39 protein-coding genes and 1 tRNA gene (1 of these 40 running past the window's edge) are annotated in these 57,671 nt (G+C 57.7%); 19 read left to right on the top strand and 21 right to left on the bottom strand.

The features are described 5' to 3' along the window. Positions 1 to 260 carry the final stretch of a right-handed parallel beta-helix repeat-containing protein gene (locus tag ABEB25_RS19990; protein ID WP_345738209.1) on the top strand. 1,126 nt of this gene lie to the left of the window's left edge, so the window shows 260 of its 1,386 coding nt (coding positions 1,127–1,386); its start codon lies beyond the left edge, outside the window; it ends in the stop codon at positions 258 to 260. 36 nt (positions 261 to 296) lie between these two features. Here ABEB25_RS19990 and ABEB25_RS19985 read toward each other — a convergent pair whose 3' ends face one another. Genes ABEB25_RS19985 through ABEB25_RS19970 form a run of 4 tightly spaced genes read right to left on the bottom strand, consistent with a single transcriptional unit; the run spans position 297 to position 5,157 of the window. Beyond that, a complete protein-coding gene (locus ABEB25_RS19985) occupies positions 297 to 1,343 on the bottom strand; it encodes an NHL repeat-containing protein (RefSeq protein WP_345738208.1) in 1,047 nt (348 codons plus the stop codon). A gap of 38 nt (positions 1,344 to 1,381) precedes the next feature. Further along, positions 1,382 to 1,693, bottom strand: a complete 312-nt coding sequence (locus ABEB25_RS19980; protein WP_345738207.1) for a hypothetical protein — start codon at positions 1,691 to 1,693, stop codon at positions 1,382 to 1,384. A 10-nt stretch (positions 1,694 to 1,703) separates the two neighbouring features. After that, positions 1,704 to 2,585, bottom strand: coding sequence for a transglutaminase family protein (locus ABEB25_RS19975; protein ID WP_345738206.1), 882 nt, complete (start codon positions 2,583 to 2,585; stop codon positions 1,704 to 1,706). A gap of 28 nt (positions 2,586 to 2,613) precedes the next feature. Further along, on the bottom strand, positions 2,614 to 5,157 hold the full coding sequence (locus ABEB25_RS19970; protein WP_345738205.1) for a circularly permuted type 2 ATP-grasp protein: 2,544 nt from the start codon (positions 5,155 to 5,157) through the stop codon (positions 2,614 to 2,616). Positions 5,158 to 5,523: 366 nt separating this feature from the next. Here ABEB25_RS19970 and ABEB25_RS19965 point away from each other — a divergent pair, with 366 nt between their 5' ends. The 10 genes from ABEB25_RS19965 to ABEB25_RS19920 all read left to right on the top strand — a co-directional run bounded on the left by ABEB25_RS19965 (position 5,524) and on the right by ABEB25_RS19920 (position 18,154). Further along, complete coding sequence (locus tag ABEB25_RS19965) at positions 5,524 to 6,318, top strand: DUF3450 family protein (RefSeq protein ID WP_345738204.1); 795 nt, start codon at positions 5,524 to 5,526, stop codon at positions 6,316 to 6,318. A 26-nt stretch (positions 6,319 to 6,344) separates the two neighbouring features. After that, positions 6,345 to 7,853: a MotA/TolQ/ExbB proton channel family protein gene (locus ABEB25_RS19960; RefSeq protein WP_345738203.1), complete on the top strand. Its 1,509-nt coding sequence runs from the start codon at positions 6,345 to 6,347 to the stop codon at positions 7,851 to 7,853. A gap of 2 nt (positions 7,854 to 7,855) precedes the next feature. After that, positions 7,856 to 8,263: an ExbD/TolR family protein gene (locus ABEB25_RS19955; RefSeq protein WP_184206823.1), complete on the top strand. Its 408-nt coding sequence runs from the start codon at positions 7,856 to 7,858 to the stop codon at positions 8,261 to 8,263. Positions 8,264 to 8,287: 24 nt separating this feature from the next. Then, on the top strand, positions 8,288 to 8,971 hold the full coding sequence (locus ABEB25_RS19950) for an energy transducer TonB (RefSeq protein ID WP_345738202.1): 684 nt from the start codon (positions 8,288 to 8,290) through the stop codon (positions 8,969 to 8,971). After that, the gene (locus ABEB25_RS19945; RefSeq protein ID WP_345738201.1) at positions 8,968 to 10,338 is read left to right on the top strand and encodes a tetratricopeptide repeat protein; all 1,371 of its coding nucleotides are present in this window, start codon (positions 8,968 to 8,970) and stop codon (positions 10,336 to 10,338) included. The genes ABEB25_RS19950 and ABEB25_RS19945 overlap by 4 nt, the downstream gene beginning before the upstream one ends. Before the next feature lie 169 nt (positions 10,339 to 10,507). Further along, on the top strand, positions 10,508 to 10,825 hold the full coding sequence (locus ABEB25_RS19940; RefSeq protein WP_345738200.1) for a PadR family transcriptional regulator: 318 nt from the start codon (positions 10,508 to 10,510) through the stop codon (positions 10,823 to 10,825). A 194-nt stretch (positions 10,826 to 11,019) separates the two neighbouring features. Next, the gene (locus tag ABEB25_RS19935; protein WP_345738199.1) at positions 11,020 to 14,181 is read left to right on the top strand and encodes an efflux RND transporter permease subunit; all 3,162 of its coding nucleotides are present in this window, start codon (positions 11,020 to 11,022) and stop codon (positions 14,179 to 14,181) included. Positions 14,182 to 14,228: 47 nt separating this feature from the next. Then, positions 14,229 to 15,230, top strand: coding sequence for an efflux RND transporter periplasmic adaptor subunit (locus ABEB25_RS19930; protein WP_345738198.1), 1,002 nt, complete (start codon positions 14,229 to 14,231; stop codon positions 15,228 to 15,230). Between the two features lie 75 nt (positions 15,231 to 15,305). Then, complete coding sequence (locus ABEB25_RS19925) at positions 15,306 to 16,583, top strand: TolC family protein (RefSeq protein ID WP_345738197.1); 1,278 nt, start codon at positions 15,306 to 15,308, stop codon at positions 16,581 to 16,583. A gap of 95 nt (positions 16,584 to 16,678) precedes the next feature. Beyond that, on the top strand, positions 16,679 to 18,154 hold the full coding sequence (locus ABEB25_RS19920; protein WP_345738196.1) for a sulfatase family protein: 1,476 nt from the start codon (positions 16,679 to 16,681) through the stop codon (positions 18,152 to 18,154). A 28-nt stretch (positions 18,155 to 18,182) separates the two neighbouring features. On the opposite strand, the gene ABEB25_RS19915 is transcribed toward ABEB25_RS19920, so the two are convergent. The 3 genes from ABEB25_RS19915 to ABEB25_RS19905 all read right to left on the bottom strand — a co-directional run bounded on the left by ABEB25_RS19915 (position 18,183) and on the right by ABEB25_RS19905 (position 23,156). Beyond that, on the bottom strand, positions 18,183 to 20,819 hold the full coding sequence (locus ABEB25_RS19915) for a hypothetical protein (protein ID WP_345738195.1): 2,637 nt from the start codon (positions 20,817 to 20,819) through the stop codon (positions 18,183 to 18,185). 132 nt (positions 20,820 to 20,951) lie between these two features. Then, positions 20,952 to 22,190, bottom strand: coding sequence for an LL-diaminopimelate aminotransferase (locus ABEB25_RS19910; RefSeq protein ID WP_345738194.1), 1,239 nt, complete (start codon positions 22,188 to 22,190; stop codon positions 20,952 to 20,954). Positions 22,191 to 22,322: 132 nt separating this feature from the next. After that, positions 22,323 to 23,156, bottom strand: a complete 834-nt coding sequence (locus tag ABEB25_RS19905) for a 3-keto-disaccharide hydrolase (protein WP_345738193.1) — start codon at positions 23,154 to 23,156, stop codon at positions 22,323 to 22,325. Between the two features lie 118 nt (positions 23,157 to 23,274). Here ABEB25_RS19905 and ABEB25_RS19900 point away from each other — a divergent pair. Next, positions 23,275 to 23,351: transfer RNA gene (locus ABEB25_RS19900), tRNA-Met, on the top strand. Between the two features lie 157 nt (positions 23,352 to 23,508). Then, positions 23,509 to 24,423, top strand: a complete 915-nt coding sequence (locus ABEB25_RS19895; RefSeq protein ID WP_345738192.1) for a hypothetical protein — start codon at positions 23,509 to 23,511, stop codon at positions 24,421 to 24,423. An 11-nt stretch (positions 24,424 to 24,434) separates the two neighbouring features. Here ABEB25_RS19895 and ABEB25_RS19890 read toward each other — a convergent pair whose 3' ends face one another. The 7 genes from ABEB25_RS19890 to ABEB25_RS19860 all read right to left on the bottom strand — a co-directional run bounded on the left by ABEB25_RS19890 (position 24,435) and on the right by ABEB25_RS19860 (position 33,415). Further along, positions 24,435 to 25,625 carry an FAD-dependent oxidoreductase gene (locus tag ABEB25_RS19890; protein WP_345738191.1) on the bottom strand — a complete coding sequence of 397 codons (1,191 nt, stop codon included), beginning with the start codon at positions 25,623 to 25,625 and terminating at the stop codon, positions 24,435 to 24,437. Positions 25,626 to 25,753: 128 nt separating this feature from the next. Beyond that, entirely contained in the window at positions 25,754 to 26,350 is a 597-nt protein-coding gene (locus ABEB25_RS19885; protein WP_345738190.1) for a hypothetical protein, read from the bottom strand. A 263-nt stretch (positions 26,351 to 26,613) separates the two neighbouring features. After that, positions 26,614 to 28,947 carry a PAS domain S-box protein gene (locus tag ABEB25_RS19880; RefSeq protein WP_345738189.1) on the bottom strand — a complete coding sequence of 778 codons (2,334 nt, stop codon included), beginning with the start codon at positions 28,945 to 28,947 and terminating at the stop codon, positions 26,614 to 26,616. A gap of 310 nt (positions 28,948 to 29,257) precedes the next feature. Next, positions 29,258 to 29,992 (bottom strand): hypothetical protein, encoded by a 735-nt coding sequence (locus ABEB25_RS19875; protein ID WP_345738188.1) that lies wholly within the window; start codon positions 29,990 to 29,992, stop codon positions 29,258 to 29,260. Positions 29,993 to 30,011: 19 nt separating this feature from the next. Continuing rightward, positions 30,012 to 30,812, bottom strand: coding sequence for a hypothetical protein (locus ABEB25_RS19870; protein WP_345738187.1), 801 nt, complete (start codon positions 30,810 to 30,812; stop codon positions 30,012 to 30,014). Between the two features lie 102 nt (positions 30,813 to 30,914). Further along, positions 30,915 to 32,501, bottom strand: a complete 1,587-nt coding sequence (locus ABEB25_RS19865) for an esterase/lipase family protein (protein ID WP_345738186.1) — start codon at positions 32,499 to 32,501, stop codon at positions 30,915 to 30,917. After that, positions 32,501 to 33,415: a YceI family protein gene (locus tag ABEB25_RS19860; protein WP_345738185.1), complete on the bottom strand. Its 915-nt coding sequence runs from the start codon at positions 33,413 to 33,415 to the stop codon at positions 32,501 to 32,503. The genes ABEB25_RS19865 and ABEB25_RS19860 overlap by 1 nt, the downstream gene beginning before the upstream one ends. Positions 33,416 to 34,067: 652 nt before the next feature. On the opposite strand from ABEB25_RS19860, the gene ABEB25_RS19855 reads away from it, so the two are divergent. The 5 genes from ABEB25_RS19855 (at position 34,068) to ABEB25_RS19835 (ending at position 43,357) form a co-directional block, all read left to right on the top strand. After that, positions 34,068 to 36,665 (top strand): PAS domain S-box protein, encoded by a 2,598-nt coding sequence (locus tag ABEB25_RS19855; RefSeq protein ID WP_345738184.1) that lies wholly within the window; start codon positions 34,068 to 34,070, stop codon positions 36,663 to 36,665. Between the two features lie 23 nt (positions 36,666 to 36,688). Next, positions 36,689 to 38,662 carry an ATP-binding response regulator gene (locus ABEB25_RS19850; RefSeq protein WP_345738183.1) on the top strand — a complete coding sequence of 658 codons (1,974 nt, stop codon included), beginning with the start codon at positions 36,689 to 36,691 and terminating at the stop codon, positions 38,660 to 38,662. Positions 38,663 to 38,743: 81 nt separating this feature from the next. Then, entirely contained in the window at positions 38,744 to 41,410 is a 2,667-nt protein-coding gene (locus ABEB25_RS19845; protein ID WP_345738182.1) for a PSD1 and planctomycete cytochrome C domain-containing protein, read from the top strand. Next, entirely contained in the window at positions 41,400 to 42,851 is a 1,452-nt protein-coding gene (locus ABEB25_RS19840; protein WP_345738181.1) for a DUF1501 domain-containing protein, read from the top strand. The genes ABEB25_RS19845 and ABEB25_RS19840 overlap by 11 nt, the downstream gene beginning before the upstream one ends. Next, positions 42,848 to 43,357: an MOSC domain-containing protein gene (locus tag ABEB25_RS19835; RefSeq protein WP_345738180.1), complete on the top strand. Its 510-nt coding sequence runs from the start codon at positions 42,848 to 42,850 to the stop codon at positions 43,355 to 43,357. Before ABEB25_RS19840 ends, ABEB25_RS19835 begins: the two co-directional genes overlap by 4 nt. 17 nt (positions 43,358 to 43,374) lie before the next feature. On the opposite strand, the gene ABEB25_RS19830 is transcribed toward ABEB25_RS19835, so the two are convergent. From ABEB25_RS19830 to ABEB25_RS19800, 7 genes are all read right to left on the bottom strand, one after another. Continuing rightward, positions 43,375 to 44,796 (bottom strand): hypothetical protein, encoded by a 1,422-nt coding sequence (locus ABEB25_RS19830; RefSeq protein WP_345738179.1) that lies wholly within the window; start codon positions 44,794 to 44,796, stop codon positions 43,375 to 43,377. Between the two features lie 54 nt (positions 44,797 to 44,850). Then, positions 44,851 to 45,789 carry a GNAT family N-acetyltransferase gene (locus ABEB25_RS19825; protein ID WP_345738178.1) on the bottom strand — a complete coding sequence of 313 codons (939 nt, stop codon included), beginning with the start codon at positions 45,787 to 45,789 and terminating at the stop codon, positions 44,851 to 44,853. A 54-nt stretch (positions 45,790 to 45,843) separates the two neighbouring features. After that, entirely contained in the window at positions 45,844 to 47,268 is a 1,425-nt protein-coding gene (locus ABEB25_RS19820; RefSeq protein ID WP_345738177.1) for a DUF1501 domain-containing protein, read from the bottom strand. A 76-nt stretch (positions 47,269 to 47,344) separates the two neighbouring features. Then, a complete protein-coding gene (locus ABEB25_RS19815) occupies positions 47,345 to 49,591 on the bottom strand; it encodes a WD40 domain-containing protein (protein ID WP_345738176.1) in 2,247 nt (748 codons plus the stop codon). Between the two features lie 55 nt (positions 49,592 to 49,646). Next, entirely contained in the window at positions 49,647 to 51,890 is a 2,244-nt protein-coding gene (locus ABEB25_RS19810) for a PPC domain-containing protein (protein ID WP_345738175.1), read from the bottom strand. 5 nt (positions 51,891 to 51,895) lie between these two features. Beyond that, positions 51,896 to 54,106, bottom strand: a complete 2,211-nt coding sequence (locus ABEB25_RS19805; protein WP_345738174.1) for a DUF1549 domain-containing protein — start codon at positions 54,104 to 54,106, stop codon at positions 51,896 to 51,898. 68 nt (positions 54,107 to 54,174) lie between these two features. Further along, positions 54,175 to 56,664: a PVC-type heme-binding CxxCH protein gene (locus ABEB25_RS19800; protein WP_345738173.1), complete on the bottom strand. Its 2,490-nt coding sequence runs from the start codon at positions 56,662 to 56,664 to the stop codon at positions 54,175 to 54,177. Positions 56,665 to 56,795: 131 nt separating this feature from the next. Here ABEB25_RS19800 and ABEB25_RS19795 point away from each other — a divergent pair, with 131 nt between their 5' ends. Continuing rightward, positions 56,796 to 57,659 (top strand): prolyl oligopeptidase family serine peptidase, encoded by an 864-nt coding sequence (locus tag ABEB25_RS19795; RefSeq protein ID WP_345738172.1) that lies wholly within the window; start codon positions 56,796 to 56,798, stop codon positions 57,657 to 57,659. Positions 57,660 to 57,671 lie beyond the last annotated feature (12 nt).

Genomic DNA, 57,671 nt, shown 5'->3' with positions numbered 1-57,671 from the left:
TAACGAAAAGTGTAGTGAAGGGTAGGGGGGCGAAGCCGGATGTCCTCATCTTTGATGAAGCCGTCTGGAAAGGGAGCGGTAATCGGTATGATCTGAAAAGTCTGCGGAAAGGGCCTGACTTCTTCACGGAAAAGAGCTTTGCTGCGTTTCAAAACAAGGTGAGCAGTGAGGCGGACTCGAAGTGGACAGAGGGCGCGGCTGCGGAACCTGGCATCGGTGCCGATGAAACGGGGCTGGAACGGTTGCGCGCCCCGAAGTGACCAGAAGGCGAAATGTTGGTTAGGCAGGTGCGCGGTTTAAACCTTGCGCAGCTTGTAAGGGTAGGCCTTGTCGGCATTCCACTGGCAGGCGTAGAGGCTGCCTTCATCATCCATGCAGACGTCGTGGACGTTGCGAAAGACGGGTTGGTCTTGCAGCAGCAGTTTCACCTGGTCTCCTGCGTATTCGGGGGGCTGGCCGCCTGGGGCGGAGATCACCCGGTTGTCCTTGTCCAGGATGACAATGAAACCGCGCTCCCGCCACATGCGATAGTCCCCAGGCTTCATGCCAAAACAGACGCCGGAAAGCAGGAGATCACCGGCAATGACAGGGCGGCTCATGAAGGCCCCAGGGAGATAGACGGAGCGGACGTATTGCCCATCCAGCGTGTACCAATGGAACTCATTGCGCACTCGCTCGGTGCAAAGAACGAGTGGGGTCGGTCCGCGTGAATCAATGGCCACGCCGTGGGCCTGCATGAACTTGCCGGCATTCATGGCCTGGGTGCTGAGACCGCCGAACTTGCGGATGAATTTCCCCCGGCTGTCAAAGTGCAGGATGAACTGGGAGCCGTAGCCATCCGCCACGTAGATGTCCCCATTGGGGGCGATGGCTGCCTCGGTAGGTGCGTATTTTGAGATGGCGTCATAGGCTCCGCAGTCTTTGGCGTGAGGCAGTTTCATCAAGACCTCGCCCTTCAGCGTGGTCTTGATGACGGCACCGCCGGAGGGATCACAGAGCCAGAGGCATTCCTTGCCATCACGGCTGTCGAGGGTGAGGCCATGGCCGCCATTGAGCTTCAGTGTCCAGGCATCGAGGACCTGGCCTTCCTTGTCAAAGATGAGGATGTTGTTGCGTGCCTCATTGGTGATCATGATGAGGCGCTTCTGGGCATCCATGACCATTTCATGGCAGTCTTTTACGGGATGCTGCTCACGCTGGGCCTTGCACCATTCCAGGTCCACTTGGTAGCGATGCTGGCCGTGGCCGATGGTGCTGCCCTGGAGGCTGGTCTTGCTCTGCGACCTAACGAAAGGTGCGGCAAAGGCGGTGCTGGCGGCGGCGAGGAGGGTGCGGCGTTTCATGCGGCAGTAAACACCGTGGAGGTAGGCAAACTATCGGTTTACCGTTTTACGACAACCTGCCCGCCTGAATAGTGCAGGAGGTGGCCTGAAAGTCCGGTGAGTGTTTGCCGGGAAAGGGCGATCTCCGTTTCGCCCACGAAGAAACGATGGTGGGCAGGTGTGCTGAGCAGGGAAACCCAGGTGAGCTGCCACCAGGCATTACCCGCCTGCGGACCTTCACGGCAGCGCACATACTCGAGGGCCAGCAGTTCACCGCCGTGAGCAGGGGATTCAGCCAGATTTTTTTCGCTCAAAAAATCAGCGAAGGGTTGGGAGTAAAAGAAGCCACAGGGGTGGCGGTGAAGCTGCATGGGAGAGTGCTCAGTCTGGCTCCGGCAATACATCCACGGCGACCTGCAGGCGCTGTTCTCCCGCACCGATGGTGACCCCGCGCAGCGGGCTGACATCGGCAAAATCGCGCCCCCAGGCGACGGTGATGTGGCGTTCCGAGGGCAACACATTGTTGGTGGGGTCGGCATCCATCCAACCACAGATTTCCCCACAATAGACGGAGACCCAGGCATGTGAGGCATCGGCACCAACCATCTTAACCTGGCCTGGGGGAGGCATGGTTTCTAAATAGCCGCTGACGTAACGTGCAGGCAAGCCGAGTGAGCGCAGGCAGGCGATCATGACCTGGGCGAAGTCCTGGCAGACGCCGCGCCGCTGTTTCAGGGCCTTTTCCACTGGGGTGGCATAGTCAGTGGCGGCGGGGTCGAAAATGAAGTCTTCATTGATGCGGCGGTTCAGATCGCACACACCTTCCAGAATCGGCCTCCGGGGCGGGAAGGAGGGGCGTGCATAGTCAGCAAACAGAGGGCCGACGGGTATGAGGGTGGAGGCAAAGGTCAGTTCCCCTGCGGCCGTGGTGGCATTAAAAACATCGCTGCGGCAGGCATCGCGAATACTTTCCCAGGCAGGTGTGCGGGATGGGTCAAAGATCTTGGCCCTTTCCACTTCGACGAGGCTTCGGGCGATGACTTCCAGCTTTTGATGGGAGCCCTCGATTTCAAAATACACACTCGCGTTGCCAAAGTAGTCGGATCGTTCGGACCGCTGCACTGGCTCGGGACGGATGGTCAGCTCATGCCACGGACACTCCTGGAAAGGCAGGGCACGTGGCTCCAGCCGAGCCGTGTAGTGGCCGACGGTGACCGGGCTCTCGTAGTTATACGTGGTCCGATGGATGATGTTGTAACGCACGAGGGTTTAAGGTTGGAGGGTAGGAGGGTCATTCCATCCGCCGGATGGCATGGCTGAAGTAATGCTCGGTAATGATGTCGGAGAGTTTTTCCAGGCCGAGGGTCAGGGTGTCGCAGGTGGCGGTGACTGCGGCCTGGAGTTCCGCCGGTGTGCGGGCGAGGGTATTGAGATTAAGCGAACTGAGGTCTGAGAGGAGAACGTCGGTCTGCTGTTTTTCCGGCATGCGGGAGTCCAGGGTGGGATCCATGGGCAACTGGCTGGCCTGACGGCCAAGAACCATGAGCTGATGGGCCACGGAGCGCGGGTTGATATCATTGAGCAGCAGCAGATCCAGCACCGGGGCCAGCACGGGCCGGGCGAAGTGCAGACGGCGATAGGTCATGGTGCTGTCACAGATTTCCAGCAGGGGGCTGAGGATGCTGTCATCCTGGGGGGCTTGTTTTAGGGTGCCTTGCAGGAGGGTGAGGATGATGTTAGCCCGCTCCAGCCGGCGGCCGATTTCCAGAAATCGCCAGCCGTGGCCACGGGTCATGTTTTCATGCTGCATGCCACCCAGGGCGGCGAGATCTAGCACAAGGGTGTCGAGCGCACTCTGTGCGGCGGAAAGGCTGAACGGTCCCGCTGGCAGGCGGGCATCGCGGTCCAGCCGGTTGAAGAGACGCCACATGTCGTCCGAAAGGCGGTCGCGCGCGGCGGAGGCATTGTAGCGCAGACGGCCCAGGAGGTCGGGTACGCTGCCGTCGCGTTTGGGGTCTTGAACCAGGGCCTGCAAGTGGTCGCGCAGGCTGGTGGTACCGGTGGGCAGCAGGCCGATCTCCACCATCAGTGCCACGCAACTCTGAGCCTCGCGGCTTTGCACGAGGCCGCGTTCGCTGGCGAGGCGCTGCATGACGACACGGGCCATGCGCACGGTGAGCTCCAGCCGCTCTGCATAGCGGCCTAACCAAAAGAGATGATCTGCAGCCCGGCTGGGGACGCCGCTGGGCGGGCGGGCCGGACGGATGACGATGGGCTGCTGGCTGAGGTGGCCAAAGGCGGTGTCCTCCGTGCCATCGCCGAGCACCCAGGTATCCTTGCTGATGCCGCCACTGCGCATGGTGACGAGCCAGCGCTGGGGCTCTGGGCTGACGCGGGCCAGGCCACCGGGCATGGTGGCAAAGCCATCTCCCTGGGCGATGGCAAACGCACGCCAGACGAGCGAGCGGGGCTCTATCTTGCTACCGTTCCAGGTGGGGGTGGTGGAGAGGCTGAGAACCTCCTGCGCCACCCATTCATGCGGGGCTGCGCGGATGCTTTCCAGCAGGCGGGCCTTTTGTTCCTTTTCCTGGTCCTTGATGAAAACGGGGTCGCGGGCACCGCGTACGAAGGCGGGTTTCACGACCCAGCGGTCCGGATCCTTCATCATCATCTCCAGTTCCCGCCGCTGGCCGCACCACCAGGTGGGGACGCAGGGCAGCTTCAGCTCTTCCCCCAGGATGTGGCGGCAGAGGCCTGGCATGAAGGGGTGGAGGGCAGGGGTTTCGATGACACCGGTGCCCAGGCCATTGGCCATGGCGATATTGCCGCTGCGCCAGGCCTCCATGAGGCCGGGTGTGCCGAGGAGGGAGCCGGAATTCAGCTCCAGTGGATCGCAAAAGACATCGTCCACGTGGCGCACCATCACCTCCACCCGACGCAGACCCTCGAGGGTTTTGAGCTGGGCATTCCGGTCTCGCACGGTGAGGTCTGCCCCTTCCACGAGAGGGAAACCGAGGTAGCGCGCCTGGAAGGCATGCTCAAAGTAGGTCTCATTGTAGGGGCCCGGCGTCAGCATGAGGATGCCTGCATCGCCATGGCGGTGTTTCGGTGCGAGGGAGCGCAGCATCTCCCGCTTCAGCTCGAAGTAGTTGGCCAACCGACGGACGCGGGAGGCATTGAACTCCTCCGCATACACGTTGGACATGACAATGCGGTTTTCCAGGGTGTAGCCATGGCCGCTAGGGGCCTGCGCGCGGTCTGCCAGCACCCGCCAGGTGCCACCGGCATCCCGCACCAGGTCACAGCCGAGTGAGAAAATGAACTTTCCACCGGGAGGATTGACGCCCATGACGGGGCGAAGGAAGCTCGGATTGGCCTGGACGATGCCAGGGGGGAGCAGCCCGTCCCGCAGAAGTTTCTGGGGGCCGTAGAGGTCCAGAAGGATGGCATTTAGCAGGCGGCCACGCTGATCCAGCCCCTCTTGTACACGCCGCCAGTCCTGCTCTGCCACGATGAAGGGCAGCAGATCCAGCATCCAGGGGCGGCTGGTGCCCAGGGCATCGTCATAGATGTTGTAGGTGGCTCCGTGGTCTGCCAGCAGGCGCTGGATGCTTTCGCCACGCTGTTTCAGGTCCGCATCTGAGCACTGGGCGAGAAAGCTGCCAAAGGTCTTCCAGTGGGGGCGCAGCTCACCGTTGGGCAGCACCATTTCGTCAAAGACGCCAGGCATGGCCCGGTAATTGAGCAGGCATCCGTCGAGGCCACGCATCTGCTGCTGCTGGGACTGGCCCGCAGGCGGAAGGGGTTCGAGAGGGAAAGGCTTGGGGTTGGACATTCGGCGGGGCACTCCTTCATCGCCAGAATGGCGGGATCAAGCAAGGAAACAGATTCAGTGCCAAGGCGGGCAGGGAAGTTGACAAAAGCCGGGAGTTACGAAACAGGCACTCAATTTACGGTTCACGCCGGAATTTGGCGAAACGAAGATCGCGGCTTTTCGAGGGTGAACGGCCCCCTGTTTGTCGGAACCGTTTCACAAATGGAAGGCAAATGAGCTTTTCTGGGGCCCCTGTCGCAGAGCCTTTGTGACTGTTTTGTCACCGTAATCATCTTTGGATTTCAGGGACGTGACTTCACTATCCGGGCCGCAGCATAGGCCCTTCACAAGTCCTCGTGCGCGGGAAATCCGTCCTACTGATTCCACGTGAACACCTCCGTCCTCAGACTTTTTCCAATGCTGTGCCTCGCCATGATCGGCCTGGCCTCCGGTGCCGAGCCTGCCGCTGCCCCTGCGGATGCGGGCGATTCCATGAACCATGCTCGGTCGCTTTTGCAAAAGTGGGCTGAGACGGAGCGCCTGATCGCCTCCGAGCGACATGAGTGGGAGCAGGGCAAGGCCCTCCTTGAAGGCCGAATTACCCTGGTAGAGCAGTCCGTGCAGGAGATGAAAAAGAAGATCGCTGAGGCTGAGACCAAGCTGGCCGATGCCAAAAAACGTGCGGCTGAGGTGGAGCTGGAGAAAGCCCAGGCCAAAGAGGCCAGCGATGCTTTGCTGGCGGCTGCTGAAGAATTGGAAAAAGGTGTGAGGGCTCTCGTTCTTCGCGTGCCGACGAACGTCAAAGAGAAGATTAAAGTACTGGCAGACCGCATTCCCAAGGAGGGTGCCGAAGTCAAAAACATCACGGCTGCGGAACGCTACCAGAACGTGCTGGGCGTCCTGAATGAACTGAACAAGGCGAATTTGGAAATCGCCTCCCTGCCGGAAATTCATGAAGTGGGCAACGGCAAGAAGGCCGAGGTGAAAACGGTCTATATCGGTCTGGGGCAGGCTTACTTTGTCAATGCTGCCGGTGACATCGGCGGCGTGGGTGTCCCCAATACGGATGCCTGGGTGTGGAAGACAGATCCCACCATCGCCAAGAGCATGCTTGAAGTGCTTGAGGTTATGAAAAAGACGGTGAGCCCCAAGCTCGTCGAGCTACCAGCCACCATTGATTGAACCTTTTTTTGCCGCTTTTTAACTGTATGAAACCTTTTGTTATTCTTTGCGCTCCCTGGCTGGCTCTGGCCACGGCCCATGCGCAGGCGCCCACTCCTTCAGTGTTCAATTCAGCCGCCACCTCGGCCAAGAAGGACTATGAAAAAAGCCTGGAGGATCTGTCCAAAGTGCGGGCGGAGATCGACAAAGACAAGGAGCCGATGAATCGCAAGCTCTCCGCTGCGGAAGCGGAACTGGCATCTCTCCAGGAAAAATTTGCGCCTCTGACGCGTGAGCTTGATCAGGCCGAACTGAACGTGGTGAACCTCAAAAATGAGGTCAAGCTGGCCACCGATGAGGGCACCTACCTGACGAACATCATGGATGAGTTTACCAAGGGCTATGAGTCCAAGGTACACGTCAGCGAACTGCAGCGTCTGGGTGAGGCCCTGAACAAGGCGAAGGCTGCGAGTGATGATGAAAAAGCCACGGCGAAGGATCGTTTCATGGCGCAGGTCGGCCTGATCCGCGCGGCTATCACCCGGCTTGCAGAAGTCATCGGTGGCACCCGTTTTGAAGGGCAGGCCGTGGACAGCCAGGGCTTCGTGATGGATGGCAAATTTGCCCTCATCGGTCCCATGGCCTTCTTTTCCGCCAAAGGCGGCACGGGCTCTGGCATTGCGATGCCTCAGGTCGGTTCGCCCATGCCGATCATCCGCAGCATCACCCCAGAGATCAATGCCTCCATCGCTACGCTGGTGGAGACGGGCAAAGGCATGCTGCCGCTGGATGCCACCCTGGGCGGTGCCATCAAGGACTTTGTGACCAAGCACAGTTTATTAGACACTTACAAGCACGGTGGTCCCATCATGCACCCGCTCCTGCTTGTCAGCATTCTGGTTTTCGGCACGGCCATGGAGCGTATCTTCTTCATCCTGCGCGAGAAAAAACGCCGTCAGCCGAGGGATGTGCATGAGATTTTGGAGGCTGTGGAAGCCGGCAGTTTTGACAAGGCCATCAATCTGGGCCGCAAATCCAAAGATTACGTGGCCCGTGCCCTGTCCCACGCTCTTGAGCATGTGGAAACGAACATCTCCGATGCGCTCGGCATGGCCGCCTCCATGGAGATCAAGCGCTTCAAACGCGGTTTCTTCGTCCTCGATACGGGCATGACCATCGCCCCGCTGCTGGGACTTCTGGGCACGGTGACCGGGATGATGGCTTCTTTTGCCGCCATCGGTGCGGACATGGGGGCTCCCTCTGCCATTACAGGTGGTATTGCTGAGGCGCTCATCGCTACGGCCTTCGGTCTGGTCATCGCCATGACGGGTCTGGTGCCTTTCAACTACCTCAACAACATGGTGGAAGATGCCGAGCATGAACTTGAAGTCGCGGCCTCCAAGATGGAGCTCATCATTGAGAAGAATAAGAAGCACGAGGAAGAGTTGCGCCACCGTCACCGCCAGATGTTGGCCGGTGAAAGTGGTGGACTCCAGCAGATCACTGGCAAGGCCGCCGCCAGCAAGCCCCTCGGCCAGGACCCTCTCCCCGCCTAACCATGAAGTTTCGCAAAAAGCCCAAAAAGCACGCCAAGATCGAAGTGGTGCCGCTCATTGACGTGGTCTTCTTCCTGCTGGCCACATTCGTCATGGTGTCCCTCTCCATGACCAAGAACGAAGGCATCACGGTGAACAATCCTGCGGCCTCCACGGCCAGCCCGAAGGATAACAAGGATGCAACCCTGACGCTCAGCCTGGCCCAGACAGGAGAGATCTTTTTCAACAAGGAAAAGATCAATGCCGCCCAGTTGCCTCTGCGCCTGCAAAGCTTCAAGTCCGCCAACAAAGACGGCCAAGTGGTGGTGAATGGAGACGGCGACGTGCCTTATAAATTCATTGTTACCGTGCTGGATGAGGCCCGCAAAGCTGGCTTCACCAAGATCGCCCATTCCGTCGAGCGGAAGTAACTTCGCTGCCACGATCCTCCTGTCATGAAACAAGCTGTTGTTGGCCTGCTCGCTGCCCTGGGGCTTCATGCCATCGTATTCCTCTTTGGCGGTTTTTTGATTCCTAAAGGTGAAGAAGGCGTGAAGAAAAAGGAAGTGCTCGTGGAGGTGGAGGTGAACAAAAAAGAAGAGAAGAAGGTGGAGGAGGAGCCCAAGGAAAAGCTGGAAGAGCCCGTGCCTGACATTGAACAGGACATGAAGGACTTTCGCGAACTGGCGGCTCCGGCTGCCTCTTCTCCTGGCCCTGCGCTCAGTGCCGCCAGCCTTTCAGATCTCAGCTCCGCCCTTTCCGGCGCGGGTGGTGGGGAAGGGGGCTTTGGCTCCTCGGTCGGTTTCGGCAGTGGGGTCATCGGTGGCAGCGGCTCCGGCAGCATGGGTGGCATGGGAGACATGCTTTCCGGTGGCCAGCTTGATAACAAGCCGGAACCTGTGAACCGCGCCTCACCGAAACTTTCAACGGCCCAGCGGCAAAAGGCCAAGGGGGTCGTTAACCTGATCATCGTGGTGGGGCCTGATGGCAGTGTCTCCAAGGCGGATGTGACCGATACGCCAGATCCTTCCATCAATGCTCCCTGCATCGAGGCCGCCCGCCAGTGGCGCTTCAAGCCCGGCACCCGTGCCGGCAAGCCCGTGTCTTTTAAACTGAAACTCCCCTTCCGATTCGAATGAAGCGTCTCCTCCCTGGCCTCTTGCTCCTTGGGTTTTCTCAGCTCCAGGCGGCCTCCTCCCACAAGGCCCCCTATGCCCTGCAGATGTGGAATGATCCGGCTTTTGCACGCTACTTCGTGGGCACCTATGGCAACATCCCGGATGTGGAGCCGGAGCTGAAGGATGCGGATCGTGAGATCTTGCAGCAGCTCTTGCCACTGATGGCGAAGCCGCTGGATGCCATCCAGTTTTTGTCCAAAGTGGTGGGCAAGGATTCCAATGCAATTTTCGATTTTCAGGTGGCCAGCCTTTATCTGGACAATGGGATGAATGATCCGTCCGAGAAGTGGTTTCTCTCCGCTCTCAACAAGGCCCCGGCTTTTCGCCGCGCCTGGCGTGGACTCGGCATGGCGCAGGTGAAGGCCAGCAAGTGGAAAGAAGCCGTCGCCAGCTTGGGCAAGGCCATCGGCCTGGGTATTCAGGATGGTCCCACCTACGGTCTGCTGGCCTATTCATTGCTGGCCCTTGAACGTGCCTCCTCGGCTGAAAGCGCCTATCGCCAGGCGCTCATGTTTGAGCCTGATTCGCTCGACTGGAAGATGGGGTTGGTTCGTGCCCAGCTCAAGCAGTTGAAGGCCGCTGAAGCTGCTGCGCTCTGCGATGAAATCCTGCGCGACCACCCGGACCGTATCGAGCTGCTGAGCCTTCAGGCCGAGGCCTACATCGCCATGAAGGAGAATGGCAAGGCGACTGAGAACCTTGAAATTTTGGTTCGTGGAGGCCAGGCCAAGGGCGATGACATCAAGCGCCTGGGGGACATCTATCTTGCTACCAATGAACCTGCCCTCGCGCTGAGTGCCTTCAGCCGTTGGCTGGAACGAGGCGATAAAAAACCAGCGGAAGATGTGCCGCACATCGTCATGGTGGCAGAAAATCTCTCCGCCCAAAACGCCCTGCCCGAAGCTTCACTTCTGCTGGCCAAGGCCAAGTCTACGTCAGACAAGCAACTGCCGAAAGAAGTCGAGGCCAAGATGCTGAAGGTCGAGGCCCGTCTGCAAATGTCCGCTGGCAAAGGTGAGGCCGCAGCCCCTATCCTGCAACGCGTGGTGGAGCTGAACCCGATGGATGGCGGTGCCATGATGCTGCTGGGGCAACATTTCGCCGATGCCAAGGACAGTGTGAAGGCGACGGCCTACTACGAGCGCGCCACCAAGATTAAAGAAACCGAGCCCGATGCGCTCATCCGTCTGGCCCAAATGAACATCGCCGATGGCAAGCTGGCCGATGCGCTGCCAATGCTGAAAAAGTCCAACGACCTCAAACCCCGCGACGGCGTGCAGAAGCTGATCCAGGACCTGGAGAAGTTTTTGAAGAAGGGCAACAAGTAGCAGGCGGGCTGCATCTGCGGCTGCTCTATCGAGCGAACTTACAAGAAGCGCAGCTTGTAATGGATCCATGGCAAGGTGTCATGAAGGGACAGTTGCTGTCCCCTACCTGAGACTCTGCATTCGAGACTTGGCATCCGCCTTAATTGCGGCCAATGTTTTCTCGCCTACCATGGACCTAAAGCTGATCAACCGCGAGATCCTCCTTTCTTTTTGGAAGGTGCATATCTTGTACCACGCCACCGATGGTGAGGTGGTGGGGCAGTGGATGATCAAGGAACTTCGCCATCATGGGTATGATGTCAGTCCTGGAACTCTATATCCTTTGCTGAAGAGAATGGAGAAAAACGGCTGGCTGATCTCCACGGTGGATGCTTCACGTGGACCGAAAGCACCACGGGCCTATCGCATCACTAAGGAAGGGCGGGGCGTGCTAAAGATCGTGCGGCAACAGCTCAAGGAACTGGGCGTGGAAGTGGGGCGGCATTGAGGATCGTTTATTGAGTCCATGGTGGGGGGCCGTCAGCCAGACAGTCTAACTTGAGGCTGATGCCGAGAAGTATCCGTTTTTTTAGCGGGCTTTTTGTTCTTTTTGAAAGAAAACTGCGACGCTTCGTTTTACGGTGCCCGTAATCGCTTGTCGATTGTTTGTTGGCCTTCACTTTTGATTCCGTTAGCTCCCGCATGAATCTCGCTCGTTTCGCCCTCCGCCATCCCTGGACTGTTCTCGTCGCTGTGGTGGCGGTGTGCCTGGGGGCCTGGCTGGGACTGCAACGGATGACGCGGGATATTTTCCCGCCTCTGGGCATCCCCACCATTTATGTGGCGCAGCCGTATGGAGGTATGGATCCGCTGCAAATGGAGGGGTATCTGACTTACCGCTACGAGTACCACTTCCTCTACATCGCGAATATTGAGCACGTGGAAAGCAAGTCCATTCAGGGGGCTTCCATCATGAAGCTGCAGTTTCATCCTGGCACGGACATGAGCCAGGCCATGTCTGAAACGGTGGCGCAGGTGAACCGTTCGCGCGCCTTCATGCCGCCTGGGACCGTGGCACCGTTCATCATGCGATTTGATGCGGGTAGCGTGGCCGTGGGGTACCTCGTCTTTTCCACGGATGATCCGGGCATCACGCTGAATCAGATGCAGGACCAGGCGCTAAACAAAGTTCGACCTGCCTTTGCCACCCTGCCGGGGGTCTCGGCTCCACCGCCTTTTGGTGGCAGCTCGCGCGCCATCGTGGTGAATGTGAATCCAGACCGCTTGAAGGCCTATGGTCTGTCACCGGATGACATTGTGAAGGCTATCTCGCGGGGTAATCCGATCAGCCCATCAGGAAACATCAACTTGGATGGGCTTTACCCGATTGTGCCGACGAATGCGATCGTCTCCAACGTCAAGGATCTGGAGGCCGTGCCGTTGAAGAAGACTGAGGCAGGTGCGGTCTTCATCCGCGATGTAGCGACGGTGTCTGACGGTGCGGATGTGACCACCTCTTATGCTTTGGCCAATGGCAAGCGCACCGTTTACTTGCCAGTGACCAAACGAGCGGAGGCCTCCACACTGGAGGTGGTGAAGAAGGTGCGTGAGAGTGTGCCGGAGTTTCAGAAACTGCTGCCGCCGGGCATCAAGGTGAGCTTTGAGTTTGACCAGACTCCTGTGGTGAATCGGACGATCAATGATCTGGTCAAAGAAGGGGCGTTGGGCGCGGCCCTCACTGGGCTGATGGTGCTGGTTTTTTTGCGGGATCTGCGCACGGCGTTCATCGTGGTGATCAACATTCCTTTGTCCCTGATGGCTGCGGCTTTTGGCCTGTGGATCAGCGGGCAAAACATTCACCTCATGACCCTCGGTGGTCTGGCACTGGCTGTGGGCATCCTGGTGGATGAAGCCACCGTGACAGTGGAAAACATCCACACCCATCTGGCGCGTGGCAAATCCCTGGCGCGGGCGGCGCTGGATGGCACGATGGAGACGACCTTGCCACGTCTGCTGGCCATGCTTTGCATTTTAGCGGTATTTATTCCCGCTTTCTTCATGGTCGGTGCGGCACAGGCCTTGTTCGTTCCCATGGCTTTAGCGGTTGGGTTTGCCATGTTTGCCAGTTTCATTCTTTCCAGCACGCTGGTGCCAGTATTATCGGTCTGGTTCTTGCCCAAGAAAACGAAGCATGAAGAGAACCGTCTGAGCCTGCTTGGACGCGGATACCAGGGACTGGTGAAAGGAGCGGTGGCCATCCGTTGGATTCTGGTGCCGGGCTATCTGGCGGGGGCCGTCTTGATCATCCTCACCTTCGCTCCATTCCTGGGCACGGAGATTTTCCCAAAGACGGACAGCGGCCAATTTGCTATCCGTTTTCGTGCCCCGAGTGGGACCCAGGTGGGCATCACGGAAAAGATCGCCCAGCAGATCCTGAAGACCATCGCTATGGAAGCCGGTGGTGAAGATAAAATCGACATGTCCATCGGCATGGTGGGTGTGCACAATTCCAGCTTCCCGGTGAACCTGGTGCATCTGTGGAATGGCGGCCCGGAGGAGGGCTGGCTGGCCGTGCAGATGAAGCCGGAAGCCGGAGTCAGAGTGGAGGCTTTTCAGGGAAAACTGCGCGGCATATTTGCGCGTGAGCTGCCAGATGTGCGCCTGTCTTTTGAGCCGCAGGATATCGTCAGCCGCGTGATGAGTTTTGGCTCGCCCACGCCTATCGAGATTGCTGTCAGCGGCCCTGCCTTGCCCGCCAGCAAGGAGCATGCGGAGAAGATCATGGCCAAGCTAAAAGAGCTACCCTTCATGAGGGATGTGCAGATCGCTCAGACGTTGGATGCCCCGACGGTGAATGTTCAGATAGACCGCGAACGTGCCGGTTTGTTAGGCGTAGATGTGGAGGATGTGACACGTTCTCTCGTCGCCGCCACCACCTCCAGCCGTTTTACGGCCCCTGTGTTCTGGGCGGATCCGGCCACAGGGATCAGCTTCAACGTCCAGGTGCAAATTCCTGAGGAGCGCACGCAGTCCATCGAGCACCTGGGAAACATGCCGGTGACCTCTAAAACGGGAAAGCCCGTGTTGCTGCGGAATTTGGCGAAGATTGAGAAAGGGACTGCGGTTGGTACCTATGAGCGCTATAACCTGGTGCGCATTGTCAGCGTGACGGCCAATATTGTGGGCAAGGACTTTGGCAGCGCCATCGCCGCCGTGCGTCAGGTGCTGGCCGACCTGGGCCCGGCACCGGATGGCAAAACCAAGGTGGATGTCCGTGGGCAGGTGATCCCGTATAACCAACTGTATGAAGGGTTTAGCAAGGGTCTGATCATTGCCATTGTGGTGATCTTCCTTTTGCTATGTGCGAATTTCCAGTCCCTCCGGTTGGCCTTGGTTGTCATCTCCACCATGCCAGCCGTTATGGCTGGGGTGGTGTTGGCGTTGTTCTTTACCGGAACAACCGTCAACATTCAGTCTGCGATGGGGGCCATCATGGCGGTGGGCGTGGCGGTGGCGAATGCCATTCTCCTCGTCACTTTTGCCGACCGTGCCCGCATCGGTCATCTGGGGGACCGTCGTCTAGGTGCCGTAGAAGGTGCCGTGAGCCGCTTGCGACCTATTTTGATGACCAGCTTCGCCATGATTGCTGGCATGATGCCGATGGCTCTTGGCCTGGGTGAAGGCGGTGCGCAGTCTGCCCCTCTAGGCCGTGCGGTGGTGGGCGGCCTGGCCCTCGCCACGGTGGCCACCCTCATTGTTTTGCCTGCTGTGTTCGCTTTGTTCGCCAGCAAAAAAACCACCTCGGCATCGCTTGATCCAGATGATGAATCTGGCGCTTTGTATGAAACAAAAGCCCTGAACTGAAGCATCCCTGGATCCCATTCCGCAAACTTTGTTAATCCTGAAATCCTGTGAAGCCTGTTTCTAAATTCATCATCCTGCTGCTGACATTTGTCACGTCTGGCGCTTTCGCTTTGGAACTCCCTGCCACGAAGCCACAAAAGGGTGCCATCCATCGTTGGATCAGCCTGCCAGCTACGCTAGCGCCCTGGCAGCAGGTGGCGCTGAAAGCGCGTGTGGCCGGTTATGTCAAAAGCGTTTCTGTCGATCTGGGAGACCAAGTCTCCGCCGGGCAGAAGTTGATCGAAATCGAAGTGCCGGAACTTGAGGCTGATCTCATCAGTCATCGGGCAGAAGTGACTGCCGCTGAGGTGGAGGTGAAACGCTTGCATGAAGCCCGGAAGAAATCACCGGATCTCATTTTACCGCAGTCGGTGGATGATGCCGAGGCCAAGCTGGCCATCGCCAAAGCTGGCATGGACCGCGCTGCCACCCTGCTGGAGTTTGCCCAGATCAAGGCTCCCTTTGCTGGTTCCGTGGCCGCCCGGAGAGTGGATCCAGGTGCCTACGCCGCCCAAGGCGGAGATACGCTTCTGCATTTGGTGGACGCCAGCACTTTGCGTTCGCGGGTACCGGTGATCGAACTGGAAAGCGGTTTTCTCAAAGTCGGACAGCAGGTGGAAGTGAAGGCTGAGGCCCTGGCTGGTGTCGTGAGCAAAGGCTCTGTCACTCGCATTTCGGGTGAACTGGATGAGGCCACACGCACCCTCCTTATCGAGGCCGATCTGAAAAACGAAGACGGTCGCCTGCGCCCTGGGCTTTACGTCACCGCCAGGATCGCGGTGGAGCAGCATGACGGTGCCACGATCATTCCTGTTTCGGGGTTAATAAAAGAGAAGGCGAACAGCTTTGTCTTCAAGCATGTCAATGGCAAGGCCGTCAAAACAGCCGTGAAGCCCGGCTTCAATGACGGAGTGAATGTCGAGATTCCTGAACTGAAGCCCGAAGATCTCATCCTGTTGCCGGGGGCGGTGCCTTTGACAGACGGGCAGGAGGTGACGGTGAAACCCTGAGAACCTCCGGCAAAATATGCGGGTGAAGGCCCAGTCGCATAGCCTGTAGCTACTTTTAAGCCGCTTTATTTGACCATGAAATTCCTTTTGTATTTTTTGTTAGCATCCATTGCTGCGGCAGAGCCCATGCATGTCAGCTTGCCTACGGTGATGAAGCTGGCTGGGGCGAACAATGACGAGATCGAGCAGGCCCGGGTGAAGCATACGGAGACCATTGCGGAGTCCAAGCAGGCCTGGCAGCGCTTTTGGCCCACGCTTTCTTTGAATGCCGGTTATCGCGGGCATGAAGGACGGGTGCAGGACATTGGCGGCGCGGTTTTTGATGCTCGCAAACAGCAGTACACGGTGGGTACTGCGGTGATGATTGACTGGTCTCCTGGCGACATTTATTACAGCGCTTTGGCTGCCAAACAAAAGGCCTTGGCGGCGGAGCACTTGGCTGAAAAGACGCGTCGTGACATCGTTCAGGAAGCGGTGGTGCGTTATTATGATCTCCTCGCTGCGGAGGCGGACATGGCCGTCATCGAAGATGACCTTCGCCTAACCGAAGATTATGCAGGTCAGCTCGGCGGGGCCGTTGATGCAGGCACAGCCTTTCGTGCTGACCTTCTGCGTGTGAAGACGCAGGTGAGCCGGGCCAAGATCAGCATGCGTCAGGGCCAGGAAAAACGTGATCTGGCTGCGGCTGCGTTGGCAGAAATTTTACGCCTGGCTCCGGAGACGGCTTTGCGTCCAGCCAAGGCTGACCTCGTTCCGGTGAGTCTGATGAGCACTCGGGGAGTGGCCACGCTCATCTCGCTGGCCAGCCAGAACCGGCCCGAGATGCGTGCTGTAGGGGCGGCGCATACTGCTGCGGCTCTGGAAAGCGATCGCACTCGCGTGGCCCCCATCATCCCCAGCGTGCAGGCCGGTTACAGCGTCGGCGGGCTCGGGGGTGGTTATGCGGGTGAGTTTGGCAATTTCAGTGACCAGCAGGACTTTTTTGTGGGCCTGGGGTGGAAGATCGGCCCGGGCGGCTTGTTTGATCGCCAACGACAGAAAATCGCCGAAGCCCGGGAACAAGGGATCACCCTGCAAACGAACCAGGTCAAAGCTGCTATTGGCCGTGAGGTGGTGGAGGCCGTGTTGAAGGCGCAATCTGCCAAGGATCAATTGGCGATCAATGATGAAGCCGTGAGTGCTGCTGAAGAGATGGTAAAGCTGGCGAAAGACCGCCAGGCGAGCCAGCTCGGCGTGGTGTTGGAGTATCTCCTCGCCCGTGAGGAGCTGACCCGCGCCCGCCAAGGCCGAGTCAAATCCGTGACGGAGTTTAACAAAGCCCAGCACGAACTGAAGAGAGCGGTGGGCAAGTAGGAAGGATGCGGAGACGATGATCTGTCGCAATTCAGCGACAGTTTCTGTCGTTGAACAGGTGGCTCTCCTGCGGATGCTGGAGAGCTCTTTTTCTCATGCGACTGCTTTTCCTTTCCCTTCTTGCTCTTAGCCTGTCTTCTGTGCCGCTGCTGGCCAAGGCCCTGCGGCCCAATGTCATCCTCATCGTGGCGGATGATCTGGGCTATTCCGATCTCGGTTGTTATGGCTCGAAAACCATTCGCACGCCGAACCTGGATCGTCTGGCCGCAGAGGGAACCCGGTTCACGTCCTTTTATGTGGCCCAGGCGGTGTGCAGTGCCTCGCGCGCGGCGCTGATGACGGGCTGTTATCCAAATCGAGTGGGCATGCAGGGGGCGCTGAATCACACCAGCAAAGAAGGCATCAACCCGGACGAGTTTCTTCTACCGGAACTCTTCAAACAGCGCGGGTACAGCACTGCCATTCATGGCAAATGGCACCTGGGCACGGCGGCGATGTTTCACCCCATGAAGCATGGTTTTGACGAGTTCTGGGGCATCCCTTATTCCAACGACAACAGCAAGTTTCACCCCTCGCTCGCCGCTGAGATGCCGCCACTGCCGCTCTACGAGGATGAAACCGTGGAGCAGGTGGATCCTGATCAAAGCCAGTTCACCCGGCGCATCACTGAGAAGGCCGTCAGCTTCATCCGTCGCAATGAGAAGAAGCCCTTTTTCCTTTACGTGCCTCACGTCATGCCACACGTGCCCATCTTTGCTTCAGATCGCTTCAGAGGCCAGTCGCCGCACGGTCTGTATGCCGATGTGGTGGAGGAACTGGACTGGAGCGTGGGCATGATCCTCGCCGCCGTCCAGCAGGCGGGCGTGGCAGATAACACCCTCATCCTTTTCATGTCTGATAACGGTCCCTTCCTCAGCTATGGCAACCATGCTGGCAATGCCGCCCCACTGCGCGAGGGAAAGCTGACGAGTTATGAAGGAGGCGTCCGTGTGCCCTTCATTGCCCGCTGGCCCGGCCAAGTCCCTGCCGGAAAGGTGAATGAAGAACTCTTCACGGCCATGGATCTCATGCCCACCTTCCAGGCCTGGCGTGAGGATGCCGAAGCTTCCGCCCCTCTCAAAACACAGGATGGCAAAGATGTGACAGATCTCTTGTTAGGCAAAGAAGGGGCGAAAAGCCCGCATGAAGCCATCGCTATCTATGCTGGTGGCGAGCTGCAGGCCATCCGCAGTGGCGAGTGGAAACTCCACTTTGCCCACCCCTACATCACCCCTCATGAAACCCCCGGTCGCGATGGCAAACCCTCGAATTGGGAAAACATGAAACCCGCCGCCATCACGCAATCCGGCATCGAAGGTATCGCCACCCGCCACGGCTACAAAGTCGCCCAGCAACCCCTTGCCCTGTATCATCTCAAGGAGGACATCGGCGAACTCAACGACGTTAGCGCTTCTCATCCTGACGTGGTCGAGCGTCTGAAAAAACTCGCCGAGCCCTTTCGCCAGCAGCTTGGCGACAGCCTGACGCAGACCGTGGGCACCGAAGTCCGCCCCCTGGGCCGGGCGGAGTGATTATGAGGGAACGCCGCTTCATTCATTCTCATGGCAACACTGCTGTTTCCAGGATGGCCATGTGAACGATGTCCAGTGCCTCTAGATCGGGTGTTCCGATGGGTTTCCACATACCAAGGATCCGGGACGTACCGGGCATGAAGGTAATAGAGGACTGCACTTTTTCGGTGGGCACATCGGACAGTTCCATCGGCACGGCGGCAGGCGCTTGTTCGATGTTTTCAATCCGGGGTACGGGTGCTGCCGGGTGATGGATAAGCGTGTAGTCGAGCGTGGAGGTCAGTCGGTCAGGGCTGGATGATAACGACCCCTCAAAGGTTGTACCGATGGCTTGTGGCTCATATTCGAATCCAACATTACAGTTTTCGTCTGTCACGACTTCGCTCAGCACCGGGTGATCTTGGGTATGCTGCATTTTGATCTCGCGACCTGAGAAAGTGCAGCTACTAAGGGTGGCTAGGATCTTGGCTTGAGGAGTGTCTTTTTTGGAAAGCAGCAATTGCAACGCTTCTCTAAGATCGTTTCGACCACTTTGTTGGGCTAGCAATTTGTTGGCTGTAGTTCGGTCGGTCTGGATCAGATGAAGTGTCAGCATGCACCTCTGAGGATTGCTGCCTATCACGCAGCCGCCCAGCATGGCATCTACCATCTGCATGGCCTCCCAAGTGGTTTTCACCGTCAGGCGTGAGTTGAGTTCATGGTATGTGACCTGTGATTCTGCGGGGAGTGAGATGCCGTTGGCTTGCAGCATTTCCACGGCCGCTTTGGACTTGTCTGAAGGGGGCGTGGAAAGGGCCGCACTGTCCATTACAGTCCAAAAATTGGAAGGCATGGAATAAGTCTGGGTGATGAATTCGGTGGGGGCGCCAGCCTTGGGCCGGTTTGCAGACAGCTTGACCGATTTCTTATCCACCAGGCCCGGATGCCTGATCACCCGGCAGGTAATGAAAGCTGCATCCAGCATCTCGGCATCGCCTGAGGTCTGCCAGCAACCTATGAGCTGAGGTCTGCCGTTGGCGAAGACTAGTTGTCCTCTCATCCTCGCGAGATCAAACTCATGCCGGGGCAGGGAAAAGCTCGGTTTGGATTCCCCTTCCGAAAGCACTTCCTTCCATCGCCTTGTGGGACTGGACGGGTAGCTCAAGTCAAAGTCCAGCAACAGGGTTTTCCGATCTTCCTCTACCTTCGGAGTGATCTCGATAGCCAAGCCCGTGAGGTGAGGTTGGAAAAACAGATTTGGCTGCGGGTGAGCATGGCGTGTCATCTCTGAAAGGAGGCTCATGCTGAGGTGCGATTGCTGCACTGTTTTTTCGCCGTCCCGGCTTTCCTGATGGGCGGTATGCAGGCAGCGGGCCTCTCCCTGAGCAACTGCTGCGTGGAGCCTTTGCAGGAGTTGTTCGTGATCTCCTGTGATGGCGGCATCATCGGTTAGGTCGCGCATCAGTCGGTTGGGGCCACGAATGATCTCCGTGGTCATGGCCACCGTCGCGGGTGCTTGGTTGATCATTTCCTGAGTCCATTGGTCCACCTCCGTCAGTGCTTCGGGGGTGGTTTTCACCACCATCCGGCCTGCTTCGTTGAGACTTGCCACACTGCCCTCAGGGAGTGTTATTCCATTCGTGGTCAGCATCTTTGCAAGCCCACCTGGACTGGCATCGAACGCTTCCAGCATCGCCGTGGGCAGGTCGAACTCATGCGTCATCATCGTTTTCAGATCCTGAGGCATGACTAACTGTGCAGGGTCGTTTTCGAGAACCTTGGGAACCTCCAGCCGGCCCGTCACAAACAGGGCTTGGCTTATATCGTGTTCACCCGGCAAGGTGTCGCCGTTGGCTGGCCACAGTCCGGCCAGGCGGGTATCCCCGCTGTTCATGGTCAGCGTGGTTTCAAAGGCTGTTTTCTGGACGGTGGCCTGGGTCTTTCCTGGTGTTCTTGGTTTGGAAGTTTCTGTTCGCACTCGCACGTTAAATTCTGGTGCCAATGTGAGTCCCAGGGAGTGACCGTCACTTTCGGCGGAGGCATCGATTCGCAAGCTCATCCCCAGCCGTTGCATGTCATTCTGGGCGCTGGCAAAACCATTGGCATCCAGTGTCAGACTGTATGTATGTTCGCGGTCTGTCACACAGTCTAGAAAACAAGGTTCGCCACTCTGCTGACTCGTTTGTATCCCGCGTAGCAGCGTCACACCCGAGCCGTGTTTGCCCGCCTCGGCCAGCAAACGATGCAACATTTCCGCCTGATCTTCAGCGTATGGCTGCGTGGCATTTAACTGGCGAAGCAAAGCCCCTGGAGCCTGAATGACGTAAGCCGTCACTTGGACATTCTGTGGATTTGTCTTTGGAAATGATTCAACGAACCCCTTGATGAGTTCCAGGTTTTTTGGCGAGTTCTGAACAGTCATCTTCCCACTCCCAGGATCAAAAAAAACTGCGGCACCTGCTGGAAACTCAATGCCCTCTTTCAAGAGTAACGTCTTTGCGGAGGCGAAATAGGGAGCGTCCGCTCCAGGTTCTCCGGACTGATTGGCGGATACGCCGAGCTCTAGAAAATTCGCTGGGATCTGAAATGTGCGTCTCTCCATCGCCACCTCCTGGCTCTGCAAACTTGGGCCGTCTGAGATGGAGACGAGCAAGAAACCCAGAGCCAGAACCGGACAAATGCGCATGATCCCTGAGACTAAGTGAATCTGCCCTTTCGAGTCGAGCCCAAAGTCTGGCCTTGTTAGCGGGCAGGCTAAAACAAAAACGCCCAGCCTGCTTTCGCAGGCTGGACGTTTTAAAAACAGACTAACCAATGATTACTTTTGAAGGGCGGCAATGCGCTTGCACACTTCTTCGACGTTCGCGCGGCTGTTGAAGGCGCTGATGCGGAAGAAGCCTTCGCCGGCGCTGCCGAAGCCGCTGCCGGGGGTGATGACGACGTTGGCTTCGTTGAGCATTTTGTCGAACATCTGCCAGCTTGTCACGCCTGCGGGGCAGCCAACCCAGACGTAGGGGGCATTGACGCCACCAAAGACCTGGAGGCCCGCGTTTTTGCAGGCTTCGACCAGGAGCTTGGCATTGCCCATGTAGTGCTCAATGAGAGCGGCGACTTGGGCTTTGCCCTCGGGGCTGTAGATGGCCTCGGCACCGCGCTGGACGATGTAGCTGACGCCGTTGAACTTGGTGCTGTGGCGGCGGCTCCAGAGGGGATGGATGGCCAGGGGGCTGCCGTCTTTCTTTTTGCCCATGAGACCTTTCGGGATCACGACGATGGCGCAGCGGACACCGGTGAAGCCGCCGTTTTTGGAAAAGCTGCGGAACTCGATGGCGACATCGCGGGCACCTTCGATCTCGTAGATGCTACGGGGGATGGCGGGATCCTGGATGAAGGCCTCGTAGGCGGCATCGTAGAGAATGATGGTACCATTGGCCTTGGCATAGGCGACCCAGGCCTCAAGCTGCGCACGGGTGGCGGTGGCACCCGTGGGGTTGTTCGGGTAGCAGAGATAGACGAGGTCCACAGGCTCACTGGGAATCTCAGGAACGAAGCCGTTTTCTGGGGTGCATTTGAGATAATGCAGGCCTTCGTAGGCACCGGATTCATCGGCGTCGCCCGTGTTACCAGCCATGACGTTGGTGTCCACATAGACGGGGTAAACCGGGTCTGTGATGGCGGTTTTGTTGCCGCTGCCGAAGATGTCCAGGATGTTGCCGGTATCGCACTTGCTGCCGTCGGAGATGAAGATTTCATCGGCATCCACGTTGATGCCACGGGCTTTGTAGTCGTTGTCGGCGATGGCGTTGCGCAGGAAATCGTAACCCTGTTCTGGGCCGTAGCCACGGAAGCTGGAGCGGTCGCCCATTTCATCCACAGCCTTGTGCATGGCGGCGCGAACGGCCTCAGGCAGTGACTCGGTGACGTCACCGATGCCGCAGCGGATGAGGCGCTTTGCGGCTTCCGGATTGCCTTCGGTGAAGGCCTTCACGCGGCGGGCGATTTCGGGGAAGAGGTATCCAGCTTTGAGCTTGAGGTAGTTTTCGTTGAGGTAGGCCATGGCAGAGAAAAATGGGCCGCCAGTGTGGCGAATGTGCGCCAGGATGCAACAGGGGAAGAAAAACGCCCTGACCGGTGAAGGTCAGGGCGTGTGAAGTAAACCGAAGGCTATGCTGCCTGGGTGGCGAGATGCTTACAGCTTGCGCACCCAGATGTTACGTAGGCGCACAGGTGGGTTATTTTTGTGATCCTGAAGACGCAGTGGCGCAGTGGCGGGGAAGCTGCCGCTGTAGTCGGTGATGTTCTTGTGCTTGGTGGGGCCCATGATTTTAGTATGCACCTGCACGCAGACGCCGTTCACAAAAGTGGTGACGTAGGCGGGCTCCACCACTTTATCGCCTTCCAGTTTTGGCGCGGTGAAGATGATGTCGTAGCTCTGCCATTCGCCTGGCTTTTTCACGGCATTCACCAGCGGAGGGGTCTGGCCATAGATACAGCCCGTCATGCCATCGGCATAGGTGGGGTTGTTATAGGTGTCCAGCATCTGGCACTCATAACGGTCCATGAAGAAGACACCGCCATTGCCCTTTTTCTGGGAGTTGCCTTCGGTGTGGGGCTCGCTTTTCCACTCGATGTGGAACTGGCAGCTCGCGAACTGTTCCTTGGTCCAGGAGTCACCACCGTCCACGATGAGTTCACCATTTTCCACTTTCCAGGCGCAAGGTCCCAGTTCCTTGGTGGGCTTGCCCTTGTCGTCCTTTTTATAGGAGACAAAAGCGTCCGCATTTTTACCATCGAAAAGCACAATGGCATCTGCTGGGGCATCTCCCAGCTTGGCACCTGGGGCCACGTATTCAGGCCGTGGGCGGTCGATGTCATGCACCTTCCACTGGGTACCTGGGATCACGGGAGTATCGGAATAGCCAATGGGAGACGGTTTCTCAGGGGCAGCAGCAGCGGGCTTGTCAGCCGCGCTGAGAGTGGTGGCCAGGGCCAGCAACAGGGCAGGGGTAAGGTAGGACTTCATGGTGATGAGGAGGGAACGAAACGAGCACGCGCGGAGCATGTTGCAAGAGCCGTGTGAGAAAGAAGCAAAAAGGTGTTGCATGCCTGGGGACCTGTGGCATCTTCACATCCCAAAAGATCGCGGGGTGGAGCAGCCCGGTAGCTCGTCAGGCTCATAACCTGAAGGTCACAGGTTCAAATCCTGTCCCCGCTACCAAAGGAAGGCCGTGCAGCAATGCACGGCCTTCACCGTTTCTGGTGCGTAACCAAAGCAAATATGAAACTTTTCGGGCTTGTTTTATGCTTGCATCACAGAAAGGTGAATCAGTAGGATAACCTTGAGATTGAGGGGGGCATAAACCGACAACGACATCGTGAATGAATACTCAACAGGACAACCTCAATTTGATTTCAGAACGGGCGGAACAACTTTCGTTCATGCTGGAGTCATCTCCCGACCAAACCAGCAGGCTTGTGCTGAACTCAATCGACAGCGGGCGCGCGCAATCAAGGAAACGGCTCGAGACGATGCATCCAGCGAATCGCTTCCGCCTGATGTTTGGGTTGACTCCTTTGCCCGAAGAGCCTCGACGTTAGAAGTGCCATTGATCAGTCTTCAGGATCTCGGCTTTCTGGAGGATGGTGTTGAAGGCATGAGTTCCAAGTATCTTGGTAACATCGGACTGGGACGTGAAGCCAGTGCTTGGGCTGATCGTACCTATGGATGCGTTTATAAGCTGTTTGATCTCAAATTGGATTCCGAAAATCGGGCCTCAATGGGACTCAAACTTCAGATTCAAGGAAGGCCACCCGACGAAGTGGAAGTCATCCAGCAGCCTGCAGTTTTAGGAGACATCCTGGATAAAATTTGTCTACTCCATGAAGCAGGCGCTTGTCCGACGGAGATTATAGGCCTCTCCAAGGATGGTAAATATCTGATCGTCAAACAACCTCGCTGCAAAGCTTATGATGACTTTGACAAAGATCAGGAACTCGCAGTGAAAGCGATGAACGGAGTGGCCCCCAAAGGGTCTTATGGCAATGAGCTCTGGGTCTTTTACGCTGAGCATAGAGTCTGGCTGCTGAGTGACCTGCACAAAGGCAACATTCGACGTTTGCCTGATGGCTCAGCGACCATTATTGATGCCTTGATCGGAGAGTTGCCAGACTATTATCTGAAGCACCATCCTAAACTTCATGAGGCGGCTGTTAAGGCTAAGGCATTGGCTCTGGGGGAGGTTGTCCCACCTGATGATCCCTTCTATAACGTGGACGATGATGATCTCTGAGTGAGACAATATCACAGCCTCATCCCACTCAGCGGCCCTGTCTTTCCACCCGCCATGGTGGCGATCATTTGGCGGCGCATCCAGGGGAACTGATGCATGAGCGGAAAGGCGAGGTCGCGCAGCCAGCCGAGAGGAAGCAGATCGGATTGAAAAAAGGGCGTGCTCCAGCGGGTGGCAAACTGGTAAAAACGAAGGTGGCTGCGCCGGGTGGCCGAGTAATGGGGAAGGGCCTGCTCCAGGGGATATTGAGCCAGGGCATCGGCGAGGGCTGCGGCATCCATCAGGGCGAGATTAACGCCCTGACCCAGTTGGGGACTGAGGGCATGCGCGGCATCGCCCAGGATGGCGATACGGTCCCCATGCCATTGGCGCATGACCACGTCATGGTAGGTCGCGGTGGCGACTTGCTGGTGGGATTCGATCTGCTGCAAGAAGGTCTCTGCCTGAGGAGCAAGGCGCAAAATCTGCTCTTTCCAGACAGCAAGGGGAGTGGCTTTCCATTCGGGCATGGCATCCAAGCGTAGGCTCCAAAAAAGGCTGAGCAAATCCTCGTGCGTGCCCGTGGGGAGATAACCATTGAGCTCGCGGGTGGAGCCCACACATTGCCAGAGCTCCTGAGGATGAAACTCGGGAGTACGTTTGCCGATGAACCATAAGGCCCCCCAGGGATAGCGGCGGACTCGGGCGGGCACACCGCATTGTGCGCGGAGAGCCGACTGAGCACCGTCGCAGATAAGCAGAAGATCATACGGCCCATGGGTGCAGCCTGCGGTATCGTGCAACAGGGGGCGGCCTGTGCTGTCACGGGAAAGCCGTTCCATCGTCGTGCCCCATTGTATGGTTGCTCCGGCTTGAGGCATCGCCTTCAAAAGCACGTCCAGAAAAGTCGCGCGATGAGTGCCTGCTCCCTTGAGATTTTGGCCTAACTCTTGATACGATAAATTGAGCAGCACACGGCCGCTGCGAGTGCGGCAATACAGCCTGGAGACGGGGGCTGTGTGAGGAAGCAGTTCGGTGCGCAGGCCCAGGCGTTCTAAAACGGCCATGCCTGTGGGCTGGAGAAGAAATCCGGCTCCGACGGGCAGGGTTTTTGCGGCGCGTTCGAATAGCGTGACCTCATGTCCTGCACGGGCGAGAAAGAGGGCGGCCGCAGGCCCTGCCGTGCCGGATCCGACGATGGCGATGCGGAGGTAGGCTGGCATAGTTATTTCAGATTGTCTCCAATCTGGCGAGTTGCGCCTTCTACGCAAAGGCTGGCTCGCAGAAGGGTGCCCGACCGTCCGTTGGCATTACGGGAGCCGCATGTTTCAGTCGGCGGAACCTTGGGCGATTAGCGCCCCACATCAAAGTAGAAATCGTGCTGTTCCCCCTGGATCTGAACGGTGATTTTGAGAGGCTTTCCTCGGCGCAGATCCTGACCGTACATTTTGACGACACCGCCAGCAAAGGCACCTGGCATGATGGTGTCCCGCCGCAGCATGGAGGTGGTGTCGCCCAGTGCGGCATCCCTAGACATGGCGATGGAACTGATCTGGCTGGAGGTATTGGCCTGGATGTTAGATCTGGCGATGGCACTGGCAGCGGGGTTGTAAGTGGTCGTCGTGCCGGTGTAGTTGGCGCGGGCGTAGCCGCCGCTGCCGTAGGCATAGGCAGAGCCTGTGTGATAGCTCTGTTGGGGCATGGAGGCGGCCATGGACTGTGAGGCACCGTTCATAGCGGCGGCGAAGGCCTGAATGGCGGCTTCGGTCTCGATCCGTTTGCGCAGCTTTTCATAGGTGAAGACGCGCACACTCTTTTCGCCACTGGTTGCCGTGACGTTGTCGGTGGAGAAATCAATGACGCCTTTGCTGCGGTTGTTCACCACCACTAAGAATTCTGGCAAGCTGTGAGTGGCTCCTGAAAACCGGTCGGAAAGCAGGCGGACCATCACCTCATTTTGCTTTTTGGAGATCAAAATCGGATTTCCCTGCTCATAAATAGGCGGGACCGGATTGGATGCCGAAACCTTGAGGCTAGAAGAACAATTGCTAAGCGAAAGACAGCAACCAAGGGCAAACAGGGCGAGAGTCGGGATCTTCATGAGGGAGGATGAAACTCTCTCATACGACGAGTTGATTCTCCTAAGCAAATAGTTTTAACCGAGTGCCTGAAAATGTGGGATACGAGGCAATGAGGATTCGATTGCCTTACTTAGATATTCGGCCCCTCGCCTATTTTGAAACTACAGAGAGCTTGGGTCAGTTGTTCAAATTTGACTGGTTTTACCAAGTGGCAGGCAAAACCGGCTTCACGGGTGCGGAGATGATCTTCCTCCATACCGTAGCCGGATAGGGCAATGCCTGGCAGGGTGTGGCCTCGGTTGCGCAGTTGCTGCATGAGGTCGAGGCCTGAACCATCGGGCAGTCCGAGGTCGGAGATGAGAATGTCAAAGCGATGGGTGGCGGAGTCAGCCATGCCGAGAGCTTCTTCCACATTGCTAGCGCACTGCACGCGATGGCCCGAGCGCTGGAGCAGGTGTGCCAGCACCTGGCGGGTGTGTTCGTGATCTTCCACCAGAAGGATCTGCAGGACTTGTTTGGCTATCTGCCCATTGGCCAAGGCTGTAGGTTCCAAGGGGGGATCCTCTTCCGTGAGAATGCCAAAGGGCAAGGTGACGATGAATGTTGCTCCCTGGCCGGGGCCTTCGCTCGCTGCGGCGATGCTACCTCCGTGGAGGCTGACGATGGCGCGAGCAATGGCCAGCCCCAGCCCAAGACCGCCAAACTGGTGCTGGGTGCCGGGTTTTTCCTGTTCAAAGGGTAGGAAAAGCTGGTCGGCCCTAGCTGGGTCAAAGCCGACGCCAGTATCCTGCACAGTAATCTGGGCTAACTTTTGAAGCTCGTCTGTGGAAGTACTGATCGTGATGGTCCCTGAATGAGGGGTGAACTTCACCGCATTTTTGAGGAGATTCCAAAACACCTGCTGAAGCCTGGCGGAATCTCCTGCCAGCCGAGGGGCTGCTGAGGTGAGCCGCAGCCGTAGGGTGAGGTTTTTTGCCGCCGCGTCTTCTTTGATGATTTCGACGGCGTGATGAATGAGCGTTTCCAGATCGCAAATCTCTTTGCGGAGGTGCAGCTTGCCGCGTGAGATGCGTGTGAGGTCCAGCAGATCGTCGATGAGGCGTGCCTCAAGAGTAACGTGCCGTTCGATCATGCCCAGCGTGCGGCGCACATCTTCGGGCAGGCGTGGGTCTTCACTGAGAACGGAGGCGCTGAGGAGTACTGGCGTCAGCGGTGTGCGCAGTTCGTGGGAGAGGGCTGCGAGGAAGTCATCTTTGGCCTGGCTGGCTTTTTCGGCCAGTTCTTTGGCTTCCCGAAGGGCTTGTTCAGCCTTTTGACGTTCCGTAATGTCCCGGATGAAACCGACAAAAAGGGGCGGCTCTGCATCCGTGACGGCATTGATGCTGAGTTCCACGGGAAATTCGGTGCCATCCCGGCGCAGGGCGGGAAGTTCCAGCCGCTTGCCGAGCACGGGACCTGATCCGGTGATCAGGTAATTTTTCAGGCCCTGATTGTGGGCGGCTCGCAGTCTTTCTGGAATGATGTGGTCCGCCAGCATCTGGCCCACAATTTCCTCAGGTCGCCAGCCAAAGATGCGTTCGGCGGCCTGGTTCCAGTCTCTTACCCGCCCATTCATGTCCATGAGAAGGACGCCATCCAGCGAAGTCGCCAAGATGGAACGGCTGCGGAGTTCCTCTTCATGCAGGGCGGACTTGGCACGCTGGGCGCGGGCCTCCTGGACATCCACGGCGCGGCTGGCAGAGACGATGAGGGCATAGAGGAGAATGAGCCCGCCAAAGAGCATGAGCGCCGTGCCCTCACCTGGAGCCACATGGGCGTAGGCCCGGGCTTTGCCAATCAACCAGGCGAGGAGGATGAGAGATGCCGTGGCGCCGGGAAGCAGCCAGCGTAGCAGCATGCCACCCGCCCCCTGTGACAGAATGCGCCTTACCGGCTGGCGTTCACCGCGAACCGCCAGAACGCCTACGGCCAGCATCACGAGAGCCACCGCTGCATGCAGCAGCAGATTGGTGGATTTGAGGAGGCCGGTGAAGCCACCTGTGCCGGAGAGATAGCCCACCAGGCCAAAGCAGGCCGGAAGCGCGGACATAACCGCCAGGATGGGCGCAATGAAGATGCTGCGAGGGCGACCAATATGAATCGTCCAGTCCAGCCCGCAGAGCGAAACGCCCAGAAAAAACAGAGACAGCGCCGCATTGAGGCTCATTCTTCCCGGGGCGACCACATGGTTGTTGGCGTGATCTCCGGGAAAAGTGGCGGCTGCCAGCAATGTATCCACCCCCAGGTTGATGCCTGAAAAGTATTCTAGAGAAGTCAGTCCCCCGATCAATGCGGGGATAGCTCCCAATAGACTGGCAGCCAACTGCTGTCTATTTAGTTTGGCGGGTCTCCCCGCGTGATGCCAAAGCAGCAATGAAAGAGCCCCAGCACTGAGGGCCAGCGCCGTGTTTGCCCGCGTGAACATGGCTCCTGGCCAACTCGCGACAAATTGCAGGGACGGTATCCACCAGACGGCCAGATTGCTCAGGCCAATCATCAGGACCACCGCGCTGACGACATGAACAATGATGCCACACACATGCCCGGCAAGCGGGAGGGGGGAATCAGCCCTTGGGGCAGGGGATGGCGGCAACGTCTTGGATGTCACAAAGGCAATACATCATAGCTTCCGTTACAATGTCTCCTTGTCCAAAGCGGATTTCGTTTAATGTGCGCGGGCAGCGATTTTGAATCGTGCTAATTGCCTTATAATCATGCGATTCCAGGCTCCAGGCTTACCTATTGATGTCTACCTGGCCCAGGTTTTCCACCCAGTGTTGGAGGAAGAATTTCTTTTTCTCGGGCAGCAGGGTGTCTGCTGTGCCGATGAGTGGGCGCAGGGAGGTGGACATCTGGAGGGTGACGATGATGAAAATGGCGAGCCAGGTTTTTAGAAATCCGGTGGACTGCATGCCCAGGATAGCGGCGGTCTGGAGCAGGAGCCGCGAGCCGAAGTAGAGGCCAATGATCCAGAAGATGAGTCCAAGGAAACCCATGAAGGCGAGGGACTCTGTGGAGGTGCTGAAAACCCAGATCACCGGGGCGAAACCGAGCAGTAGCAGGCCGGCCAAAGCGACGGTGCTGAGCATGACGGCGGAGATCTGGCTGAGTCTGGCATCCAGACCATCAAGCGCGCTGAAGATATAGAGGCTGGGCAGGCAGATCAGCACCGCCGCGATGATGCCCAGTGTGACTTTCAGGGGCGAGGCCCAGAGCTGTGTGCCGCCGGAGAAGCTGCCCAGGAGGAGGCCAAAGATGCTGAATGAAATGAGGGTGCTGAGAAGCAACCGGGCGGGCACTTGCAGGCGGCCTTGCTGACATTCGTGCAGGATGCGTCCGGGGTTTTTTAGCAGGTGCTCAATGACACTCAGAAGTGTCACGGGGCCTGACATCGGCTCTATGTGCAGAGACGAAGTGATTTTAGTCGCGGGAGGGACTGGGGCGGGTGGCGGGGTGGCTTCTGTATTCATGGTAGGAAGAGGATGGGGTTTATAACCAGCGGCGGATCGCACGGCTCAGTTTAGGAAAAACGAGGCAGGCCAGCAGCAGGAACAGCCAGGGTCCGAGCTGGTGGACGATCTGCTGGGGCATGGAGGCGAGGACGAGCCGCCCCACGGATTCATAAAAACTGCCGTCAAAAGGATCCGGCCTGAGGAACTGAATGGGCAGGTCCGGATTGCCAAAAAATGGCCTGAGGTTGTAGGAGAGCTGGGCTCCCACAAAAAGGTTGCCCGCCAGCCAGGCGAAGAGTGTGTGCCAGCCTGTGGCTGTGCTGCCGGAGAACGTCTGGATGAGCCGCAGTAGCTTATGATTGGCCACGATGCCAGCAAACGCGATGATGGTGGTATGCGTGAGCAGGATGGCCCGATACCAGTCTGCCGCTCCTGGGGTTCCGGGCCTCGGTGCATCCAGAACGACCGCGATGGCGATGGGGCTGAGCGAACCCACGATGAGGCTGAAAATGGCGAAGCTCATCAGGCAGGCCCGCAGGGTCTGGCGGAAGGACATTCCGGATCCCAGCAGGAGTCCCAGCATGCCGTTGATGAGGCCATTCACCAGCAAGGTCAGAAAGATGAGGGCAGGCATCTTGACGGCAACAAAGACTCCCTGCAAAGGCGCGCGCCAAAGTCCGATGGCGAAGCCGTAGGCCGCACAGCCGACGATGATGGCCAGAACCAAGAACCGAGAAGCTAGACGATCATTTGGCTGCTTTAAGCGATCTGCCAGCACCAACGGATCTCCCTGGACCAGAGTCTTGAGCTGTTGATGAATGGCAGGACTGGTTGGCATTGCTTTGTGTGACAAAGTATAATGCTTTGTCGCACAAAGTGTCAATTTAAACCTCAATTTTTACGGATTGGTTTTGTGCAGCAAAACTGAGTGCTGACTGCCTCAGCGTAGCTTCAGCACACGAAAGATCTCAGCCATCGCAGCGGGATGACGGAACGCGCCGTGCCTGGTCGGCACGACCAATTCTGAATCTGCATCCTCCAGATGGCTGCTGGTGTAAGGGACGATACCATCGCTGGTTTTTTCCAGGGGGAGTTTGCTGCCACGGTTGCCGATGATGCTGTGGACCTGGACATGCTCAGGAATGGGTAGATCCGCCAGGATGCGCAAGGTGGGCTGCCGTGGAGAGAGGGCACTGACGCTGTCTAAATGGCCTCGGCCAAGGGCTTCGTAGGCAGGCGTAAAAGCTCCGGGATTGGCCGCAGAGACACGTTGGAAAAACTCCTGGAAAGGCGTGGGTGGCTTGGTCAGCCAACTGCCGGCGCGACCGATGGGATTGTCGGCAAATGCGCTGCCCCGGTGAGGGGTGCAGATGAAGACGATGCGGCGGATGCTGCGGTCTGCCTGCCATTCAAAGGCTTCATTCAATACAGAACGGTCTTCCGGGGTCAGTTTTAATGTTTCAGGCGGCTGGGTGAAGGCGGCATTCCAGAATGCATCTCCAGGTTTCACCACTAGGCTTTTGCCGATCAACCCGCCCATGCTGTGGGTGATGAGGGTGGTCCTCTGCATGGCTGGATCATCCCCTTCAGGATCCAACTGGCGGCGCAACTCCTTGAGCTGGGTGCGAAGTATCCGTGAGGAGTAAAGTGCGGGAGCCGATGTGTTGTAAAGGAAGTGCCAGATCTGGTAGCGGCTGCGGATGGCTTCGTCCGCCCACAGGTCGTTGCTGATCTCGGCCCAGGCCAGCGGGGTGGAGAGTAGGCCGTGGATGAGGATCAGCGGTTCCTTGCGCGGATCGTAGGCCTCCATGAGGTAAAGCTGGGTCTGGCGTTTCGGCGTGCGGGTGAGCATGTCCAGGATGGCGGACTGCCGCAGCTTGCCAGCGCGTGAAAGGGCGGAGGCCCAGGGGATGGAAAAGTCAGCGGCGAGGGGTTGCTGGATGCCGTGCTGAGTGAGGGTCTCGTATTTCAGGGAACACAGCAGGCGGATGCGAATGTGGCGTCCTGTCCTTTGGGGTGGGCCTGCTTCCAGCACGGCGGTGAGCGGCCTGGCAATGACTTCGGGCGGGAAAAAACGTTCGATAGGCTCTCTCTGCTGGTTTTCACGCAGGGCCAGCAGTGGGGCGCCAATGCCAGGCCGCAGGTGATGGTCGATACGCAGTACTTTGAACCCGTCCGTCGCCTGGATTTCGTCGAAATAGTTCAGCGGATGGGGACTGGAGGGATCACCTTCAAAACGCACATGGTAGCGGCTGGCGGGCGGTCCCTCTGCGGGCAGCGAACTGCTAGTCGGAAGCTTCTGTTTTTTCCAGCTTTCGACGAACTGGGCCAGGGCCTTTTTGCCAGGGGCGGATTCAGGGCCTTCCTCGAGCACGGTGTCCAGCAGGTCACTGAGGCTGGGCTCGACGGTGGGTTGCAGCCTTTGAATCGGCGACTGCATGGCACGCCGCACTTTGGCCGGAGCCATAGCGCATGAGGCGAGGAGCAACGGCAGGCAGATGAGCCAGACTGTGAAGCGGAGGAACATCAGGTTGACTGGGTGACGATGCGCACCTGGATTTCGATGAGGTCATTGACCAGATGTCCGGCGAGTCTGTGAAAGAATTGGCCGGAGCCGTAGAGGACGCCCCAGCGGGTGCGATCAATGCTGAACGCAGCCTGGGCGGCATAACGGCCATTTTCTGCCAGTCCGGCTGCGGCGGTGAACTGAATGGGGGCGGTGATGCCCTTCAGCGTCAGTTCGGCGGTGATGTGAAGGTTTTGAGTGCCTGGGGCTGCCTTGGGGGCCAGCTTGGCCTGGAGGATTTTGAGGCGGGCTTCGGGGTGAATCTCGGTGTCAAAAAAGTCGTCGCTGCGCAGGTGGGCGATGAGGACATCGTGATAGGGGTTTCCGGCGAGGTCGTCGCAGGTGATGTCCGTCATTCCAAGAATGATTTCACCTCCCGCCAGTTCACCATGACGAATGTCGAGGTGGCCTGAGCGGATGGGTAGATGGCCCCAGTGTTTGTTGAGGAGATTGCGGCCCAGCCATTCAACCTTGCTTTCGGTCACATCAATCGGTAGGCGGCCTGCGGGCAGAGGTTGAATTTCGGGCTGGTTTCCGTTGCCTTGCAGAGGTAGTCCGGCGGTCGTCCAGGCTGCCAGGCAACCTTGGAGTGTGAGGACCCTGGCATAGCCTGCCCGCAGCAATTTCTGGGCAGCCATTGTGGCCTCATGGCTGTCCTGCGACTCCCCATAAAGGCAGACTGGAGTTTGCAGGTCGGGAACTAGATCGGTGAGGCGGCTTTGAAAAGCGACCTCATAGACGCAATTGTTGACAGCGCCCTCAATGGCACGCTGCTCATAGTCATCCGACAGGCGAACGTCCATGATCACCAGCTTAGGCTCCTCATGGCGCAAGGCATTCAAGTCACTGGCAGTGAGGCGGTGAAAGGCGTTCATAGGCTGGGAAAAAGGAGATGCTCACAGGTGAGTAACGCAACGACAAAAGTCTGACCTTTAATTCGCTCACGGCATGACACCTGGATTCTAACGGCGAAGTCGATAATTGCCAAAGTTTAAGCGATGGAAGGTCGGTGTGGAACCGCTGCCGTGAGTTTTTCGGGCTTTCGGTGAGGTTCATGTTGGCGCTGACGTGTGTCGTTCCTATGTTTACTTCATGAGTTGTGCAGACCTCCTGTCCCGGACACGATTGAAAAGGACGGCCCGTGTGGGAGTGGTGATCTGCACATTTTTAACCGGAGTCATCTGTGGTCTGACGTTCCTGGGCTGGTGGCAGGGCCAGCCGTTGCTGGTGAGCTGGGTGACGGGGTGGCCCAGCATGAAAATTCTCACGGCCGTTGGATTGTTTGGGGCCGCCATTTCGATGCTTCTTGTTTCGGCGAGTCGCTGGCCGGAATTAAGGAGGTGGCGGCCTGCTCTAGGCATTGCGGGCCAGTTGCTGGCCTGCATTCCCCTGGGGATGGGGTCGTGGATATTGATGAGTGCACTCTCAGGGACAGCGTGGGTGCATGAAGGGATGCGCAGCCCATCGCCTGCTTCGGGGGTTTGCATGCTGCTTTTTGGGGTGGCGCTCCTCACTGTTCGCTGCCGGATGCAGAAGATTTTCAGCCTCTTTTCGGGCCTGGGGGCGGCGATTGGATGGCTGGCCTTGGTGAGTCTGCTGTATGGCAGTGATCCTCAGCGGCCTAACTTGATTTTTGGCATCGTTTCCCTGCCGGCTTCGCTGGCCCTGCTGATCCTTTCCATGGGGCTGGCCTTGCTGCGGCCTCACGAGGGGGTGGTGAGAATCCTGATGTCGCGCAGTCCGGCGGGCAAGCTGGTGCGACAGCTACTGCCGCTGGCCCTGCTAGTGACGTTTGTTTTTGGTTTGGTGCGCCTCTGGGCTCAGGCGCGATGGTCTCTCACGACGGAGTTTGGCGCCGCCTTTTACTGCACAATGACGATGGCGATCCTGATCTTGGTGATCCTCCGTCATGCGCAGACGGTGCAACATTCTGACAGACTGCGGGCAATGGCTAAAAGGCGGGCAACAAGAAGTCTGGAGGAACGTGAGCGGCGTTTCCGTGGCATTTTCAACAACACCTCCCAGTTCATAGGAATGCTGACCCCAGACGGCGTACTGACTGAGGCTAACCGATCCTCCCTGGAGGCGACAGGCTTGACGGCGCAAGACGTCATCGGCAAGCATTTCTGGGAAGTATCCTGGTGGCGGCAGGATGAGAGGGAACAAGCCCGGATACGTGAAAGCATTGCCAAGGCGGCTGCTGGCGAAGCCGTCTATTACCAAACGGTCTATCGTTCTTCGACCGGGGAATGGCGACCTGTGGATTTCTCCCTGAGTCCGGTTTTTGATGAAGCGGGCAAGGTGATCTTTCTGGTGCCGGAAGGGCGCGATGCCACGGATCATCATCGGGCGACTGGCAAGCTGGAAAACATTTCTCAGCGTCTGGTTTTGGCCACGCAGGCTTCCGGGATTGGCATCTGGGACTGGGATGTGGTGACGAACAAGCTTGTCTGGGATGAAACGATGTTTCGCATCTACCAAGTCTCATGCCCAGAAGGTGGACCCTCCTATCAGATCTGGGAGAACTGCATGCATCAAGATGACCGTGAAGGGGCTGTGGCCGCCCTGCAACTGGCCCTGGGCGGGGGTGCGGATTTTAGCACGGTGTTTCGGATTGTGTGGCCAGACGGTTCAATCCATTATATTCAGACGAAGGCCATAGTGCAAAAAGATGGGGAAGGCCGGCCTGTGCGCATGCTGGGCACCAATGCGGACATCACCAAGCAGGTGATGGCGGAGGCCAGACTCCAGGAAAGCGAGGAGAGATTCCGCCATGCCTTTGAATACTCGGCCATCGGTTTTGCCCTACTGGATCAAGACGGCGGATGGATGGCGGTTAACCGTGCGCTTTGTGAGATCGTGGGCTACACGGAGGGGGAGCTGGCAGGGCAGCGCTTTCATGACATCACTCACCCGGAAGACCTGGAAAAAGATTTGGAGAATGTGACGAGGCTGATCCGTGGCGAAATCACCCATTACCAGATGGAAAAGCGCTACATCCGCAAAGGTGGCCATATCGTTTGGGTGCTGCTGACCGCCTCACTGGTGAAGGAAGATGACGGCAGCCCTGCTTATTTCATTTCGCAGGTTGAGGACATTACTCAGCGCCATGAGGCAGACCTGGTGCTCAAGCATCAACAGGGACAGTTGCGCAAATTCATTGAGCATACGCCTGCGGCGGTGGCCATGTTTGACCTGAAAATGAACTATGTGGCGGCCAGTCAACGATGGCTGGAAGACTATCACCTGCAGGCGCAGCCGCTTTTGGGCCGCAGCCATTATGAGGTGTTCCCAGAGATCGGTCCAGAATGGAAGGCCATTCATCAACGCTGCCTGGAAGGGGCCGTGGAAAGCCGTGATGAGGACATGTTCATTCGCCAGGATGGACAGACAGAATGGCTGCGGTGGGAGGTCCGCCCTTGGCTGGAGGCGGGCGGGGAAATCGGCGGCATTGTGATGTTCACAGAAGTCATCACTGAACGAAAGAATGCGGCGGAGAAGATCAGAACGTCTTTGGAAGAAAAGGAGGTGCTGCTGCGCGAGATCCATCACCGGGTGAAGAACAACATGCAGATCATCTCCAGCCTGCTCCAGCTCCAGACTAGTTCCTTACATGATCCGGCGGATGTAGCGATCTTCAAAGATTGCCAAACTCGGATCCATGCCATGGCCATGGTACATGATCGGCTCTATCGCTCAGGCAATCTGTCCACCATCAATTTCGGTGCGCATCTGTGCGAAGTGGCCAATCTGATGGCCTGCGGTCAGGCGAGCAGCATGACCCATATTCGGCTGGAGACCCAGTGTGATGATGTGGAACTGGACCTGGACAAGGCGATACCGCTGGGGCTCATCGCCACCGAGCTCATCACCAATGCCTTCAAGCATGCCTTCAAGGGACGTGAGATGGGGTGCATCCGCATTTCACTGCGGCGCACCGGCGGCAAGCAGATGCAACTGCAGGTGGAGGATGATGGCAATGGGCTGCCTCCTGGCAGTGATCCCGTGAGCTCGCGCACTCTAGGGCTTCGGCTGGTGCGGTCACTCAGTCACCAGCTTCGTGCACGAATTTTGTTTCCGCCAACAAGCGGCGGTTGTTGTGTTGAGATTACTTTTGATGTTTAACCCTGCTGGAAATCAAAAATACCATGCCCATCTACGGTGATATTGTAGCCCCAGCAGCCAGTAGCCCTCTGACGGTTTTTATCGTTGAGGATGAAAGCCTCGTGGCGATGGACTTGGAGGAACGGCTGACCCAGATGGGTTATCAAGTCGCCGGTATTGCGGACAATGGGGTGGATGCCCTGAACACCCTGGCTACCCTGAAGGTGGACCTGGTGCTGATGGACATCCATTTGCGCGATGGGATGGACGGTGTCGATGTGGCTGGCAATCTGCGGAAAACCTCCAATGTCCCGGTGATCTTTGTCACGGCGCATGCCGACGAGGCAACCCTGCGGCGTGCGGGGCAGACGGAACCGTTTGGCTATGTGCTGAAGCCTTTCGATGAGCGTGAACTTCGGGCCACCATTGAGATGGCCCTATATCGTCATCGTGCTGAAAGCCGCCTGCGCAAGGTGGAGCGCTGGCTGGCCACCACGCTGCGCAGCATCGGAGATGGAGTGATCGCCACGGATGATCAGCGGCGTGTCACTTTGATCAATCCGCTGGCTGAATCCGTGACTGGCTGGTCTTGCTATGAGGCCATAGGAAAGCCTTTGGAAGAGGTGCTGGCGATTTATGGTGAAGACGGTGTCAATGAAACACCGTCTTTTTATGACGAGGCTATGAAGGCCGGCGTGACGATCCACATGGGTGAAAACAAGTCCCTGCGGACCAAGGATGGCCGCATGCTGCCGGTGGATGACAGCATCTCCCCCATCCGGGACGACGAGGGGCGGATCAATGGGTGCGTGGTGGTCTTTCGTGACTGCACGCACAGCAAGCAACTGCAGGAGGAGCGGCGGCGGCTGGAGACCAAAATGCAGGAGACACAGCGGCTGGAAAGCCTGGGCGTGCTGGCGGCGGGGATCGCCCATGACTTTAACAATCTTCTCACCGTGGTCACGATGAACGCCTCGCTGGCCAAGGTCTTTGTGGCCAAGGAATCCCAGGTGATGCGTGGACTGACAGACATCCAGTCGGCAGCCGAACGTGCGGCACAGCTTTGCAACCAGATGCTGGCCTATGCGGGGCAGGGGCCCGTGGCTAAAGAAGCTGTGTGCATCAATTCACTCACCCGGGATACGGCCCAACTGTTGACGACGGCCATCAGTAAAAAAACCGCTCTTTCGCTGGATCTGGGAGACAACATTCCCAAGATCAGCGGCGACCGCAGCCAGCTCCAGCAGGTGATCATGAATCTGGTGATCAATGCCTCCGAATCGTTGCAGGACCTGCCAGGGAAGATCAAGCTGAAGACCCGCTACATGCATGTGGAACAGGCCCGGCTGGATGCCTGCCGGGTGGGAAGTGCCCTCGAGGAAGGGGATTACCTGATGATCGAGGTGAAAGATACTGGGGAGGGCATGTCGCCGGAGATTCTGGCACGTATTTTTGATCCCTTCTTTACCACGAAGTTTACGGGCCGAGGTCTAGGACTGGCAGCCGTTTTGGGCATCGTCCGCAGTCATGGCGGTGACCTTGCTGTGGAAAGTGTTTCTGGTGGCGGGACGACGTTCCGCATTTACATGCCGACCTTGGTGGTGCCTGAGGAGTCGGTCGCGGAATCCAATTTTGAATCGAACACCTGGCTTGGTACGGGGTATGCCCTGATTGTGGATGACGAAGTCACCATCCGCATGGCTGGACAGGCTGTGCTGAACCACCTGGGATTTCAGGTGGAGCTGGCCGAAGATGGTATGCGCGGGCTGGAAAAAATCCTGAAGCAGGCGGTCAATTACAAAGTGGTGCTGCTGGACCTGACGATGCCGAATCTGGACGGGCGGGATGTTTACAAACTGGTGCGGGAACGCATGCCCCACCTGCCCATCATCATCATGAGTGGTTATTCCTCGCATCAGGCAACGGACCTGATGAATGACGGTGGCCCTACCACGTTCATCCAGAAGCCCTTCACGGTGGAGTCCATCCGGGAGAAGTTGGTGGCACTTTTAGGCTAAAAAGGCATCCAAAAGTGACTAACTGCCTGTCCTGGCAAGAAACTGGCGCGCGGAAACCGTATTTTCCACGGTTCCTCCGTCATGCACTTTCGTCACCTATTCCCTTTGCTCGCCACGCTGTCTCCTTTGGTTCATGGCGCGAGTGAGCCCGTGACCTTTGAAAAGCACATCCGTCCCATCCTGAAGGCGCAGTGCTTTCACTGCCATGGCGAAGAGGGGGAGATGAAAGGCGGCCTGGATGTGCGGCTGGCGCGTTTCATTCTCAAAGGCGGTGATGAAGGCCCCGCCATCGTTCCTGGCAAGGTGGCTGAAAGCCACCTGCTGAAGATGGTGCAGGAAGGTGAGATGCCCAAAGGCAAGGCCAAGCTGAAGGACAAGGAGATCGCCCTCATTGAACAATGGATCGCCCAGGGAGCAAAGACGGCCCGGCCCGAGCCTCAGACACTGGGGCCTGAGCATGTCTTCACGGATGAAGATCGTGCGTGGTGGTCGCTCCAGCCCATTCGCAAGCCTGCGGTGCCTGCGGCCAATAAGAATGCGCAGAAGATCACCAATGCGATTGATGCTTTCGTGAGTGACAAGCTCACGCCTAACCAACTTTCGTTTTCGCCTGAGGCGGATGCCGTGACGCTGATCCGCCGCATCACCTTTGATCTCACTGGCCTGCCGCCGACTCCTGAAGAAGTGGAAAGCTTCGTCAAGGCGTCGGATCAGGGCGCTGCTGAGGCACGCAAAGCCTACGAGGCGCACATTGAGCGCCTGCTGGCCCGGCCAGCCTATGGGGAACGCTGGGGCCGCCACTGGCTGGACATCGCCGGGTATGCGGACAGCGATGGCTACACGGACAAGGATCTGGAACGCAAGTGGGCCTTCAAGTATCGGGATTATGTCATTCAGTCTTTGAACAAGGATAAACCCTTCGACCAGTTTGTGCGGGAGCAGCTCGCTGGAGACGAAATGGTGCCGCAGCCGCACAAGAACCTGAATGCCGAGGCCATCGAGAAGATCACGGCCACGGGCTTTCTGCGCATGGCCGCAGACGGAACCGGGGCCATGAATGACAAGGCGGCGCAAAATGCGACCATCGCCGACACGATCAAGATCGTCAGCACGGCCTTTTATGGAATGACCATCGGCTGTGCACAGTGTCACGACCATCGTTATGACCCCATCACCCAGGCGGACTATTATCGTCTGCGTGCGGTCTTTGAGCCGGGCTTCAACACGAAAAGCTGGAAAGTGCCGAATGGCCGGCTTGTTTCCCTTTTGACGGATGAGGAACGTGCCGAGGCCGCCAAGGTGGAAGCCGAAGCTAAGAAGGTGGATGCTGCGCGTCTGGCGAAGGCGGAGGAGTTCATCACCGAAGTGCTGGAGAAGGAACTGGCCAAAGCGCCGGAGAAAGATCGCGATACTCTGCGGGTAGCCTACCGCACCGTGGTGAAGATGCGCACGCCTGAGCAGGTGAAGCTGCTGAAAACATGGCCGCGCATCAACCAGCTCAGCTCGGGCTCGCTGTATCTTTATGATACCACCTACAAGACCAAGCACGCAGACACGCTGAAGAAGATGACGGAAGAGGCCACGGCCGTGCGGGCCAATAAGCCGAAGGAAGAATTTCTGCACGCCTTTGACGAGGTGCCCATGAAGCCTGAGCTGGTGCCTGCCACGTTTATTTTTAACCGGGGAGACATCGAGCAGCCCAAGGAGAAGGTGAAGCCAGGAGACCTCACGGTCCTGGCCGGGCAGAGGCAGATCGAGGTGCCGGAAAAAACGGCCACGGTCCCCACCACGGGGCGGCGGTTGGCCTTTGCGCAATCTTTGACGGATGGTAAGCATCCCCTGCTGGCGCGTGTGATCGTCAACCAGGTGTGGAAACGTCACTTTGGCAAAGGCTTGGTCAATACCCCAGATGACTTTGGTCAGTTGGGTGAGAAGCCAAGTCACCCCGAACTGCTGGACTGGCTGGCCAGTGAATTCATGAGCAGTGGCTGGAGCTTGAAGCAACTGCATCGCCTCATCCTGACGAGCACGACTTATCGCCAGTCTTCTCGACGGGATGCGGAGAGGGATCGCATTGATCCGGACAACCGCCTTCTCAGCCGCATGAATGTGCTGCGTCTGGAAGCCGAGACGATACGGGATTCTTTCCTCTCTGTCTCGGGCAAGCTGAACCCCAAGCTGGGCGGCGAGTCTGTGCCGGTGACGTTTAGCGAAGAAGGCCAGATCATCATTGGCATTGATACGCGAGATACGGCAGGTCGTCAGACCGGCAAATACACCTCGCTGAATGGGGAGGAATATCGTCGCAGCATCTATGTGCAGGCACGGCGTAGCACGCCTCTGGAAATGTTTGCCGCCTTTGATGCCCCAGCCATGACGGATGCCAACTGCGCCAGCCGCCCCGTGACCACCGTCAGCCCACAGAGTCTGCTGCTGATGAATAACGGCTACATGCGCGAGCACGCCCAGGACTTTGCCCTGCGTGTGCAAAAAGACGTGGGTGCCGATCTGGAAAAGCAGGTGCAGCGCATCTGGCAGCTCAGCTTTGGTCGCACCCCCAGCATGGCCGACCAGCTCGGTGCGGTGGACTTTGTAAAAGAGCAGACAGCTTATTATAAAACCCACCCAGCCAAACTGGAGCGTGTGACGGGTCCGCCTGAAAAGAACGATGCAGCCCCTGAGTTGCTTGGTCTTACGGCTCTGTGCCATGCCTTGATGAGCTCGAACGAATTTTTGTATGTGGACTGAATCCTCCGTTTCCCGTCGTAGTTTTTTATCCAGTGCCTATGGCATTGGCGGCATCGCTTTGGCCTCCTTGTTGAGAGACCAAGGTCTGCTGGCCAATCCGGCGCTCGCAGGGGGGCTTCCGCAGCACTTTGACCTCACGCCCAAGCCGGCGCACGGGTTTGGCCAGGCGAAGGCGATGATCTCCATGTTCATGCAGGGCGGGCCCAGCCACATTGACATGTTCGAGCCGAAGCCGGAGCTGATGAAGTTGGATGGCAAGGACTTCCCCGGGGAGATCAAATACGATGATGCCGCTGGTGCTAGCCGGGAGGTGATGGGGCCGCAGTGGAAGTTCAAGCCTCGTGGGAAGAGCGGCATTGAGATGAGCGACCTCATCCCTTACATGGGCAGCATTGCCGATGAGATGACGCTCATCCGCTCCATGCACACGGGCGTGAACAATCACGGCCAGTCCATCTATGCTCTGCTGAATGGGCAGGTCGTGGGCGGTCGCCCGACTTTGGGAAGCTGGATCACTTATGGTCTGGGCAGTGATAACCAGGACTTGCCTGCGTATGTGGCCCTGACGGATCCGCGCGGCCTGCCTGTGCTGGGCGTGGATAACTTTAGCAATGGCTGGCTGCCCTCCGTGTATCAGGGGACGGTGGTGCGCTCCAAGGAGCCTCGTATTCTCAATCTGGATCCCCCCATGTCGCTGAAGGGCGAGGCGCAGTCGCGCTACCTAAACTTCGTCCAGCGGCTGAATCGTGAGCACGCAGATTCACGCCCGGGTGAAAGTGATCTGGAGGCTCGCATTCAGAGTTTTGAATTGGCTGCGCGTATGCAAACGGCTGCGAAGGAAGCCCTGGACATCACTCATGAGAGTGAGGCCACGAAGAAGCTTTACGGGCTGGACAAACCGGCAACAGAAGAGTTTGGCAAACGCTGCCTCATCGCCCGCCGTCTGGTGGAGCGGGGCGTGCGGTTTGTCTCCATCTTTACTGGCAATCAGACCTGGGACCATCACAGCAGCATTTTGACTTCTTTGCCAAAAGCCTGTGAGCAAGTGGATCAGCCTGCGGCTGCCCTGGTGCTGGACCTGAAGCAGCGTGGGCTGCTGGATTCCACCGTGGTTCACTGGGGTGGTGAGATGGGGCGTCTGCCGGTGATTCAGAACCGGGCCGGGGCAAAAGACCGCACCACGGTAGGCCGTGACCACAATACCTATGGCTTCAGCATGTGGGTGGCAGGTGGCGGATTCAAAGAGGGCTACGCCCATGGTGCGACGGATGAATTTGGCCACCACGCGGTGGAGAAGGTGGTGAACCATTATGACTATCACGCCACCCTTCTGCACCTCTTTGGTCTGAACCCGAAAAAGCTGACCTACAAGCGCAATGGCACGGAACAAGTTCTAGTGGAAAATCCTGCGGCCAGAGTCGTTTCGGAGTTGCTGGCATGAGTGACGAGCCTGCGGAGACGTGGCCGTTTCTGGAGGCTCTGTTTATCTCACCTGCACGGGGGCTGCCCATGCAGCGGGTGTCTTCCATTTTGGCCGTGACAGGCCGTGGGCTGAAAGGGGATCGGTATGCGCTGGGAACGGGGTATTATTCGGGGCGGTATGACTGCGAGATCACTCTGATTGACGGTGAAGTTCTTGACCGCATTTCACAGGAAGATGGTATTCCCATTCGTCGTGGTGAGCACCGGCGGAACCTGGTGACTCGGGGCCTTGCTTTGCGATCCCTAGTGGGGCAGCGGTTGCGGATCGGAGATGTGCTTCTGGAATACCATCGGCCAAGGCCTCCCTGCGACTATCTGCAACGGCTCACCGTGCCTGGAATGACCAAGTCGCTAGGTCGCGGGGCAGGCATCGGGATGAGAATCTTGGAGGGAGGTCAGCTTCACGAAGGCATGGAGATCGAAGTCATTTCGATGCCAGCCAATTGCCTTCGAAGCCTGCCTTGATCCAATAATTGGTTAGGTTAAGGTGCGCTCTTTAAGGTGCTGAGCATTTCCAACAAATGATCGGTGAGGATGGTGGAAGTGTCCTCCTGCACTTGATTGGTGCCCAGCCAGGTTTCGTAGCCGCCAAGGGGGTGTTGTTCTAAAGTGGGGAGGTATCCATGACGGGCATTGGCCAGGCCGATGACCATCGTCTGGGGGAAGGGGCTGCGCTTTTTCAGATCCAGTCCAATCTCGACAAAGGTCTCAAACGGGATGCCGCAGATGGCAAAGTCGCCGATGCGCAGGGCTTGGATTTTCACGGTGATTGTTTCCTCCGGACGCTCTGCAGCGCCGATGACGTTGCGGGCATAGTTTTGGGCCAGGCGTGGGAGCTGGGCGATGGCTTCCTTATCCTTTACCGCCAGCACCGCTTGGGCCTCTGCCACTTGTTGAGGCGTGGGCCGACGGAACTTGAGTGTGACTTCTTTTTGCAGCATGCCAAGCTGGATGTCCGAACGGTGTTTGCCAATCTTTTGGTGCGCTAACCAGGCGGTGTCGGCAGCCTTTTGAGCGACGATACGGATCTGCTCAAAGGGCTCGCGTGGGGGACGAGTCACGCCAAAAGGGATGTTATTGATGTCGCCAGAAGTGCCATTGGACATCATGGCCATAAAACCCTCATCAGAGCGCATTCGCGAGGGCATGATGCGAGCAAATTCACCAAAGTAGTCGGCTGACATCTGCCCCTGAGGAGCCCCGCCTACATAGTGCAGGGAGTAATTGGCAAAGAGGGCCAGGGCCTTGCGTTTTGTGTCTTGGACCGAGAGAATAGTGATGTCAGGATCGGTGGGGCCAGCGGGGCGTGCCAGGACGTCTGGGCTGGTGCCTGGGTTGGTTTTGACCTTGTCCAGGCGGCCAAAGGGATTCAGCGGCATCTTGCCATCCTTCACATACCAGCGACGGTTGAAGACTTCATCTGGCAACGGGTGGGCTGCCGCCCCGGCCGCCGCTGGGCGGAGGGCTGCGTGAGCCTGGATGATGGCAGCGGCGGTCCCTTGTACAAACCTTTGGTAATACGCGGCGGCGGCCTCGCTGCGTGTATTCAGGGAGGGGCCACTGTGCGTGTGGGTGGAGCAGATGAGCATCTTGTCTGCCGGGATTCCTGTCTTGGTTGAGGCGATGGCTTTCACTTCATCCAGCACGTCCGGGCCTGCTCCTAGATTGTCCACCACCACAAGGGCCACCTGCGTGATGCCATCTGACAAGACGAGTGCGCGAGCATGAAAGGGATCGTGCGCTTTCTCAGCCATGTTGGCGCTGAAGCCCCCCGGCATGTTCAGGGGAAACTGCTGAGGGGTAATGTCCACCGCTGCGGCTCCGGCTTGGAGGTCTGGTTTTTCCGCTGCCTGCGTGACAACGGAAAACGTGAGCAGGCCCAGGAAAAGGACGATTGATTTCATAAGGGTGAACAAAGCTGGAGCATCAGAAACTGAGAGCCTTTAAGGAGGTGAGACTCACGCGGATTCTGGGAGGAAAGTTGGAAAGGCGAATCCTGTCGTTGGTAATGGCGCTGAGGTGCATTGGGCCACATGGAGTTCCACGTTTCTTCCACCCCAGCGGTAGAGGGTTTTGACAAGCCCTGGGGCTAAGCAAGGAACGAGGATAACGGTGGATTTACCCCTCAAGGTATCGAGTGCCTGCCAAAGAAGAGCTGTAGCAGCTTTTTCATCTGTCACCGCGCCAGGGCCGATCATGCTGGAGGATGGATGCACGCTGACAACCATGTAGCCGGTGAGCTCACCCACGGCATTTTCTTGCACCAAGACGCGCCAGTCACCCACGTCATTGCGCAGGAAAAAATGGAAGTCTTTTTCACGACGAATGCCCTGGGTGGCGAACTCAAAGTCTGCGATGCGTATGGCATCTTCAACTTTGGCGAGACGCACTCGCTCATGGCCCTCGGGGGCTGGAATGGTTAGGCCGGTTTCAGGGACATTAAACAGTACATCCTGAAAGATGGCCCCCGGTATAAAACCAAGACGTGTGTAGAGCGAGAAAGAGTCCAGATTCAGCAAGCTGGAGACGAGCCGAGCCCGTTTTCCAAGGCCCAGAGCTTTGTCCAACGCGGTCTGCATCATCTGGCGTGCGATGCCCTTTCCCGCCGCTTCAGGCGAGGTAGCCACGATGCCGATGGAGAGGTGGGTTTCCCTCTCATGGGTGAAGCAGATGCCTAGAATGGCCTGAGTCACATCATCACGCACAGTGATGGCTTCGACAGGGTCCAGCGCTTCGTAAACTTGGGGAAAGAGCAGGAAGGGTGCTGGGCTGTCACCAAAGCGGGCTCCTTGGCCAAGACGGCTCTCATACCACTGGACCAAGGAACGGTGAAGCAAGCCTGCGACGGCCTCATGATCGGCTGAACTTAAGGGGCCAAACTGAAGAGTGTGTGACATGATCAAAACTAGAACAAACCCTCGAGCTTAGCATCTGCAACTGGCCTGCAAGTTTTAAGCGATCAATTCTGGGATGGGCTTGCCATGATCCACGATGGGCGTGGGGCGCCCGTTGAAGTCATTGATGGTGACTTTGGACGAATCAATGCCGAGGTGGTGATAGATAGTGGCGAGGAAATCACCCGGTCCGCATGGGCGCTCGATGACGTCTTCACCACGCTTGTCCGTGGCGCCAATAATGCCGCCAGTCTGGATATTGCCACCTGCCCAGATGTTTGAAAAGGCGCGTGGCCAGTGGTCGCGACCTGGCTGCAAAGTGCCTGCGGGGGCACTTGCATCCCCAGCACCAGTGCTGCGGTCAAAGCTGATCTTCGGTGTGCGACCGAACTCACCCGTGACGACGACGAGTACCCGCTTGCTGAGACCGCGAGCGTAGATGTCTTCAATCAGAGCCGAGACGGCGCGATCATAGTTGGGCATGCGGAAACGCAGGGCTTCAAACTGGTGATGGTTCACCGCATGGTCATCCCAATTACTCACTCGACCGCAGAGGGGGCCGCTGAGGCTGCTGGTGACGATCTCCACGCCTGACTCCACGAGACGTCGGGCGAGCAAGAGTTGCTGGCCCCAGCGGTTGCGGCCATAACGGTCCCGTGTGCGAGTGTCTTCTTTACTGAGGTCAAAGGCATCGCGGGTCTGGGGATTGGTAAGCAGGGTGACGGCTTGAGATTCAAATTCATCCAAAGCTCCCAATTCGCCCTCGCGATCAAAGGCACGCTCCATCTTGTCTAGGCTTTTGCGCAGGGCCACACGGTCACTGAGGCGCTTCATCTCAGCATCATCGGAAAGGCCGATATTTGGCACCTGGAAGTTGGGGCGGTTCGGGTCATCACTGACCCCAAAGGGGGCATAGGCATCGCCCAGATAGGCGGGGCCATTGTATTCCAGGGGCGGATTGACACCGATGTAGTTAGGCAGCGGATTCGAGCGTTTGCTGTTTTTGGAGCGAAGGTAATGCGCCACAGACATCCAGTCAGGCAAGCGGGGTTTGGGCTTGTCCCTTTCATCGGAATCTCCAGAAAGCATCTGCATGGATCCGGCAGGGTGCCCGCCAGCTTTCTGGTTCATGGAGCGGAGGACGGTGAACTTGTCTGCAATCTTGGCCTGCATGGGCATCAGTTCAGTGAACTGGGTGCCAGGCACTTTGGTACTGATGGTTTTAAACGGTCCGCGATACTCGCTGCCGATGTCAGGTTTGGGATCGTACGAATCCACGTGGGAGAGGCCCCCAGGCAGCCAGACCATGATCACGGCGGTGCGCTCGCTCTGCGGTTTCAGCGCATTTTCGGCCCGCAGACGCATCAGCCCCGGAAGCCCAAGAGAGGCAAAGCCTGTGAGGCCGATCTGCATGAATCCTCGACGAGAAAATTGGGGGCCCGCACAGCGGATGATCGAGGGGGATTCAAGAAGCGATGACATGAGAAAAAAACGTGTGATAGAACGAGACTTTATCGGCCTATGTGAGCCGGGATAACCAAAAGGTGAGAATTGCTCTTTAAGGTGAATTGGCCCCAAACGAAGCGAGTTCTTTGCCGCTGGCACCGTCCCACAGACGCAGCAGGCTGTCTTCACCGCCAGCGATGAACAAGGCCCCGCTGGGCGTGCTGGCGGCGGCTTGCATGAAATTGGGCAGATTCGCGATGGAGCGGACCTGCGCGCCTTCATCCGTCACCACTCGCACTAGATTGTCTCCAGCGGCGGTGATGAGTTGATTGGTTGCGCCGATGTATTGGAGGGAGGTGACCTCCTTGGTCCAGCCTTCGATCTTCTTTTTGCGTTCGCCGAGGTTCATGTCCCAAGTCATCACCACCCCATCTGCACCTGCGGTGGCTAGCACTCGACCATCGGCACGGAAGTCCACGCACATGACGTGATGGGTGTGACCTTCGAAGAGGTTCACTTGTTTTCCCGTACTCACATCTGTGACTTTGGCGATCTTGTCCGAAGCTCCAGAAGCTAGGCGCTTGCCGTCCGGGGAAAAATCGAGGCTCAGCACCGCATCTTCATGGCGGTCTTTCCAGCTTTGAGTCGCCTTGCCCGTCAGAACATCAAAAAGCAGGATGTCTCCAGAGCGAGACAGCTCACCGCCGCCTGTGGCCAAGGTCTTGCCATCCGGACTGAAGGTCACGGCATTGACGCGATCTGCAAACACCTGCGGGGCCTGGTCGCCGCCCAGTGTCCGCTCCAGTGCCCACCGTGGTGTGGCCCCCGCATGGATCTGCACGGTTTGGCTGGCGATAAAGGAGCCGTCAGCAGCCTGGACTAAGGTGGTGGTGGGAGATGCCGTGGCCGTTTCCTCCGCCAGAGGTTGACCCGAAGCCACGGCCCAGACGCGCAGGGTGCGGTCATCAAACCAAGCCGCGACTCGTTGGGCATCAGTGGAAAAAGCCAGGGCCAGAGGCTTGGCGGTGCTCTTGATCAGCTTCAGCGCGGCTAATTCAGCGGTGGCTTTGTCCTGGATCTTTTTTGAAGCTTCGATGGCCGTGTTTCCTGAAGTCAGAGTGGTGGCGTTTTTGCTTTTGGAGGCCGTGATGCGCTGCACCTCTTCCTCGGCATCTTTGACATTGCTGTCGGCTGCGGAAATGGCTGAGAGGACAGAAGTCTCTGCGGTGGTGGCGGTGATGAGTTTGTCCTGGGCATCCTTGAGCTGTTTTTCATGGCCAGCATAGGCCTTGCCTCCGGGCAGGGCGGCTATTTTGGCCTGGACTTCGTCCACTCCTTTTTTGGCGGCAGCTTTGGCATCCGTCGCAGGCTTGAGTCCTTTCTGCTTTTCTGGAAGAACTTTCTTCATGGCCACGATGGCTTCATTGGCCTTTTTGAGAAGCTCATCCAGGGCTTTGTTCTGCGCTTCGATTTTGGTGTTCTCAGCTTTGTGAAAGGCTTGCTCTAAACCCTGTGCTGCAACAGCCCAGTTCAGCTCGGCGGTTTTCTTGGCGAGCGCAACCGTGCCGCGAAGTTCAATCAATGGCTTTGCCGTTACAGCATCCCAGACACGCACGGAGCCATCGGCACAGCCTGTGGCGATCTGTTTTCCATCACCGGTAGCGGTATGGCTGGTGAAGGTCGTTTTGGCTGCATCGGCCAGCTTTTTTAGAACGGCGGCTTCGATAGGACTTACTGCCTGGGCTGGCAGTGGAGTGGCTTGAGTGGGGGCAAGATGCCAGATTTTGACTTCTCGGAAACTCCCGCTAGCGAGACGTGTGCCATCCGTGCTGAAGGCTAGGGACTGAACCATGGCACGATGTGCCGTACCGTCTTTCAAATTCGGATCTGTGATCTGAGTGATGAATTGGCGGGTGGCCAGATCGTAAACGAAAATTTGGTTAGACCTGCCGCAAGCGGCATAGCGTCCATCTTGGCTCACGGCCACACTGTAGATGGGATGTATGCCTGCGGCGAGAGGTTGCCAGGCGACGGTGCGCTGCTGCTGGGTGGAACTCTTTGCTCCCTCATTGATCCACTGGGTCAGCATCGCCACTTCCTTCGGCGTGAGATTGACGGCACCCGATTTGTTGTTAGCGGGAGGCATCTCTAAATCGTTTTGATGCAGGGAGGCCAGCACCACGAGGCTTTCGGCACCTTTGCCTGGAATGATGCTGGGGCCGGACTCGCCGCCTTTTTTCATCATCTCTGGAGTCTCCATGTCCAGGTCCGCCTTGGTGGTGGTCTTGTTGTGGCAGGAGATGCAGTTGGCTTTGAGAAAAGGATGGATGTCTTGATAAAAGTCGAGCTCCCCAGACATGCCCTGAGAGGCTGCTGCGAATGCGATAAGGGGAAGTAATTTCACAGACATAGGGTTACGGTTTAGCGGTGGAGATAGCTACCCCCGTGGCAGCCTTGACCGAGATGTGGATGGGCCGAGAGACGATGATGTCCACAGTGTCCTTCGGTTCAGCGACAGCGCTGACGGATTTCATGCGCTTCACGGCATCTGCCATGAGGGCCTCGGCTTGCTTCTGTTTTTCTGCTGCGACCTTGGCGGCTTGGGCATCGGTGGCAGCCAGTTTTTTAGCTTTGGCAGCCGCCGTGGTGGCCAGTTGTTCTGCCTTCTTTTGTTCGGCCTCCATCAACGGTACAGTCGCAGGGTTGTAGCGGTACTTGCTCACTCCACTGCCATAAAGGGCAAAGGTATAGTCACCGGGGGCTGTTTTCAACGCAGCTAAATCCAAGGTCAGTTCAGCGGTGGTGGCCTTGACGGGAATATCCACTTCTTTGAGTGTAGTGAAGCCTTCTCCATAGGCCTTCAGCTTGATTGAAGTGCCCGTAAATTCGTTGTGCCAAGTGATCTTCAGCGGGATATTCAGCGTCTCGCCCACCTTAGCTTCCCACACTTTGTGTTCAGCCACTTCGATGGTGATGGGTGCGTGCTCAGAGTCCGTCACAGAGACAGGAATGTCCGCCATCAGGCGCGGGGCTGGGATCTCGCCTTTCGCATCCTTTACAGGCCATTCCATGCTGGCAAGACGGCATGGGCGGGTGACTTCCTTGCCATTTACCATGGCTCGGCCAAACAGGTTTGCGATGGTAAAGCCGGGTTTAGCATCATGAGAGGCGCTGAGGATGAGATGACCCATCGACTTGCCTTTGGCAATTTTGAGGCCCTCCGCAGTCACACCAGCGGGCAGGTTATCCATGGCAATGTGGATGTCGCCGTCGAAGCCATCGCGCCGCTGAACCACGACCTCAAAAGCGCGAGACTCACCCGCGCGAAGGGCCATGGGTTTGGAAAGGGCGGAGCGGTCTCCATTGCGTAAGGTCATGTGCACAGCCCAGGCGGCCAAAGAAAAATCCGGTGTGGCTTGGCGCACAATGAGCCGGTAAATATTGCCTGCCTCGCTGCGTGTCCCGCCGAAGAGATCACGCACTTGGAGCCGATAGGTTCCATCTTCCTTGATCTCAAATTTGCCATTCACGTCGGGAGAGCCTGCATCATAGGGCGGGCCATCGTAGGAGTACCCATTGGTGGAGACCTTCATTGGCGGGGCGATGTCGTAAAGCTCTGCCACGTCGCTGAGGGTTTCCTTGCCTGCGGTCTGGGTGACATGCTGCACCAGGACAAAAGGGTCTGTGTTTAAACCAAGACGCTCAGAGGCCACCTCCACCCACCAAACTTCGCCTTTTTTGGCAGTGAATTCATAGGTATCCACATCGGCTGCGGGGAAAAAGCTGCCTGCGAGGTCGCAGGGGAGGGCGATCTTTTGGGCTTGGACAGCTTGATTGTTAGGCTCAGTTTCCTGTGCTGTTGCCTTAGCGGCTAGATTCATAGGTGGCCAGGACATGGCGCTCACGGTTTGAGTCTGTGGCTGGCGCGGGGCAGGGACGTTCTGGGCCACTTCCTGAAGAGCCAGCCGATAAAAGTGCCGTTCGCCTCCTTGGAAGGTGAGGTCGCTTACCTTGATGTGGTAACGTCCATTCTCAGGTGGGGTGAAGTCCAGCACTCCACCCGTGCGATTGACCATGAGATCACGGCCCTGGGCATCGGCCAAAATCACCACCGGAGTCAGTCTGGAATCAATGCCGATAGCGGCGCAGTCCACGGCTACACGTTGACCTTTTTTGCCTTCAAAGGCATAAAAATCCACAGCACGTTTGGTCATCGTTGCATTGCAGATGGAGTTCGCGGGAAGAGCCATCGCTGTTTCGAGCGTGTTGTTAGGCTTGCTGCGGGTGATCTCTGGCAGTTGGCTAACGGAAAAGGCGCGGACAGAGGAGACTCCGAGACGGGAGATGACCCGTGCATCATAGACGCCAGGAGGAACATCGGCTGCGATGCTGACCTTGAACTTGTTTGGCAGAGCTTTGCCGTCCGGGCCCGTGAGCGGTTGTGCGGTGATTTTGGGATGAGAAAAAAGCAGGGCGCTGATGTCCTCCACCGACTCACTGCTCAATGTCACTTCGATCTGGCTGCCAGCCTGGCCTCCCATCGGCATGAGGGTGAGCAGGTGTGGTAAGGGAAGGGTAACCTGCTGGGCGGGGGAAGTGCCAGCTAGTGCAAGGCCTAAGGTGGCCAGTGCGGCTGAAAAGGATGTTTTGAGAAGCATGGCGGTTAGTGGTTGTAGAGAAACTCTTTGGTATTCAGCAGGGCCCAGATCAAATCTTCGTACCCTTGTCGGCGTGCTCTTTGGGAGTCCAGAGCTTTGCCTTGGGCATCGGCACGAGGCTTGGCTAAGTGAGTCTCAGCGATGCGCACTTCATCGGCGGTAGGCTCACGCGAAAAGGCGGCTAGGTACAGCTCGCGGATGCGTTTGGGCTCCGGTATTTCCGCCTTCGAAAGCACATCGGCACGGCCATTGTTAGTCACCAGCTTGGCCTTCACATCCGAGGCATTCATCAGGTGCAGGCTCTGGGCGAGGCTGGCCGACTGCACGCGCTCGCATTCACACACACTGGCACCTTCTGGACGGCCAAAGACTTTGAGGAAGGCGGAGGCGCGGTTGTAGCTGTTGTCTGGCAGGGAGATGGCGCGGGTGCCTGGAGGCAGGTCGGCAAAGTCGGACTTGGCACCTGTGATGAGGTCCATGGCATCCAGCAGCACCTCTGCCTGCATGCGTTTGGGATAGTAGTGGGAGAAGTTCTGGCGATCCACCGCATTGTGCTCATTGGGCATGGCCGAAAGCTGGTAGGTATGACTTTGAGTGATGACCCGGACGACGGCCTTCAGATCGAAACCACTCTCAATAAAGTGTTTGGCTAGGGCATCCAGCAGTTCGGGATTCGTGGCTGGATTGGTATCCCGGATGTCATCTTCAGGCTCGACCAGGCCCCGTTTGAAAAAGTGTTTCCAGTAACGGTTGGTGAGGGATTTGGCAAAGAATGGGTTGGACGGTTGGCTCATCCAATCCGCCAGTTTCAGGCGCGGATCTTCATCGGCAGGAATATCAAGAGTGTCGCTGCCGAGCGCAGCAGGTTTCACGGGCTGACGAGTCTTTTTATTTTCAGTCTGGGCAATGCCACGTTTGTGGAAGATGAGGTCCTCCCCAGCGATGGCCGTGGGCTTGCGGCCGACCTGGCTGAAGAAGGCTGATAGACTGTAGTAGTCGTGCTGGCTCCAGCGCTCAAACGGGTGATGATGGCACTGGGCGCACTGCATGCGCACGCCGAGGAAAAGCTGGGCCACGTCCTCCAGTTGCTGTGTGGGTTCCTTGACCCGTTTGTACCAGGCCACGGGAGGATTCGAAACGATGGTGCCCGTGGAGGCGAGGATCTGGCGAACGATCTCGTCATACTTTTTGTTCGCCAGGAGGCTGTCGCGCATCCAGGCATGGAAGGCAAAATTGGCGGTGATGTCGGCGGCATCATCCCGTTTGTTTTTCAGCATGGCTGTCCACTTGTTGGCAAAGTAGTCTGCATAGTCGGGGCTGCTGAGCAGAGACTCGATGAGGAGGTCCCGCTTGTTGACTTCCTTGCTGCTGAGAAAAGTCTTGGTTTCTTCGAGAGTCGGCAGCCGACCCGCGATATCCAGCGAGACACGACGGAGAAAGGTGGAGTCATCACAAAGCGCAGAGGGCGGAACCCCGATTTGCTTCAGATTGGCGAAGACATAACGGTCAATGAAGTTCTTCTCTGGCGGGAGTATCTCCACTGGGGCTCCCAGCGGAATGGAAACACTGAAAACAGAGACAAGGCCGGAATAGCGCACCATCACGGCCACATTGCCGGGGATGTCCAGGGTCTTGACGTGTCCGTGGTGGTCAGCCTCGGCCATGCTTTTGTCATTGGCCTCATAGAGGGCCATGTGGGTGACATCGCGCGTGCTGCCATCGGAGTAACGGGCGGTGACTTTCAGTTGCTGGCCCGTATGCACCTTCATTGAAAGGCGTTTAGGCTCCACCTCAATGCTGGTTACCTTAGGATCTGTGGGCTGGGCATACGGCATGCCTTCGCTGATCCAGCGGACCAAGGTCTTGTACTCTTCGGAGTTAGGCTCCAGTTTTTTACCGCCACCGTGAGGCACGATGTTGGCGGCTTTCATCACCAGCAGGCTTTGCTCGGGGGCTGGTGGGAAGACACGTCGACCTTTGCTTTCCTTGACGATGTGTTCGTAATCTTCTTCAGGCTCAAAACCCAGCAGCGAAAGACGGAAGCCGCGCTGGCCCATGCCTGCCTTGGCGTGGCAGCCGCCAGTGTTGCAGTCGGCCTTGGTTAAGATGGGCTGCACATCGTTGATGAAGTTCAGTGGGCGGGGAGAACCGGCTCCATGGATCGCACTCGCGAACAAGAAGGTCATCCAGGCTATGAATCGGACTTGGAGCTGCATGAGAAGATAGCTACGGTGAAAAGAAGGCCGATCTTTAGAGGGAGGTAAAGATGGGCGGTCAAAAAGGCTCAGGGTGTTGTGCCGGCCTCGGTTGAAGATTTGGTTAGAAAAGCTAGCAGGTCGCGCAGTTCGGCATCCGTGAGGGATGCCACAAGACCTGCGGGCATGAGCGAGGTTTTGAGCTCTGTGCGGCTGACGATGTCGGCTTTCTGGAAGGTCCGTTCCTTGCCCGTGAGGTCCCGATACACCTCCGTGCTGGAAGATCTGAGCAGGATACCGATGAAGTCTGTGCCATCGGCCAGTTTCAGTTGGGTGGGATAAAACTGCGGGGCGACTTCGCGGTGCGGCTCCAGAATGCTGCGCAGGAGGGCGCTGCGATCTCCTTGCTGAAAAACCAGGCTGAGGTCTGGCCCCACCACATTGCCCCGGCCACTGTGGCGATGGCAGTTGGCGCAGAGCGCGACCTTGGGGTGGAAGAACAGTCGGCGTCCATTTTCGGCATCTGCTTTTCCAGGCAGGGAATCCAGCAGTCGTAGCCAAGCGGCGGTGTTCTCAAAGATAGGGCGCTGCGGATTTAGGGCAAAGGTCTTGTCTTCTGGGGTGAAGCGAAGTGCCCGTTGAGCTTCTTGAGCGAGGGGGGATGCCGGGTGGCTGGAAAGGGCTACGAGCAGGCTTTGGTGCGCTGGCAGGGAAGAGGTCGAGAGGCCTTGGATGGCCTCTGTTCGCAGGGCGGCGGGTTGATTTTCGTCCCGGGCCAGTTCGGCCAAGATGGCTCGGGCATCGTCAGCATTCTTAGCCGCCAGACTGCGCACCACTTCCAGGGATAGCTGGTCGTCTTTCTGGCCCAGGAGATCGCGCAGCAGTGCGATGGTGATTCGTTTATCTGCCACCGGGGCCAGACGCAGGGCGTAGCCTTTGATCTTTGCTGGAGTGGCGGTGTCGAGGATGCGTCCCACGAGGACTTCAGGATTGGTGACCCCGGCGCCCGGTTCGCCTCGAAGGGTATTCCAAGTGGCCAACGCCGCTTCAAAGAGGCGGTAATCAAGGGTGGGATCTGCTAGCATCTTTTCGACATCGGCAGCAAAGGAGATGAGCACCGCATCCGCAATCCAGCGCAGGCATTCAAAGCGGATTTCAGGATCGGGATCGCCTAACAAAGAGCGTACCCATTTTTCTTCGACCAGATCGGTCCGGCGCAGGGCCACCAGGGCCCAGACACGGTCGGCAGCGGGCAAAGCCTGGAAGGTTTCTGGCGTCCAGTTTTCACGGGCCAAGGCGGTGAGCGCTGCATCTGAGAGATACGCATCCTTCCCACGCGCATGGCTTAGCAGCTGGGTCACGGACAGTTTGACCTGTCCGCTGCGCAGACCTTGGGCCAGCTGGGCGGCGGCATTGGGCGCTTCGGCGGAAGGTTTCAGCCAGGAGGCTTTGGTGGCATCAATCTCCAGTTTCCAGAGGCGGCCTCGCGCATGAATGGGGTAGGAGCTGAAAACCCAGTCCGTCATGTAAAAGCTGCCATCCGGCCCCTGCGCCATGCAGACAGGCCGGAAGAAGTCACTGCCGCGCAGCAGTTCGATCCGCTGCGATGTATAGCCTGCACCCTGGCGCGTGAGGGGAAAGTAGTCCACACAGTGATTGCTCCAAGAGGGAATGAGGACACCTCCGCCCAGTTCCTTAACGGCACAGGGCCCTTCACCACAGGGATGCACCATGCCCAGTGTGCCGCGCAGTTCCCCATTCCAGGCGACAAAGGGGTGCACCGGGGCACTCCCATACACCCACTGGAAACCGTAGTCAGCCCCCTCCACGATATTGAGCAGGCGACAAGGTGGGCGGCTGCCGGGATCGTTTTCGGCGGCGAATATTTCGCCATCCTTGCGTACGAGGAGGCCGAAAGGATTCCAAAAACCACGGGCGATCCGACGCATCTTCTTCCCCTCTGGAGTACAGCGGAAAATACCGCCTTCGCCTCGTCCGCTCACCTTGGAGCCATCGCGGGCGGTGAGAGTCCAGTCCTTGCCGAAGTTTTCGCCCAGGGCAAAAACGAGGCCACCATCGGGATGCCAAGCCATGCCGCTGAGGCCGTTGTGCGGGTAGTCGGAGACCGTGTCCAGCGTGGCGAGATTTTCTTCCAAGTCCCCGACACCGTCTGCATTCGTATCCTTCACACGGAGGATGCGGGATCTCTCGGCGAGATAGACCCAGCCATCACGGCCTAACTGAAGGTTCATCGTAGCCTGGGTCTTGTTGTAAAACACCCGTCTGTTTTTGCCCTGCGCATCAAAGGTCAGGATCTCATCGTGAGCCGGACCGGTGTAGCCTTCCGGGCGAAAGTGGGTGTGGCAGGCAATCAGCCAGATTTGCCCCTTGGCATCCACATCAATGCCCGTGGGCGTTACCAGCTCGGGATGCTCGGCTAGCAGGGTAAGTTTGACCCCTGGCTGCAAGACCTCAATTTGAGGAAGGACCTCGGCTGGCACGACGGGCATCTTCGGTGCCTCGACTGCCCATAGGGTGGACTGGAGGAGAAGAAGGCAGGAGAGAGACAGGCGCAGCATGAGCCTTATACGGGCGGCCACAGGGTGCTTTTGAACAACAAATGCAGATGTTTTGAAGTGGTCACAGAAACATGTGCAAAGGCTCTATTTAAGCGGAATTGTGAAGGGTCGTGAACACGTATAATTAAGTTATGCTTTCGCGCCTGTTATTGTCTTTGAGTCTCGTTGTGAGTCTGTCTGCAGGAGCTGCGGAGCCGTCTGCGGTGAGGATTGAGAAGAACATTGAATACCTGCCCAAAGAGCGGACGGAAAAGGCAGATCTTTATCTGCCTATAGCAGATGGGAAAAAGCATCCTGGCGTCCTGATCATCCATGGCGGCGGCTGGGCGGGCGGCATCAAGGATGCGGCGAGGGAGATCAACATCGGAACTACCTTAGCCGCCCAGGGATACGTGTGCCTTAGCATTGACTACCTGCTGCACAATGCCGCCAGCGACCAGCCCTGCTGGCCGCAGAATCTGCATGATTGCAAAACGGCCGTTCGCTGGATGCGGGCGAATGCAGGCAGGCTGCATCTGGATGTGGATCACATCGGTGTCATTGGAGGTTCCGCGGGCGGTCACCTCGCCAGCATGGTCGGCGTGACGCAGTCCGCCGATGGGCTGGACCCCACCGGACCCTATGGGGAGCAAAGCTGCCGGGTAAACTGCGTGGTGGACATGTATGGGCCTGTGGATGTGCTGGCCTGGAAGGATGTCTCGGCACTGCGTGGTAGCCGGGCCGCAAAGCCGGAGCTCTACAAGCAATTCTCAGTCCCGACCTACCTGGATAAAAACGATCCTCCCTTTCTCATTCTCCATGGCACGGCGGATACGACGGTGGACGTGAGCCAGTCGGAGAAGTTTGCCCAAGTGCTGTCCTCCCATGGCATCGAGCATCATTTGGAAATCATTCCTGAAGCTCCGCACACCTTTCATCTTCAGCCCAAGCAGAAAGATCTTCGCCCCCTGGTGCTGGCTTTTTTTGACAAGCATCTGAAGCCGCAGGTGAAGTGACCGCTTGCAGCC

The sequence above is a fragment of the Prosthecobacter algae genome (genome assembly GCF_039542385.1).
GTDB classification, from domain to species: domain Bacteria; phylum Verrucomicrobiota; class Verrucomicrobiia; order Verrucomicrobiales; family Verrucomicrobiaceae; genus Prosthecobacter; species Prosthecobacter algae.
This window is presented reverse-complemented; position numbering and strand designations above follow the sequence as displayed.

Bases quoted from the DNA above. Each gene is read 5' to 3' on its own strand.
- ABEB25_RS19915 (WP_345738195.1), bottom strand. From the start codon at position 20,819: ATGCGCATTTGTCCGGTTCTGGCTCTGGGTTTCTTGCTCGTCTCCATC.
- ABEB25_RS19985 (WP_345738208.1), bottom strand. From the start codon at position 1,343: ATGAAACGCCGCACCCTCCTCGCCGCCGCCAGCACCGCCTTTGCCGCA.
- ABEB25_RS19805 (WP_345738174.1), bottom strand. From the start codon at position 54,106: ATGCAGCTCCAAGTCCGATTCATAGCCTGGATGACCTTCTTGTTCGCG.
- ABEB25_RS19935 (WP_345738199.1), top strand. From the start codon at position 11,020: ATGAATCTCGCTCGTTTCGCCCTCCGCCATCCCTGGACTGTTCTCGTC.
- ABEB25_RS19880 (WP_345738189.1), bottom strand. From the start codon at position 28,947: ATGTTCACGCGGGCAAACACGGCGCTGGCCCTCAGTGCTGGGGCTCTT.
- ABEB25_RS19815 (WP_345738176.1), bottom strand. From the start codon at position 49,591: ATGTCTGGGGAGCTCGACTTTTATCAAGACATCCATCCTTTTCTCAAA.
- ABEB25_RS19945 (WP_345738201.1), top strand. From the start codon at position 8,968: ATGAAGCGTCTCCTCCCTGGCCTCTTGCTCCTTGGGTTTTCTCAGCTC.
- ABEB25_RS19890 (WP_345738191.1), bottom strand. From the start codon at position 25,625: ATGCCAGCCTACCTCCGCATCGCCATCGTCGGATCCGGCACGGCAGGG.
- ABEB25_RS19970 (WP_345738205.1), bottom strand. From the start codon at position 5,157: ATGTCCAACCCCAAGCCTTTCCCTCTCGAACCCCTTCCGCCTGCGGGC.
- ABEB25_RS19955 (WP_184206823.1), top strand. From the start codon at position 7,856: ATGAAGTTTCGCAAAAAGCCCAAAAAGCACGCCAAGATCGAAGTGGTG.
- ABEB25_RS19960 (WP_345738203.1), top strand. From the start codon at position 6,345: ATGAAACCTTTTGTTATTCTTTGCGCTCCCTGGCTGGCTCTGGCCACG.
- ABEB25_RS19825 (WP_345738178.1), bottom strand. From the start codon at position 45,789: ATGTCACACACTCTTCAGTTTGGCCCCTTAAGTTCAGCCGATCATGAG.
- ABEB25_RS19950 (WP_345738202.1), top strand. From the start codon at position 8,288: ATGAAACAAGCTGTTGTTGGCCTGCTCGCTGCCCTGGGGCTTCATGCC.
- ABEB25_RS19875 (WP_345738188.1), bottom strand. From the start codon at position 29,992: ATGAATACAGAAGCCACCCCGCCACCCGCCCCAGTCCCTCCCGCGACT.
- ABEB25_RS19820 (WP_345738177.1), bottom strand. From the start codon at position 47,268: ATGTCATCGCTTCTTGAATCCCCCTCGATCATCCGCTGTGCGGGCCCC.
- ABEB25_RS19940 (WP_345738200.1), top strand. From the start codon at position 10,508: ATGGACCTAAAGCTGATCAACCGCGAGATCCTCCTTTCTTTTTGGAAG.
- ABEB25_RS19840 (WP_345738181.1), top strand. From the start codon at position 41,400: ATGTGGACTGAATCCTCCGTTTCCCGTCGTAGTTTTTTATCCAGTGCC.
- ABEB25_RS19925 (WP_345738197.1), top strand. From the start codon at position 15,306: ATGAAATTCCTTTTGTATTTTTTGTTAGCATCCATTGCTGCGGCAGAG.
- ABEB25_RS19855 (WP_345738184.1), top strand. From the start codon at position 34,068: ATGCAGAAGATTTTCAGCCTCTTTTCGGGCCTGGGGGCGGCGATTGGA.
- ABEB25_RS19850 (WP_345738183.1), top strand. From the start codon at position 36,689: ATGCCCATCTACGGTGATATTGTAGCCCCAGCAGCCAGTAGCCCTCTG.
- ABEB25_RS19980 (WP_345738207.1), bottom strand. From the start codon at position 1,693: ATGCAGCTTCACCGCCACCCCTGTGGCTTCTTTTACTCCCAACCCTTC.
- ABEB25_RS19835 (WP_345738180.1), top strand. From the start codon at position 42,848: ATGAGTGACGAGCCTGCGGAGACGTGGCCGTTTCTGGAGGCTCTGTTT.
- ABEB25_RS19920 (WP_345738196.1), top strand. From the start codon at position 16,679: ATGCGACTGCTTTTCCTTTCCCTTCTTGCTCTTAGCCTGTCTTCTGTG.
- ABEB25_RS19860 (WP_345738185.1), bottom strand. From the start codon at position 33,415: ATGAACGCCTTTCACCGCCTCACTGCCAGTGACTTGAATGCCTTGCGC.
- ABEB25_RS19910 (WP_345738194.1), bottom strand. From the start codon at position 22,190: ATGGCCTACCTCAACGAAAACTACCTCAAGCTCAAAGCTGGATACCTC.
- ABEB25_RS19810 (WP_345738175.1), bottom strand. From the start codon at position 51,890: ATGCTTCTCAAAACATCCTTTTCAGCCGCACTGGCCACCTTAGGCCTT.
- ABEB25_RS19800 (WP_345738173.1), bottom strand. From the start codon at position 56,664: ATGCTGCGCCTGTCTCTCTCCTGCCTTCTTCTCCTCCAGTCCACCCTA.
- ABEB25_RS19885 (WP_345738190.1), bottom strand. From the start codon at position 26,350: ATGGTCCGCCTGCTTTCCGACCGGTTTTCAGGAGCCACTCACAGCTTG.
- ABEB25_RS19905 (WP_345738193.1), bottom strand. From the start codon at position 23,156: ATGAAGTCCTACCTTACCCCTGCCCTGTTGCTGGCCCTGGCCACCACT.
- ABEB25_RS19865 (WP_345738186.1), bottom strand. From the start codon at position 32,501: ATGTTCCTCCGCTTCACAGTCTGGCTCATCTGCCTGCCGTTGCTCCTC.
- ABEB25_RS19870 (WP_345738187.1), bottom strand. From the start codon at position 30,812: ATGCCAACCAGTCCTGCCATTCATCAACAGCTCAAGACTCTGGTCCAG.
- ABEB25_RS19845 (WP_345738182.1), top strand. From the start codon at position 38,744: ATGCACTTTCGTCACCTATTCCCTTTGCTCGCCACGCTGTCTCCTTTG.
- ABEB25_RS19795 (WP_345738172.1), top strand. From the start codon at position 56,796: ATGCTTTCGCGCCTGTTATTGTCTTTGAGTCTCGTTGTGAGTCTGTCT.
- ABEB25_RS19830 (WP_345738179.1), bottom strand. From the start codon at position 44,796: ATGAAATCAATCGTCCTTTTCCTGGGCCTGCTCACGTTTTCCGTTGTC.